Origin of the sequence: Rhodoferax sp., assembly GCF_018780565.1 — a bacterium.
GTDB lineage: Bacteria > Pseudomonadota > Gammaproteobacteria > Burkholderiales > Burkholderiaceae_C > Rhodoferax.
In genome coordinates this window covers 1-56,951 of the sequence record NZ_JADMJN010000007.1, presented here as the reverse complement: position 1 = coordinate 56,951, position 56,951 = coordinate 1, and the positions used below count along the sequence as shown (strand labels likewise).

General features: G+C 57.7%; 53 protein-coding genes, 2 tRNA genes and 1 riboswitch (1 of these 56 running past the window's edge). Of the genes, 16 read left to right on the top strand and 39 right to left on the bottom strand.

The window, feature by feature from the left end; genetic code table 11:
* From IV109_RS11175 to IV109_RS11155, 5 genes are all read right to left on the bottom strand, one after another.
* Nucleotides 1–565: the 5' portion of a pseudouridine synthase gene (locus tag IV109_RS11175; RefSeq protein WP_296696223.1), read on the bottom strand. Its footprint begins 344 nt before the window's first position; the window shows 565 of its 909 coding nt (coding positions 1–565); its start codon is at nucleotides 563–565; the stop codon falls past the left edge of the window.
* 7 nt (nucleotides 566–572) lie between these two features.
* Nucleotides 573–1,310 carry a tRNA (guanosine(46)-N7)-methyltransferase TrmB gene (gene trmB / locus IV109_RS11170; RefSeq protein ID WP_296696548.1) on the bottom strand — a complete coding sequence of 246 codons (738 nt, stop codon included), beginning with the start codon at nucleotides 1,308–1,310 and terminating at the stop codon, nucleotides 573–575.
* Between the two features lie 74 nt (nucleotides 1,311–1,384).
* Nucleotides 1,385–2,371 (bottom strand): tRNA glutamyl-Q(34) synthetase GluQRS, encoded by a 987-nt coding sequence (gene gluQRS / locus IV109_RS11165; protein WP_296696220.1) that lies wholly within the window; start codon nucleotides 2,369–2,371, stop codon nucleotides 1,385–1,387.
* Between the two features lie 4 nt (nucleotides 2,372–2,375).
* Nucleotides 2,376–3,425: an FAD-dependent oxidoreductase gene (locus IV109_RS11160; protein ID WP_296696217.1), complete on the bottom strand. Its 1,050-nt coding sequence runs from the start codon at nucleotides 3,423–3,425 to the stop codon at nucleotides 2,376–2,378.
* 37 nt (nucleotides 3,426–3,462) lie between these two features.
* The gene (locus tag IV109_RS11155) at nucleotides 3,463–4,401 is read right to left on the bottom strand and encodes a LysR family transcriptional regulator (RefSeq protein WP_296696214.1); all 939 of its coding nucleotides are present in this window, start codon (nucleotides 4,399–4,401) and stop codon (nucleotides 3,463–3,465) included.
* A gap of 117 nt (nucleotides 4,402–4,518) precedes the next feature.
* On the opposite strand from IV109_RS11155, the gene IV109_RS11150 reads away from it, so the two are divergent.
* Together IV109_RS11150 and IV109_RS11145 are read left to right on the top strand one after the other, a co-directional pair.
* The gene (locus tag IV109_RS11150; RefSeq protein WP_296696212.1) at nucleotides 4,519–5,220 is read left to right on the top strand and encodes a pirin family protein; all 702 of its coding nucleotides are present in this window, start codon (nucleotides 4,519–4,521) and stop codon (nucleotides 5,218–5,220) included.
* A gap of 40 nt (nucleotides 5,221–5,260) precedes the next feature.
* Complete coding sequence (locus tag IV109_RS11145; protein ID WP_296696209.1) at nucleotides 5,261–5,815, top strand: flavodoxin family protein; 555 nt, start codon at nucleotides 5,261–5,263, stop codon at nucleotides 5,813–5,815.
* Here IV109_RS11145 and IV109_RS11140 read toward each other — a convergent pair.
* From IV109_RS11140 to IV109_RS11130, 3 genes are all read right to left on the bottom strand, one after another.
* Nucleotides 5,812–8,442 carry an EAL domain-containing protein gene (locus IV109_RS11140; protein ID WP_296696206.1) on the bottom strand — a complete coding sequence of 877 codons (2,631 nt, stop codon included), beginning with the start codon at nucleotides 8,440–8,442 and terminating at the stop codon, nucleotides 5,812–5,814. The genes IV109_RS11145 and IV109_RS11140 overlap by 4 nt on opposite strands.
* A complete protein-coding gene (locus tag IV109_RS11135) occupies nucleotides 8,439–9,452 on the bottom strand; it encodes an ABC transporter substrate-binding protein (protein WP_296696204.1) in 1,014 nt (337 codons plus the stop codon). The genes IV109_RS11140 and IV109_RS11135 overlap by 4 nt, the downstream gene beginning before the upstream one ends.
* A 66-nt stretch (nucleotides 9,453–9,518) precedes the next feature.
* Nucleotides 9,519–10,256, bottom strand: a complete 738-nt coding sequence (locus tag IV109_RS11130) for a sulfurtransferase (protein WP_296696201.1) — start codon at nucleotides 10,254–10,256, stop codon at nucleotides 9,519–9,521.
* 41 nt (nucleotides 10,257–10,297) lie between these two features.
* Between IV109_RS11130 and dnaE the strand changes: the two genes are divergently transcribed.
* Nucleotides 10,298–13,846 carry a DNA polymerase III subunit alpha gene (gene dnaE, locus IV109_RS11125; RefSeq protein ID WP_296696199.1) on the top strand — a complete coding sequence of 1,183 codons (3,549 nt, stop codon included), beginning with the start codon at nucleotides 10,298–10,300 and terminating at the stop codon, nucleotides 13,844–13,846.
* An 89-nt stretch (nucleotides 13,847–13,935) separates the two neighbouring features.
* Here the strand turns inward: dnaE and tolA are convergent, their stop codons facing one another.
* The 19 genes from tolA to IV109_RS11030 form a co-directional block, all read right to left on the bottom strand.
* Nucleotides 13,936–14,802 carry a cell envelope integrity protein TolA gene (tolA, locus tag IV109_RS11120; RefSeq protein ID WP_296696197.1) on the bottom strand — a complete coding sequence of 289 codons (867 nt, stop codon included), beginning with the start codon at nucleotides 14,800–14,802 and terminating at the stop codon, nucleotides 13,936–13,938.
* 9 nt (nucleotides 14,803–14,811) lie between these two features.
* Entirely contained in the window at nucleotides 14,812–15,231 is a 420-nt protein-coding gene (gene tolR, locus IV109_RS11115) for a protein TolR (RefSeq protein WP_296696195.1), read from the bottom strand.
* A 15-nt stretch (nucleotides 15,232–15,246) separates the two neighbouring features.
* Nucleotides 15,247–15,939, bottom strand: a complete 693-nt coding sequence (gene tolQ, locus IV109_RS11110) for a protein TolQ (protein WP_296696194.1) — start codon at nucleotides 15,937–15,939, stop codon at nucleotides 15,247–15,249.
* Nucleotides 15,936–16,364 carry a tol-pal system-associated acyl-CoA thioesterase gene (gene ybgC / locus IV109_RS11105; protein WP_296696193.1) on the bottom strand — a complete coding sequence of 143 codons (429 nt, stop codon included), beginning with the start codon at nucleotides 16,362–16,364 and terminating at the stop codon, nucleotides 15,936–15,938. The genes tolQ and ybgC overlap by 4 nt, the downstream gene beginning before the upstream one ends.
* Nucleotides 16,361–17,545, bottom strand: coding sequence for a pyridoxal phosphate-dependent aminotransferase (locus IV109_RS11100; RefSeq protein WP_296696191.1), 1,185 nt, complete (start codon nucleotides 17,543–17,545; stop codon nucleotides 16,361–16,363). Before IV109_RS11100 ends, ybgC begins: the two co-directional genes overlap by 4 nt.
* Nucleotides 17,542–18,075 (bottom strand): transcription antitermination factor NusB, encoded by a 534-nt coding sequence (gene nusB, locus IV109_RS11095; RefSeq protein WP_296696188.1) that lies wholly within the window; start codon nucleotides 18,073–18,075, stop codon nucleotides 17,542–17,544. The genes IV109_RS11100 and nusB overlap by 4 nt, the downstream gene beginning before the upstream one ends.
* The gene (gene ribH / locus IV109_RS11090) at nucleotides 18,075–18,548 is read right to left on the bottom strand and encodes a 6,7-dimethyl-8-ribityllumazine synthase (RefSeq protein WP_296696185.1); all 474 of its coding nucleotides are present in this window, start codon (nucleotides 18,546–18,548) and stop codon (nucleotides 18,075–18,077) included. The genes nusB and ribH overlap by 1 nt, the downstream gene beginning before the upstream one ends.
* 18 nt (nucleotides 18,549–18,566) lie before the next feature.
* Nucleotides 18,567–19,682, bottom strand: coding sequence for a bifunctional 3,4-dihydroxy-2-butanone-4-phosphate synthase/GTP cyclohydrolase II (gene ribBA, locus IV109_RS11085; protein ID WP_296696182.1), 1,116 nt, complete (start codon nucleotides 19,680–19,682; stop codon nucleotides 18,567–18,569).
* A gap of 45 nt (nucleotides 19,683–19,727) precedes the next feature.
* Nucleotides 19,728–20,372: a riboflavin synthase gene (locus IV109_RS11080; protein ID WP_296696179.1), complete on the bottom strand. Its 645-nt coding sequence runs from the start codon at nucleotides 20,370–20,372 to the stop codon at nucleotides 19,728–19,730.
* A gap of 58 nt (nucleotides 20,373–20,430) precedes the next feature.
* A complete protein-coding gene (gene ribD, locus IV109_RS11075) occupies nucleotides 20,431–21,528 on the bottom strand; it encodes a bifunctional diaminohydroxyphosphoribosylaminopyrimidine deaminase/5-amino-6-(5-phosphoribosylamino)uracil reductase RibD (protein WP_296696546.1) in 1,098 nt (365 codons plus the stop codon).
* Nucleotides 21,529–21,576: 48 nt separating this feature from the next.
* Nucleotides 21,577–22,152 (bottom strand): GspH/FimT family pseudopilin, encoded by a 576-nt coding sequence (locus IV109_RS11070; RefSeq protein WP_296696542.1) that lies wholly within the window; start codon nucleotides 22,150–22,152, stop codon nucleotides 21,577–21,579.
* Nucleotides 22,149–22,634, bottom strand: a complete 486-nt coding sequence (locus IV109_RS11065; protein WP_296696177.1) for a type IV pilin protein — start codon at nucleotides 22,632–22,634, stop codon at nucleotides 22,149–22,151. The genes IV109_RS11070 and IV109_RS11065 overlap by 4 nt, the downstream gene beginning before the upstream one ends.
* Nucleotides 22,631–27,163: a PilC/PilY family type IV pilus protein gene (locus IV109_RS11060; protein WP_296696175.1), complete on the bottom strand. Its 4,533-nt coding sequence runs from the start codon at nucleotides 27,161–27,163 to the stop codon at nucleotides 22,631–22,633. The genes IV109_RS11065 and IV109_RS11060 overlap by 4 nt, the downstream gene beginning before the upstream one ends.
* A 16-nt stretch (nucleotides 27,164–27,179) precedes the next feature.
* Complete coding sequence (locus IV109_RS11055) at nucleotides 27,180–27,794, bottom strand: PilX N-terminal domain-containing pilus assembly protein (RefSeq protein WP_296696174.1); 615 nt, start codon at nucleotides 27,792–27,794, stop codon at nucleotides 27,180–27,182.
* 4 nt (nucleotides 27,795–27,798) lie between these two features.
* Nucleotides 27,799–28,881, bottom strand: coding sequence for a PilW family protein (locus IV109_RS11050; protein ID WP_296696172.1), 1,083 nt, complete (start codon nucleotides 28,879–28,881; stop codon nucleotides 27,799–27,801).
* 2 nt (nucleotides 28,882–28,883) lie between these two features.
* The gene (gene pilV, locus IV109_RS11045) at nucleotides 28,884–29,522 is read right to left on the bottom strand and encodes a type IV pilus modification protein PilV (protein WP_296696170.1); all 639 of its coding nucleotides are present in this window, start codon (nucleotides 29,520–29,522) and stop codon (nucleotides 28,884–28,886) included.
* A 113-nt stretch (nucleotides 29,523–29,635) separates the two neighbouring features.
* On the bottom strand, nucleotides 29,636–30,085 hold the full coding sequence (gene nrdR / locus IV109_RS11040; protein WP_296696169.1) for a transcriptional regulator NrdR: 450 nt from the start codon (nucleotides 30,083–30,085) through the stop codon (nucleotides 29,636–29,638).
* 11 nt (nucleotides 30,086–30,096) lie between these two features.
* A complete protein-coding gene (gene glyA, locus IV109_RS11035; protein ID WP_296696166.1) occupies nucleotides 30,097–31,341 on the bottom strand; it encodes a serine hydroxymethyltransferase in 1,245 nt (414 codons plus the stop codon).
* Nucleotides 31,342–31,387: 46 nt separating this feature from the next.
* A riboswitch (ZMP/ZTP riboswitch) is annotated at nucleotides 31,388–31,518 on the bottom strand.
* Between the two features lie 41 nt (nucleotides 31,519–31,559).
* Nucleotides 31,560–32,369: a lytic transglycosylase domain-containing protein gene (locus IV109_RS11030; RefSeq protein ID WP_296696163.1), complete on the bottom strand. Its 810-nt coding sequence runs from the start codon at nucleotides 32,367–32,369 to the stop codon at nucleotides 31,560–31,562.
* An 823-nt stretch (nucleotides 32,370–33,192) separates the two neighbouring features.
* Between IV109_RS11030 and IV109_RS11025 the strand changes: the two genes are divergently transcribed.
* Entirely contained in the window at nucleotides 33,193–35,967 is a 2,775-nt protein-coding gene (locus IV109_RS11025; protein WP_296696159.1) for a DUF349 domain-containing protein, read from the top strand.
* A 17-nt stretch (nucleotides 35,968–35,984) separates the two neighbouring features.
* Nucleotides 35,985–37,592, top strand: coding sequence for an HD domain-containing phosphohydrolase (locus IV109_RS11020; RefSeq protein WP_296696154.1), 1,608 nt, complete (start codon nucleotides 35,985–35,987; stop codon nucleotides 37,590–37,592).
* 13 nt (nucleotides 37,593–37,605) lie between these two features.
* On the opposite strand, the gene IV109_RS11015 is transcribed toward IV109_RS11020, so the two are convergent.
* From IV109_RS11015 to IV109_RS10995, 5 genes are all read right to left on the bottom strand, one after another.
* A complete protein-coding gene (locus tag IV109_RS11015) occupies nucleotides 37,606–38,463 on the bottom strand; it encodes a UDP-2,3-diacylglucosamine diphosphatase (RefSeq protein ID WP_296696151.1) in 858 nt (285 codons plus the stop codon).
* A 1-nt stretch (nucleotide 38,464) separates the two neighbouring features.
* Nucleotides 38,465–38,971, bottom strand: a complete 507-nt coding sequence (locus tag IV109_RS11010; protein ID WP_296696149.1) for a peptidylprolyl isomerase — start codon at nucleotides 38,969–38,971, stop codon at nucleotides 38,465–38,467.
* Between the two features lie 3 nt (nucleotides 38,972–38,974).
* Nucleotides 38,975–39,607, bottom strand: coding sequence for a peptidylprolyl isomerase (locus IV109_RS11005; RefSeq protein ID WP_296696539.1), 633 nt, complete (start codon nucleotides 39,605–39,607; stop codon nucleotides 38,975–38,977).
* Between the two features lie 50 nt (nucleotides 39,608–39,657).
* A complete protein-coding gene (locus IV109_RS11000; RefSeq protein WP_296696146.1) occupies nucleotides 39,658–40,893 on the bottom strand; it encodes a L,D-transpeptidase family protein in 1,236 nt (411 codons plus the stop codon).
* 73 nt (nucleotides 40,894–40,966) lie between these two features.
* On the bottom strand, nucleotides 40,967–42,079 hold the full coding sequence (locus IV109_RS10995; RefSeq protein WP_296696143.1) for a tetratricopeptide repeat protein: 1,113 nt from the start codon (nucleotides 42,077–42,079) through the stop codon (nucleotides 40,967–40,969).
* 182 nt (nucleotides 42,080–42,261) lie between these two features.
* On the opposite strand from IV109_RS10995, the gene cysS reads away from it, so the two are divergent.
* The 9 genes from cysS (at nucleotide 42,262) to IV109_RS10950 (ending at nucleotide 51,132) form a co-directional block, all read left to right on the top strand.
* Nucleotides 42,262–43,638, top strand: a complete 1,377-nt coding sequence (gene cysS / locus IV109_RS10990; RefSeq protein ID WP_296696140.1) for a cysteine--tRNA ligase — start codon at nucleotides 42,262–42,264, stop codon at nucleotides 43,636–43,638.
* Nucleotides 43,639–43,683: 45 nt separating this feature from the next.
* Nucleotides 43,684–44,334: a DNA-3-methyladenine glycosylase 2 family protein gene (locus IV109_RS10985; RefSeq protein ID WP_296696135.1), complete on the top strand. Its 651-nt coding sequence runs from the start codon at nucleotides 43,684–43,686 to the stop codon at nucleotides 44,332–44,334.
* 67 nt (nucleotides 44,335–44,401) lie between these two features.
* Complete coding sequence (locus IV109_RS10980) at nucleotides 44,402–45,376, top strand: acetyl-CoA carboxylase carboxyltransferase subunit alpha (protein ID WP_296696128.1); 975 nt, start codon at nucleotides 44,402–44,404, stop codon at nucleotides 45,374–45,376.
* 3 nt (nucleotides 45,377–45,379) lie between these two features.
* Nucleotides 45,380–46,330 (top strand): tRNA lysidine(34) synthetase TilS, encoded by a 951-nt coding sequence (tilS, locus tag IV109_RS10975; RefSeq protein ID WP_296696126.1) that lies wholly within the window; start codon nucleotides 45,380–45,382, stop codon nucleotides 46,328–46,330.
* Between the two features lie 24 nt (nucleotides 46,331–46,354).
* Nucleotides 46,355–47,623: an aspartate kinase gene (locus IV109_RS10970; protein ID WP_296696123.1), complete on the top strand. Its 1,269-nt coding sequence runs from the start codon at nucleotides 46,355–46,357 to the stop codon at nucleotides 47,621–47,623.
* A 39-nt stretch (nucleotides 47,624–47,662) separates the two neighbouring features.
* Nucleotides 47,663–47,755, top strand: a tRNA-Ser gene (locus tag IV109_RS10965).
* A 239-nt stretch (nucleotides 47,756–47,994) separates the two neighbouring features.
* A complete protein-coding gene (locus tag IV109_RS10960) occupies nucleotides 47,995–49,791 on the top strand; it encodes an AMP-binding protein (RefSeq protein WP_296696120.1) in 1,797 nt (598 codons plus the stop codon).
* Between the two features lie 12 nt (nucleotides 49,792–49,803).
* Entirely contained in the window at nucleotides 49,804–50,532 is a 729-nt protein-coding gene (locus IV109_RS10955) for a dienelactone hydrolase family protein (RefSeq protein ID WP_296696117.1), read from the top strand.
* 93 nt (nucleotides 50,533–50,625) lie between these two features.
* Entirely contained in the window at nucleotides 50,626–51,132 is a 507-nt protein-coding gene (locus IV109_RS10950; RefSeq protein WP_296696114.1) for a hypothetical protein, read from the top strand.
* A 38-nt stretch (nucleotides 51,133–51,170) separates the two neighbouring features.
* On the opposite strand, the gene IV109_RS10945 is transcribed toward IV109_RS10950, so the two are convergent.
* The 4 genes from IV109_RS10945 to IV109_RS10930 form a co-directional block, all read right to left on the bottom strand.
* Complete coding sequence (locus tag IV109_RS10945) at nucleotides 51,171–51,488, bottom strand: hypothetical protein (RefSeq protein WP_296696112.1); 318 nt, start codon at nucleotides 51,486–51,488, stop codon at nucleotides 51,171–51,173.
* Between the two features lie 88 nt (nucleotides 51,489–51,576).
* On the bottom strand, nucleotides 51,577–51,981 hold the full coding sequence (locus IV109_RS10940) for a S4 domain-containing protein (protein ID WP_296696109.1): 405 nt from the start codon (nucleotides 51,979–51,981) through the stop codon (nucleotides 51,577–51,579).
* A 25-nt stretch (nucleotides 51,982–52,006) separates the two neighbouring features.
* The gene (locus IV109_RS10935; protein ID WP_296696108.1) at nucleotides 52,007–53,224 is read right to left on the bottom strand and encodes a class I SAM-dependent methyltransferase; all 1,218 of its coding nucleotides are present in this window, start codon (nucleotides 53,222–53,224) and stop codon (nucleotides 52,007–52,009) included.
* Between the two features lie 64 nt (nucleotides 53,225–53,288).
* Nucleotides 53,289–53,831 (bottom strand): PAS and helix-turn-helix domain-containing protein, encoded by a 543-nt coding sequence (locus tag IV109_RS10930; RefSeq protein WP_296696104.1) that lies wholly within the window; start codon nucleotides 53,829–53,831, stop codon nucleotides 53,289–53,291.
* Between the two features lie 103 nt (nucleotides 53,832–53,934).
* Here IV109_RS10930 and IV109_RS10925 point away from each other — a divergent pair, with 103 nt between their 5' ends.
* On the top strand, nucleotides 53,935–54,642 hold the full coding sequence (locus tag IV109_RS10925) for a CoA transferase subunit A (protein WP_296696100.1): 708 nt from the start codon (nucleotides 53,935–53,937) through the stop codon (nucleotides 54,640–54,642).
* A gap of 2 nt (nucleotides 54,643–54,644) precedes the next feature.
* On the top strand, nucleotides 54,645–55,283 hold the full coding sequence (locus IV109_RS10920) for a 3-oxoacid CoA-transferase subunit B (protein WP_296696097.1): 639 nt from the start codon (nucleotides 54,645–54,647) through the stop codon (nucleotides 55,281–55,283).
* 5 nt (nucleotides 55,284–55,288) lie between these two features.
* Here IV109_RS10920 and IV109_RS10915 read toward each other — a convergent pair whose 3' ends face one another.
* From IV109_RS10915 to IV109_RS10905, 3 genes are all read right to left on the bottom strand, one after another.
* Nucleotides 55,289–55,954 carry a transferase gene (locus IV109_RS10915; RefSeq protein ID WP_296696092.1) on the bottom strand — a complete coding sequence of 222 codons (666 nt, stop codon included), beginning with the start codon at nucleotides 55,952–55,954 and terminating at the stop codon, nucleotides 55,289–55,291.
* 233 nt (nucleotides 55,955–56,187) lie between these two features.
* The gene (locus IV109_RS10910) at nucleotides 56,188–56,721 is read right to left on the bottom strand and encodes a hypothetical protein (RefSeq protein ID WP_296696089.1); all 534 of its coding nucleotides are present in this window, start codon (nucleotides 56,719–56,721) and stop codon (nucleotides 56,188–56,190) included.
* Nucleotides 56,722–56,873: 152 nt separating this feature from the next.
* A tRNA-Gly gene (locus IV109_RS10905) sits at nucleotides 56,874–56,947 on the bottom strand.
* Nucleotides 56,948–56,951: the final 4 nt, after the last annotated feature.

The window sequence follows — 56,951 nt, the reverse complement described above, 5'->3', positions numbered from 1 at the left end:
GGGTCAGGGGCAGGGCCAGATCATCTCGCCACGGTGCGACGGCTTCGTAGGTCTTTTTGACGGCACGCTGGCTGAACAGGGCGTTGTAGGCGGCGCGATTTTGGGGCTGCACCGAAAACATCACCAGGCCCGCCGTGTCGCGGTCAATGCGGTGGATTGGCACAAGGGTGTCGATGCCCAACTTTTGCTTGAGCCGCACCAGCACGGTCTCGTTCAGATAGCCGCCGGAGGGCACTACCGGCAGAAAATGAGGTTTATCGACAACGATGAGATGCTCATCCTGGTGCAGGATCACCTCGTCAAACGGGATGCGGGGCTCGGCCTGCACAGTGCGGTAGTAGTAAACCCGCTTGTGGCCCTGGTAGGCGCTGTGGGGCGTGAGTTGCTCGCCGTGTTCGTCGATCACATCGCCGTGGTCCATGCGCTGTTGCCAGACTGCGCGGCCGATGGCGGGGAAGCGCTCGGCCAGAAAATCCAGGGTGGTGGGCCATGCCCCCGCAGGCAGTCCGATGCAACTGGGCCCCACGCCGTTGCGGGTAGGTGGTACAAAAGAAGCGCCGGACAAGGCGGGCCTAGATTCTTTCAAACACCAGGTCCCACACACCGTGCCCGAGTTTGATGCCCCGGTTCTCGAACTTGGTCAGCGGCCGGTAATGCGGCTTGGGCGCGTAGCCGGCCAGTTCGGGGTGGCTGGTTGTGGCGGTGTTCCTGAGCAGCGGCTCCTGGCTGAGCACTTCCAGAATCTGCTCGGCGTAGGGCTGCCAGTCGGTGGCGCAATGGATGTAGCCGCCCACCTTCAGGCGTGCCGCGAGCTTGGCAATCAGGGCGCTCTGGATCAGGCGGCGCTTGTTGTGCTTTTTCTTGTGCCAGGGGTCGGGAAAGAAGATGTGCACGCCATCCAGGCTTTGCAGCGGCAGCATGTTGTCAATGACATCCACGGCGTCATGGGCCACGATGCGGATGTTGCTCAGGTTCTGCTCACCAATGCGCTTGAGCAGCGCGCCGACACCGGGCTCATGCACCTCGCAACACAGGAAGTTTTTTTCCGGCATCACGCCCGCAATGTGGGCCGTGGCTTCGCCCATGCCAAAACCGATTTCCAGGATGATCGGGCGGCTTTGTGCGTCATTTTGACCGCTGGCCTGCGTGGAATTTTCATAGGCAGCTACAAAATCAATAGCATTGGGCTGGTAGGGCAAGAGAAACCTGGGGCCCAGGTCTTCAAAGGCTTTGGCCTGGCCCGTGGTGGTACGGCCAGCGCGTCGCACAAAGCTCTTGATTTCCTTGGGATAGGCCACGCCCTCAGGCATGCTGCCCCGGATGCGCGGCCGGCGGGTACCCTCGGTGGTTACGGGAAGGGTGGGGTCGGTTGGGTTTGTTTCGTTCACGGACAGGATTGTAGAGAGGGGCAGGGGGCATGGGTGGGGGAAAGGCCCCAATCGCCGACCCACTTTCCGAGCACCTCCCCCATCCCCCCGGTGCGCTCAGGCAATCCCAGCACGCCAGCCGCCGCATTCAGCGCTGCCAGTGGATCTGTTGTATCCAGGGCTTGCGCACCACTCTGTTTCGAGAGCTTTTCCCCATTCGCCCCCAACACCAGCGGCGTATGCAGGTAGCGCGGGGTGGGCAGGCCCAGGCACTGCTGCAGCAGGATTTGCCGCGCCGTGTTGTCCACCAGATCTTCGCCGCGCACCACATCGGTGATGCCCTGTGCCGCATCGTCCACCACCACCGCCAGCTGGTAGGCAAAGAGGCCATCTGCGCGCTTCAGGACAAAGTCGCCAACCTCGGCCTGAACATCCTGCTGCTGTGGCCCCAGCCGGCGATCGACCCAATGAATCAGATCGCCTTTTGATGCTATTGAATCAATAGCTGTTGAGGCGGGAGAGACGGCGGGATTCGCCCCGAACGATGCTGAAACGTCGGTGCGCAGTCGCCACGCACGCCCCTGGCGGCCCTGCAAGCCGGTGCGGCAGGTGCCGGGGTACACCAGTTCGCCGTGGCGTACAGTGGTTCGACCCAGTCGCGCCAAAGCGGCTTCGATGTCTTTGCGCGAGCAGGCACAGGCGTAGGCCAGTCCCCGCGCTACCAGCTGGTCCAGCGCCTGCTGGTAGAGCCCGGTGCGCTGCGATTGCCACACGGGTGGCTCGTCGGGGGTCAGGCCGCAGTCGGCAAGTTGTTTCAGGATGACCTGTTCCATGCCAGGCACACAGCGCGGCGTGTCCACATCTTCCATGCGCACAAGCCAGCGGCCGCCATGGGCGCGTGCGTCCAGCCAGCTGGCCAGCGCCGCGACCAGCGAGCCAGCGTGCAGCGGCCCGGTGGGAGAGGGGGCAAACCTACCGGTGTAAGTGGTCCCCGCGCTTTGCATGCCGTCAGGCAACCGACAGCGCGAGCTCCAGGCCGGAGACAAAAGCGTTTTCTACCCGGTGCCCCAGGCACCAGTCGCCGCAAACGCCCAGGCCGGTGCTGGCATCCCACAGGTGGGATTTACCCAGCGGCTGCGTGGTCTTGGCGTAGCGCCAGCGTTGGGTGTCCACAAACGCTGGCGTGGCGCGGATGCCGGTCACTTCGGAGAACGCCTTGAGCAGCTTGGCTTGCACACGCATGGGGTCGTCTTCCAAATGCTCCTGCGACCACGCGGCGCTACCCTGCACGGTCCAGCGCTCAATGGCGTTGCGTCCGGGCTTGGAGGATTCGCGGGCCAGCCAGGCAATGCGGTGGTGGGTGCTGCGCGCGGCATTCCACTGGGGGCCCAGTGTGGTCAGGCCGGGCTGCATGGCTTGCGGAAAGGCCAGCAAAAGCGTCCAGCAGGGCGCTGTCTCCACGCGGTCGAGTTGCGTGGCCAATGGGTCTGCGTGTTGCGATGTGTTCAGCAGCAAACGTGCGGGTTCGGCGGGAATGGCCAGCAGCACGGCATCGAAGCCGGAAAACACATGGGTGCTGCCGGCAGGGCCTTCGGTGCGCAATTGCCACTGATGGCCATTCAAGGCGTCGCGCTGTAGATGCGTGACGCGGGTTTCCAGTTCCACGTTGTGCTGTTCCATCAGTGGCAGCGCCCAGCGGCTGGCCAGTGCACTCATGCCGGGAGTGGGTACCCAATGGGCATCCTTGCCGGGCAAACCGGCGGCGGCCACGCGGCCCAACTCGTCGAGCACGCGCACCGTGTTGGCGCTCCAGGGTTTGCACAAGTCCGGTGTCGTGGCCAGTGCGCGGACAAATCGGGGGTCGCGCACGGTGAAATATTGCGCCCCGTGATCAAAGGTGCCAAAGGAGGTGCTGCGTGTGGCCATGCGCCCGCCAATGCCCGCACTTTTTTCGAACACCGTGACCTTGTGGCCTGCTTGCACCAGGGTGCGGGCGCATGCGACGCCGGCCATGCCAGCACCGATGATGGCGATGTTTTTGGGTTTGGATTTGGTCATGAACGGTATCTCCAATGGTTGTTGTATAGCTTGCACTTTACACGCCTTGGTGTCGCTCCAGCAAAGCGGCCCGGGTGGCGGGACTTGTGAGCTGTGTCAACCACCATTGCAGCGCACGTCCCTGGCCTGCTTTGGTGGCGCTGCGCCACGCATAGTTGACACGCACAATGCGCTGCGGTCGGTCCACCTTCTTGACCACCAGGCGGCCGGTATCGATGTAGGCGCGTGCCATGCATTCCGGTACGAAACCGCTGCCCAGTCCGCGCAACTGCGCGTCGAGCTTGGCCTGCATGGTGGCGACGGTGAACACATCCTGGCCACCCAGCAAGCCAAAGGTCATTCCGGCGCCGCGGGCAATGGTGTCGGCCACGGCCACCGCGCGATGCTGGCGTATCACATCGTCCTTGAGCGGCTCGGGGGCGTTGGACAGAGGATGATGGGGCGCCACAGCGTAAACAAAGCTCACATCGCCCAGCGGCTTGCCATGGATGCCGGCAACCGTGGTGGAATCTGCAACGCCCAGCGCCAGATCGGCCTGACCCGAGGTCAGGGCTTCCAGCGTGCCGGACAGGGTTTCGTCGCGTAGCTTGATGCGGGTGGGTGGGTTGAGCGCGAAGAAGCTCTCACACAGTTCCATCACGGTGGCTTTGGCGATGATGCTGTCCACCGCAATCGTGAGTTGCGGCTCCCAGCCGGTGGCCACGCGCTTGACCCGGTTGGCCACAGCATCGATTTCCTCCAGAAGGCGAGTACCTTCGCGCAGCAGCTCGGCACCCGCTTCGGTCAACCGGGCCTGACGCGAACTGCGGTCGTACAGCAGCACATCCAGTGCATCTTCGATCTGGCGTACCCGGTAGGTCAGGGCGCTGGGCACCACACCGAGTTCGCGCGCAGCGGCGGCAAAGCTGCCTGCGGTGGCAATCGCCTGCAGCATGGCAAAGGCGTCCGGCGTCAAAACATCGCGTGAAGTTTGCACTTTAATGTTCCTTTGATTCAAACAATTTGAATGATGCCATCAAACCGGATGGACTGCCATAGCCATTGGCGGGCGTACAGTTGAACCCATCAACAGCTTGCACCAAGGAGCAGGACCATGCTGACATTACGTCGATCCCAAGAACGCGGCTATGCCGACCACGGCTGGCTCAAGTCATTTCACAGCTTTTCGTTTGCGGGCTATTACGACCCGCAGCACATGGGTTTTGCCAACTTGCGCGTGATCAACGAGGACTGGATTGCGGCAGGCAAAGGCTTTGGCACCCATGGTCACCGCGACATGGAAATCATCACCTACGTGGTGAACGGCTCACTGGCGCACAAGGACAGCATGGGCAACGTCAAGTCGATCCCGCCGGGCGATGTGCAGCGCATGAGCGCGGGCACTGGTGTGCAGCACAGCGAATTCAACCATGCGCCCAACGAGACCACCCACCTGCTTCAAATCTGGATTGAGCCCAATGTGACGGGCATCACCCCGAGCTACGAACAAAAGACCTTTGCCGATGCTGAAAAACGCGGCACCTTGCGTCTGGTTGCTTCGCCAGATGGTGCGCAGGGCTCTGTCACCATCCATGCGGATGCCCGCCTGTATGCGGGTCTGCTCGATGGTGAGCAGAAAGTCGACTTGGCGCTGAACCCGGCTCGCAAGCGCTACGTGCATTTGGTGCGTGGCTCACTGGAGGTCAATGGCGCCGTCCTGGCTGCAGGCGATGCGGCGCTGATCGAAAACGAGAGCCAATTGCGGTTGACTCACGGCAAGGATGCCGAGGTGCTGGTGTTTGACCTCGGTGCTTGATAGTTCATCAATTTTTCCCTTTATTTCAGGAGTAAGCAAAATGGCAAAAGTAGCAGTGGTTTTTCACTCGGGTTATGGTCACACCCTGCGCATGGCGCAATCCGTGGCGGACGGCGCGGGTGCCGAACTGGTGGCGATCGATGCTGAAGGCAATGTGTCGGAGGCGGGCTGGAACACGCTCAACGCCGCAGACGCCATCATCATGGGTTCACCCACCTACATGGGCACCGTGAGCTGGCAGTTCAAGAAATTTGCTGACGCGACCAGCAAACCCTGGTTCAGCCAGGCCTGGAAAGACAAGGTGTTTGCCGGTTTCACCAACAGCGCCACCATGAACGGCGACAAGCTGTCCACACTGCACTATTTGTTCACTCTGGGTATGCAGCATGGCGGCATTTGGGTCGGCACGGGCATGATGCCCAGCAACAGCAAGGCGGCCCAGCGCAACGACATCAATTTTGTGGGCTCGTCCAGCGGTGCCATGGCGCAGTCTCCATCAGATTCCTCGCCAGCAGAAATGTTGCCTGGCGATCTGGAAACAGCCCGCCTGTTTGGCAAGCGCGTGGCCGAAGTCGCTGTGAAGTTTCGCGGCTAAACCTTAGCCTGCAGCTGCGCCTCCAGCGCATCTGCAGGTACCGGGCGCCCAAACAGATAGCCCTGGAACATGGGGCAACCTTGCTGGCGCAGCAACTCGCCCTGTTCGGAGCGTTCCACACCCTCGGCGATAACTTCCAATCCCAGGCTCTGTCCCAGCGCGATGACGGTGCGCGTGATGGCCGCGTCATTGGCATCGGTCAGGATGTCTCGCACGAACGAGGCATCGATCTTGAGTTGCTGCAAAGGCAATCGCTTCAGGTAGGCCAGGGACGAGTAGCCGGTTCCGAAATCATCAAGCGAAAAGGTGACGCCCAAGGCCGTGAGCTGGCGCATTTTGAGGATGATGTCCTCCATGTTTCTGGCCAGTACACTTTCGGTCAGTTCGAGTTGCAGCAAGCTCGGTTTGGCACCGCTGTTTTGAAGCGCGGTGCGTACCCGGTCGACAAAGTCGGGCTGAAAAATCTGGTGCGCGCTGACGTTGACGGCTACCAGCAGCGGGTCCATGTCACTGCGCGCTTGCCAGTCGGCAATCTGCTGGCAGGCCTCCTCCAGCACCCATTGGCCCATGGGCAATATGAGACCGGTCTCCTCGGCCATGGGAATGAACAGGCCGGGCGCCACCAGACCGCGCACAGGGTGCTGCCATCGCACCAGTGCTTCGACTCCCCGTGCCTTGCCATCGATGTCAACCTGGACCTGGTAGTGCAGCATGAGCTGTTTGAGCTCCAGTGCCTGGCGAAATTCTGCTTCCAGGGCGGCACGCTCCGTCAGGCGCGAGGCCATCGCGGCGTCGAATAGCCGGAAGGTGTTGCGCCCTGCAGCCTTGGCCTGGTACATGGCAATGTCGGCGCGTTTGAGCAACTCGTCGGCTGCCAGCTGCTGTTCATTGCACAGGACGACGCCAACGCTGGTGGTGATGTGATGAAGCTGGTCTTCGATGTCGAATGGCGCATGAAACAGCGCCACCAGCTTTTCTGCATGTTCAATGGCCGCTTCTGCGGCGCGACGGGTGTCGACCGCCACGAGTTCCAGCATCACCACGAACTCATCGCCACCGGGACGGGCGATGGTGCGTTGATCGCCAAACAGGCTTTGCAGGCGCTGGGCGACAGCAACCAGCAGGGCGTCCCCCACTTTGTGCCCCAGTGTGTCGTTGAGTTGCTTGAAGTGGTCCAGATCCATCATCAGGATGGCACATTGCTGACCGGTGACGGGCCCTGCAGCCATGGCTTTGTCAATTCTCTCGGTCAGCAGTCGTCGGTTGGGCAGTCCAGTCAGGCGGTCGTAAAAAGCCAGTCGGTAGATGTGTTCGGTCTGGGCCTTGCGCTCGGAGATGTCACCAAATACCGCCACGGTCTGCACCAGTTGACCGCGTTTGAAAACGGACTGGGCACTCACCTCCACAGGAAGTACCTTGCCACTACGGGTCACAAAAGTAGTTTCCCCGGTGCGTACGGGCAGGTCATGCTCGCCATTGCGGGAAAATTTTCGAATGGATTGCCCCAGCAATTGTTCTCGCTGATAACCCAGAAGACGTTGCGCTGCGCGATTCACGTAGGTAATCCGGCCCGAGGCGGTAACCACGTACAGACCTTCGACCATGGCATCGGCAATGGATGACAGGCGACGGCCCAGCATGGTGCTGTAGATGGCCAGTGCCAGTACCGCCGTCACGGCCCCCACCAGTATCACGATCAGCAGGCGGTATTGCTGCCAGATTTCCTCCGGCGAGACACGCGCCTGGACGTCAAATGGCGGGACCTTCAGCTCGCGCATCATGCTGCGCACCGGTTCGTATTCAGCCGGGATGGTGAAGCCGTGAATTTTCAGACTTTGCGCCACTGCGCCACCATGGGGCAGCGACAGCAAGGCGCCAGCCACACGAACCGCCAACTCTTCAGGAATGTGAGACATGGCGACCACCGGCCACTCCGGGTAAAGCGCGGTGGATGCGGCGAATGGGTAGCCCGGCAAATTTTGACGGTTCACAACCTTGACTTGTGAAATATCGAGCTTGCCCTCGCTTGCCAATGCCTCAATAAGGCCTGAGCGCACAAAGGCGACGTCGGCTTTGCCGGCAAGCAATGCTTCCACGGCCAGGTCCTGCGGCAAGCCGGTTTGCAACAGGGGACCTATATCCACATGGGCCTTGCTCAGGGTGTAGGCCTGGGCCTGGTAGGCGCCGAACCCCGTGGTCGAGGCTGTGGCGACGCGTTTGCCCTGCAGGTCTTGCAGGGTGTTGATGTCTGTTTGCTTGCTTCGGGTCAGGATGACGCCGCCAAACACGCGAACCGGTTTTCCTTGCTCCATATTGATAAGGGTGGCCAATGGGGAGGAGAGACCATTCTGGTGCGTCATGCGCACGTATTCGGCGGGCTGGGTGATTACGAAGTCGATCGACTGTTGGCGGATGGCTTCCTGCAGACCATCGAAATCAAAGATCTGAATTTTGAAGCTGTGCCCCGAGACTGACGTATTCAGGTAGCTTTCAAGAGGTTTCCATTGGGCCTGCGCCTGGGCCTTGGGGCGAAACGACAAAATACCGAAAGTGACGGTTTCGGTGGCCAGTGCCTGCCCGCTCAGCCATGCCAGCAGGAGCAGTAGGCAGCGCAGGGTTTGTTTCATGAAGAGGCGTCTCCGGGCAGGTAGGCGTCGCTGAAAAGCGTATCTGCCTGCGCTGGCGCAGTCAGAATGCCCGCCGCCTGCATGATGCGCGACAGGCGGGGCGTTACGGTAGCCATATGGCCCTTTTTCGGGGCCAGGTAGCTGCGATTGGCCACGATGTCGGGCAACTCCAGGCCGCGCAGGGAGTCGATCAGTTCTTCCGCCGGGATGCCCAGGTGCGGCGCCATGCGGTAAGCCGTGTCCCAGGGGTTGCGCCGCAACTCTTCCAGCGCCGCGAAGTGTGCGCGCAGCGCTTTTCGCAGGGTATCGCCATGTTTCTGGGCCACTTCGGTCCTGATGGCAAGTACGTCAAAAATGGTGTCGGGCAACTGGCGGGTACTCAGCAGGCGGTGCGCCGATTTGGCCGCCAAACGCCCCGCCACAGGTTCATAGGTGATGAGCGCATCCACATTGGAGCCCGCCCAGGCGGCTTCCTGCTCCGTGAAGTCGATGAATTTGGGTGTGACGTCCGAACGTGTGAGGCCAGCATTTTCCAAAATCATCGCCAGCATCAGTTCACCCAGCGCACTGGATTCCATGCCGATCACTTTGCCCCGCAGTTGCTCCAGTTTCGTCACGCCAGGGCGTGCCAGAAGCACGTCAGCACCTTTGGAAACGTCAAAAACGAGCACAACGGTGAGCGCCATCCCATTGACCTGCAGCGCCAGTGCTTCGTCCAGTGTCAGCATGGCACCGTCTGCGCGGCCCTCCTTGAGAGCGTCGATCGATGCCTTGATAGAAGGCATCTCCTGAATGACCAGTTCTGGTGGCAATTTCCCCTGGGATTGCGCAAAAAAAAGGGGTTCGTAACCGGGCCAGGGGTGACCGGCAATGCGCAGGGGCTCGCGACGATCGCAGCCGCCCAGCCAACCGGACCAGGATGCAGTCAACAGGGTACCCAGCACCAGACGCCGAGTGATCTGTTGCGGGGATGAGTTTTGGGGCGCAAGAGTTGGTGGGTGATGACCCATGTTGTCCTCCGAACCCCGAACTTACCACGTTCATATGACAATCGTCCCGAGGGACTCATCAGATGGCTATGAGGCAATGACGGACAGGTCCGCACCTACCGCCCGACGCTCGTCAAACACAAAGCAACCGCCCTGGTAGTGGGTGCCACCGGTTTCTTCAAAATATTTGAGGATGCCGCCTTCGAGTTGGTACACATGCTCCAGTCCCGCTTCGCGCATGAAAATCGCAGCCTTCTCGCAACGGATGCCGCCCGTACAAAAACTCACCACGGTCTTGTCCTGAAGGTCTGTCTTGTGGTCCAGCAAGGCCTGGGGAAACTGGGTGAATTTCTGGATACGCCAATCAATCGCACCTTCAAAGGTGCCGGCGTCCACTTCAAAGTCATTGCGGGTATCCAGCGTCACTACCGGACGACCCTCGTCGTCATGACCTGCATCAAGCCAGCGTTTGACCGTGGCGGGCGACACGGCGGGTGCGCGCCCGTTGGCGGGGCGAATCGCCGGGTGGTCCATGCGGATGATTTCACGCTTGACCTTGACCAGCATTTTCTTGAATGGCTGATGGTCGGACCAGCTTTCCTTGGGTGAAATGTCCGCAAAGCGGGGATCGGTGTGCAATTGCGTTACAAAACCGCGCACAGCGTCGCCAGGGCCGGCCAGGAACAGGTTGATGCCCTCTTCGGCCAGCAAAATGGTGCCTTTGAGCTGCAAGTCCAGCGCCCGTGCCAGCAATACTTCCCTGAGCGCGGCGGCATCGGGCAGGGGGACGAATTTGTAGGCAGAGATGTTCAGAGTGGTGTTCACCCTCCCATTTTAAGAGGCGCGGAAAACTACAATGACCGACTATGTTTGTTCACCTGCGTCTCCACACCGAATTCTCCGTCGTAGACGGCACCAACCGCATTGACGAGATTGTCAAGGCCGCTGCGGCCGACAAACAGCCTGCGCTGGCGATCACCGACCTCAGCAACCTGTTTGCCGCCATCAAGTTTTACAAGGAAGGGCGCAAGCGCGGCGTCAAACCCCTGATCGGCGCGGAAATCTGGCTGGAAGGCCTGGGCAAGGACGAGGCGGCCTTGTCGCGCATGGTGGTGCTGGTGCAAAACAAGCAGGGCTACCTGAATCTGTCCGAATTGCTGGCACGCGCCTGGACGCAAAACGCCGGCAAGGCGCAGGCCAGCGTCAAGCTGGCTTGGCTCAAGGAGTTGAATGAGGGCCTGATTGCCTTGTCGGGCGCCCAGGCCGGGCCCGTGGGTCAGGCACTGGTGCAGGGTGATGAAGCCCGTGCGCTGGATGTGGCGATGCAATTGGGCAGTATTTTTGTGCACCGCTTCTATCTGGAACTGCAGCGCGCCGGGCGTGTGGACGACGACGCGCATGTGGCTGCCGCTGTGCAGTTGGCGGCCCGTGCCGGGTTGCCGGTGGTGGCCACGCATCCGGTGCAGTTCACCCTGCCGGACGATTTTGAGGCCCATGAGGCACGCGTCTGCATTGCCGAGGGTGAAATTTTGGGCAACCAGCGCCGGGTGCGCAAGTTCACACGCGAGCAGTATTTCAAGTCGGCCGCGCAAATGCAGGCGCTGTTTGCTGATGTGCCCTCTGCTGTGGCCAACACGGTCGAAATTGCCAAGCGCTGCAACCTGACCCTGGTGCTGGGCAAGCCGCAACTGCCAGACTTTCCCACGCCGCTGGTCAACGGCCAGCGCATGAGCCCCGAGGACTACTTTCGCTACGCCTCGCACGAAGGTCTGAAGGAGCGCATGACGCACCTGTACCCCGATGTGGCCAAGCGCGAGGCGGAGATGCCGCGCTATGTGGAGCGGCTTGAATTCGAGATCGCGACCATCCTGAAGATGGGCTTTCCCGGTTACTTTTTGATCGTGGGCGACTTCATCAACTGGGCCAAGAACAACGGCTGTCCGGTGGGGCCGGGCCGGGGTTCTGGCGCCGGATCGCTGGTGGCCTACGTGATGAAGATCACCGACCTGGACCCGTTGCAATACAACCTGCTGTTTGAGCGTTTCCTGAATCCTGAGCGGGTATCCATGCCCGACTTTGACATCGACTTTTGCCAGACCAACCGCAATCTGGTGATCGACTATGTGAAAGACAAATACGGCAAAAACGCCGTCAGCCAGATCGTCACCTTCGGCACCATGGCCGCCAGAGCCGCAGTGCGCGACGTGGGCCGGGTGCTGGACATGAGCTACACCTTTTGCGATGGCATCAGCAAGCTCATTCCCAACAAGCCAGGTGTCGCGGTCAGCCTGCAATTGCCACCCGCTGACCGCAAGAAGGACGACAAGACCGTGTACGCCACGGATGAGCCGATTCTGGCTGAGCGCGAGGAAAAGGAAGAAGACGTCAAGCTCCTGCTGGAGTTGGCCCGCAAGTTGGAGGGCATGACCCGCAACGTCGGCATGCACGCCGGTGGTGTGCTGATTGCACCGGGCAAGCTGACCGACTTTTGCCCGCTGTACCAGCAGCCCGGCAGCGACTCAGCGGTGAGCCAGTACGACAAGAACGACGTGGAAGCCATTGGTCTGGTGAAGTTCGACTTCTTGGGCCTGGCCACGCTCACCATCCTGGAGATTGCGCGCGAATTCATCATCAAGCGCCACAAGGGTCAGGAAAACTTTGCGTTCGAGAACCTGCCGCTGGACGACGCAGCGGTCTACCGTCTGTTTTCCGAAGGCAAGACCGAAGCTGTGTTCCAGTTTGAAAGTCGCGGCATGCAGGGCATGCTGAAAGACGCCAAGCCTACGCGGCTGGAAGACCTGATCGCGTTGAACGCCTTGTACCGCCCGGGCCCGATGGACCTGATTCCCAGCTTTGTGGCGCGCAAGCACGGGCGCGAGGTGGTGGAGTACCCGCACCCGCTGGTGGCCAATATGCTGAGTGAGACCTACGGCATCATGGTCTACCAGGAGCAGGTGATGCAGACGGCGCAGATTCTGGGCGGCTACTCGCTCGGCGGCGCCGACATGCTGCGCCGTGCCATGGGTAAAAAAGACGCGGACGAGATGGCCAAGCATCGCCAGATCTTTCGCGACGGTGCGGCCAAGAACAACATCGACGAGGCCAAGGCCGACGAGATTTTCGACTTGATGGAGAAGTTTGCAGGCTATGGCTTCAACAAGTCGCATGCCGCTGCTTACTCATTGCTGGCGTACCACACGGGCTGGCTCAAGGTGCACTACACGGCAGAGTTCTTTTGCGCCAACATGACGGTGGAAATGGACGACACCGACAAGCTCAAAGTCCTGTTTGAAGATGCCTTGAAGATGGGGCTGACGTTTGAGCCGCCCAATGTGAACCGCGGCGTGCACCGCTTTGAACCCATCTCTGACACGATGATTCGCTATGGCCTGAGCGCCATCAAGGGCACCGGCCAGCAGGCTATCGAAGCGATCGTGGCCGCACGCGAAGGTCGGGGCGTGGGACCCAACGCCGATGTGATCGGCCCGTTTAAGAGCCTGTTTGATTTCTGCGCCCGCGTCGACCGCAGCCGCATCAACAAACGCACGGTCGAGGCCCTGATCAAGGCCGGTGCGTTCGACACGATCCAGCTCAACCGCGCCTCCCTGCTGGCCTCAGTGGATATGGCATTTGACTTTGGCGCTGCAGCCCTGGCGAACGCCAACCAGGGCGGTCTGTTTGACATGGGTGGCGACGACGATCATGGCTCCAGCACGCAGGAGCCCGACTTGGTGGAGACCATGCCCTGGGGCATCAAGGAGCGTCTGACCTACGAGAAAACCGCTGTGGGCTTCTATCTGTCGGGCCATTTGTTCGACGAGGTCGCGCTGGAGGTGCGCCGCTTTGCCAAGCGCCAGATTGAAGACCTGATCGACACGCGCGAACCGCAACTGCTGGCGGGCATCATCACCGATTTTCGGGTCATCAACGGGCAGCGCGGCAAGCTGGCATTGTTCAAGCTGGACGATAAATCCGGGATGATCGATGCGCGTGCCGATGAGGCCTTGATCAATGCGCACCGCAATTTACTCAAGGATGATGAGCTGGTGATTGTCATGGGCAAGGTGCAGCCGGACCGGTTCTCTGGCGGTGTGCAATTGACGGTGACGCAGATATGGGACCTGGACCAGGCGCGCTGCCGGTTTGGAAAATACCTGCGCGTGGCGGTGAATGGCCGTGCGCCGGATGTGGCGCGCATGATCAAGGAATATCCGGCCCGCCGGGAGAGCACGGAGCAGGGCGATCTGATTCGCGGCCTGGGGGTGCGCTTGGCGGTATCGCGTCAAGGCGAAACCGGCGCAGCCTCGGCTGAATTGCAACTGGGGGAGGGTGCTAAATTCTTTCCCAGCAATGAAGCGCTGGCAGGCTGGCGGGTACAGGCAGATCAGGGGCAGGCGGCGATCATTTACGAATAAAAATGGCTGATAGCCTTGGTCGATAATGACTTGTTAGCTATTAAAAATATAGCAAAATGATTTCGCTTGATGAGAGGCAAATCCCCCGCCTAGTCTTTCGGCCGGAAACTGATGACCAGCGTAGGCGGCACGCGGCCATCGGTATCGCGCGGCAGCACCTCGGTTTTGTCAACGGCTTTCAGCACGGCATCGTCCCAGGCTTTGAGGCCGCTGGGCTTGAGCAGCTTGCGACCCACGATGGTGCCATCGGGTGCCGTGCGCACTTCTACTTCCGCTGTCGGGTTCCCGGTGATGTCGTCTGCGAACACAATGTTGGGTTTGATGCGGGCACGGATGCGACCCGCGTAGCTTGTCGACGGTCCTGACGACTTCAGTGCTGTGCCTGTGGATGTTGCCGCACCCGTGGCACCGGCAAGTCCGGTCATGCGTTTGATGTTTTCCTGGCGCTGGGCTTCGAGCTTTTTGGCGTCCTGCTGAGCCTGCAGAGCCTCCTTGCGTTTATTGTCTTGTGCGGCTTTTTTCTTTTCTTCGGCCGTTTTTTTCTCCTGCAAGAGCCGTTCCTGCTTTTGCTTCTCCAACCTGGTTTTCGCCAGACGCTGGTTTTCCAGTTCTTGCTGTTTTTCTTTTTTCAGTCGCAACTTCTCGCGTTCCAGCGCGATATCGGCATCGGGCACTGTGGGTAGGAGGGGTGGCAGGGCTGGGGATGCTGCTACAGGCTTTTCGCGCGTTTCCTGGGGTTCTGGCGGAGCTTCTATCAATTTGGGCGCGGCTTGCTGGGGCACGGCGGACCACAACTCGGCTTCGGCGCCAAGTGTGAGGGTTTCACGCTTCCAGCTCACGCCCCAAGTCAGCGCAGCCAGCAAAAAGGCATGGGCCAGAATCGCCAGCCCAAGCGCCCGGAGCATGCCCGGTATGGGTGGTGGTGCGAACTCCAGGCGATCGGTCGCGGCGTGCATGTCTGGCGTCTAGTTGGCCAGTTGCACGGACAGTCCCACGCGCTGCACGCCAGCGCGCTGCAAGGTGTCCATGACCTTGACCACAGTTTCGTACTTGATGTTTTTGTCTGCGCTGATGACCACCGCCGGGTTGGTCGCACCGCTTTGGGCTTTTTTGACAGTGCTGGCGAGTTCTTTCAGCGGCAGTGCCGTCGATTTTTCCTGCAGCTTCATTGCAATCGATTCATCCTTGCCAATGACGATCTGGATCACCTGATCGGGCTGCTTGGCGGCTTTGCCCACGCTGGGCAAATCGATCACGCTGGGCGTGATCAGTGGCGCCGTCACCATGAAGATGATCAACAGCACCAGCATCACGTCGATGAAAGGCACCATGTTGATTTCATTGATGGTGCGGCGTCCGCGTCCGCGGCTGACCATAGAGGGCATGCTCAGACTCCTCGTCTAGCGGCCGGAGGCCGACTGCGCGCCAACGTTGCGCTGCAGGATGTTGGAAAACTCTTCAATAAAGGTTTCGAGTTTGATGGCAATGCGGTCGATATCCCTGGCAAAGCGGTTGTAGGCCACCACGGCGGGTATGGCAGCAAACAGGCCAATCGCAGTGGCCACCAGGGCCTCGGCAATGCCAGGGGCGACTGTGGCCAGAGTCACTTGCTGCAGCGAGGCCAACCCGGTGAAGGCGTGCATGATGCCCCACACGGTGCCAAACAAGCCCACATAAGGCGAGACCGAGCCGACCGAGGCCAGGAAAGAGAGATTGGTTTCCACCACGTCCATTTCGCGCTGGAAGCTGGCTCGCATAGCGCGGCGTGCGCCGTCCATCAGGGTGCCGGGGTCCACGATGCGTTTTTCGCGCAGTTTCTGGTATTCGCGCATGCCGCTGGCGAAAATGCGTTCCATCGGACCGGAGTCGCGGGCGTTTTTGGCGGCGGCGGCAAACAGGTCATTGAGGCTGGTACCGGACCAGAATTCGCGCTCGAAGTCTTCGTTCAGTGTTTTCACCTTGTTGAGCGAAAACAGTTTGCGGAAAATAGCCGCCCAACTGGCAACGGAGATGACCACCAGCAGCAGCATCACCAATTGCACGACCACACTGGCGTTGAGTACCAGATGGAGGATCGACAGGTCTTGGCTCATGTGAGGACTTCCAGAATGGATTGCGGAATTCGTGCAGGCTTGTAGGTAAGGCCATTGACCCAACCAACCCGGATGCTGCCCTCGCACAGCAGGATATTTCCCGATGGGCGTTTGAGCAGTGCCTGTTGGCGTATTGTCAATGATGCGCGACCCGTCTCAAGCGGCCATGCTGTAACAAAAAGTTCGTCGTCCAGCCGTGCCGGCTGGTGGTAGCGTACCTGTGTGTCACTCACCACGAACATGCCGCCGGTGTTTTCTCGCAGCAGGCGCTGTTCGATGCCCAGTGAGCGCAGCCATTCGGTGCGGGCGCGTTCGAAAAATTTCAGGTAGTTCGCGTAGAACACGATGCCACCCGCATCGGTGTCTTCCCAGTACACCCGCACAGGCCAGGTAAATTGATTTTCGTTGGCCGGGGTTTGGGTCATGACAACAGGGTTTTTAATCGTTCGATCGCCAGCTGCAATTGCGGCATGGCGCTGGCGGTGGAAAAGCGAATGAAGTTGGCGGTGTCAGCCACGCCAAAGTCGCGCCCTGGCGTGACGGCGACATGGGCGCGCTTCATGATCTCAAAGGAGAGATCCCAACTGTCTTTGACCTTGAGCTTTTGACAGGCCGCAGAGCAGTCAGCCCACGCATAAAAAGCGCCATCGGGCATCACCGGAACGTTCAGGCCCAGGGCGTTGAGCGCAGGAATGAAGTAGTCCCGCCGGGTCTTGAATTCGGCACGTCGGCCTTCGTATTCGGCGATGCTCTGGGCTTCAAAGCAGGCGAGGGCGGCGTATTGGGAAACAGTGCTGGGGCAGATAAACAGGTTTTGCGCCAGCCGTTCGATGACCGGCACCAGGCGCTCTGGCACCACCATCCAGCCCAGACGCCAGCCGGTCATGTTGAAGTATTTGCTGAAGCTGTTGATGCTGATGATGTTCTCATCCAGCGCCAGCGCTGTCTGGCCAAATTGGGGGTCGTAACTCAAGCCCAGGTAGATTTCATCCACCAGCGTAATGCCGCCCCTGTCGCTCACCGTCGAGTGAATCCGGCGCAGTTCGTCCGGGTGAATGGATGTACCGGTGGGGTTAGAGGGTGAGGCCAGCAAAACCCCACGGGTCTTGTCACCCCAGGCCGACTGTACCTTGTCGGCACTGAGCTGGAATCGCTCGGTGGCCGTGGTGGGGATCAACACCGCCTTGCCGTCGGCTGCACTGACAAAATGTCGATTGCAGGGATAGCTGGGATCGGGCATGAGAATCTCATCGCCCGACTCAATCAGTGCCAGGCAGGCCAGTTGCAGGGCGGCCGAGGCCCCTGCGGTAACCACAATACGGCTGGCAGGCACCTGCACCTTGAAGCGCTGCGCATACCAATCGCTGATGCGCTCGCGCAGTGGCTGCAGGCCGGTGGCCTGTGTGTACTGCGTGGCGCCCTCGTGCACAGCCTTGATGGCAGCTTCCTGGACCAAGGGGGGGGCAGTGAAGTCCGGTTCGCCAATGTTCAGGAAGAGCATGGGCGATGCCGTATTCGCGAACTCACGAGCCAAAACGGATGCCGCCTTGGCAACCTCCATCACATAGAAAGGCTCGATGCGCTGGGCACGGCCAGACACTCTCATGACCGGGCTTGACCCCGATCGGCGTTCACTTCAGCCTGGCGCAGGCTCGGTGCGAGGCCATTGAGCACTGCGTTGACATACTTGTGCCCATCGGTACCGCCAAACTCCTTGGCCAGCTCGACGCATTCATTGAGCACCACGCGCCATGGTACGTCCAGACAGTGCTTGAGCTCGTAGGCGCCAATCCACATCACACCATGTTCAATAGGCGAAATTTCCGCCAGCTTGCGGTCCAGAAGCGGGGTGATCAGTGCGTCAAGTTCAGCCGCCTCTTCGGTGCAGCCATGAAGCAGCGTGTCGAAGTGCACCGAGTCGGATTTCGAGAACCCGGCCAGATCGCGGGTGAAAATGTCAATGTCAGAGACCTCGTTCTTGCCAACCAGTTTCTGGTACAGGGCCTGCAGCGCAAACTCGCGCGAGCGCGAACGGTCTGATTTGCTACCGGCCTTACGAGCTCCGGTGCTGGTCAGCCCGGTCCGCGACTGGCGGGGTGGCCGGCTACCCGGTGCTTTTGGTGTCAGGTCGGTCATCAGATTTCTTCCAGGAGATTGGCCATTTCAACGGCGACGCGGGCAGCATCGCGGCCCTTTTCAGTTTTCCGCGCGATTGCCTGTTCCAAATTTTCGGTGGTGAGAATGGCATTGGCGATAGGTAGCTGGTAATCCAGGGAAACCCGGCTCACGCCAGCGCCGGATTCGTTGGCAACCAATTCAAAGTGGTAGGTCTCGCCCCGAATAATGCAGCCCAGGGCCACCAGTGCGTCGTATTTCAATTTGGCAGCCATGGCTCCCAAAGCCACAGGCACCTCCAGTGCGCCTGGTACCAGCACCAGGTCAATGTGCTTTTCAGGCACACCAAGTGCGATCAGCTCCGCCTTGCATGCCTCGGCCAAAGCGTTGGTGATGGGCTCATTGAAACGCGCCTGGACAATGCCGATGGTCAGTTTCCTGCCATTCATGAGGTTGTGTGCGGAATCCAGAGTTCCCTTTTCTGCGCCAAACATAGGTAGTCCTTCTTGATGTTATTTGGTGATGTACCCGGCGATTTCCAGCCCATAGCCCGTCATGCTCGGCATGCGGCGCGGATTGCCCATGAGATTCATTTTGTGGACGCCGCATTCACGCAGGATTTGGGCACCGATGCCATAAGTTCGCAAGTCCATACGTCCGCGCTCGGGACCATGGCTGGCGCGGGCAGTGCCGTCAAACTGCGCCAGCAGCTGCTCGGCACTCTCGCCGCAATTTAGCAAGACCACAACGCCTTTGCCTTCTTTAGCTACGCGCGCCAGGCTGGCATCCAGACTCCAGGAGTGCATGGCGCGGCCGACTTCCAATGCATCCAGAACCGAAAGCGGCTCATGCACGCGGGCGGCAACCGTGTCAGCTGGGCTCCACTGGCCTTTGACCAGCGCCAGATGCACGCCTTGTGCTGGCTTGTCCTTGAAGGCATGAACGGTAAATTCCCCGAACGCAGTGTTGAGTGTACGGGTGCCCAGCTTTTCAACCAGGGATTCAACCCGACTGCGGTGCTCAATCAGATCGGCAATCGTGCCAATCTTGAGGCCATGCTCTGCGGCGAACAACTGCAGGTCCGGCAGGCGCGCCATGGTGCCGTCGTCCTTCATGATTTCGCAGATGACGGAGGCGGGGGAACAGCCCGCCATCGTTGCCAGGTCACAGCCGGCTTCGGTGTGACCAGCCCGCATCAGCACGCCGCCTTCGACCGCCTGGAGGGGGAAGATATGACCGGGTTGCACCAGATCGTCAGCCACTGCATTTTTGGCTACCGCAGCTTGCACGGTGCGAGCCCGATCGGCTGCCGAAATGCCGGTCGTCACGCCTTCGGCAGCTTCAATGGAAACGGTGAAGGCTGTACCTTTTTTGTCCCCGTTGCGGACAGTCATCGGTGGTAACTGCAGACGCTCGCAACGTTCGCGGGTCAGCGTCAGGCAGATCAGCCCACGACCAAAGCGCGCCATGAAGTTGATGGCATCTGCGGTAACGTGGTCAGCGGCCAGCACCAGATCGCCTTCGTTTTCGCGGTCTTCCTCATCGACCAAAATAACGATGCGCCCAGCGCGCATGTCGGCCACAATGTCTTCAACCGGGGAAATGGCCACAGGGGTGAGAGCGGTCATGAGAGAGTCTTTCAGGATGTATGAGGATGGGGTTGGATCGCCGCGTCAAATCGCAGCGGGCCTGGTGTGTTGTGGATCCGCGCTGAGCATTCTTTCAACATAGCGCGCGATCAAATCGATTTCCAGATTCACCTGCGATCCGGCTTTGAGCGTGCCAAGCGCCGTGTTTTCCACGGTATGGGGAATCAGGTTGATGCTCATCTCGCAGCCAGAGGCACTATCTTGAATCCGGTTGACCGTCAGGCTGACGCCATTGATGGTAATCGAGCCTTTGTAAGCCAGGTATTTGGCCAGCATCAGCGGCGCCAGCACCCGCAATTCCCAGCTCTCGCCTACCTGCTCGAAATACTGCACGGTGCCGATACCATCGACATGGCCAGACACAATGTGACCACCCAGGCGATCATGCGCACGCAAGGCCTTTTCCAGGTTGATCGAGCCCATTTGCGTCAAACCAGCCGTTTTATCCAGCGATTCGGCGGAAATATCCACGGTGAACTGGCGCTGCGCAGGGTCCAAGGTGGTGACAGTCATGCAAGCACCATTCAGCGCAATGCTGTCGCCCAAGCCCACGTCGTCAAGGTAAGCAGGCGGGCACTCCATAGTGAGGCGCTTGCCATGCGTAGAAGAGCTGCCTAAGGCGTGAACGGCGACGATGCGCCCTACGCCGGTGATGATTCCGGTAAACATCCGGGTATTTTCGCAGGGATTGGCCTCAGCGTTGGCAGAACGCTGAAATACTTGTCATTTAGAACTGGTCACGCCCCGGAATGCGGGCCACGATGCGCAGGTCAGGTCCCAGCATGTCGGTCGATTTGAACTCCAGAGGAACAGCCTGGGAGAGTTCAGTCAATGGGCCAAAATTGGCCATATCGCAGCCTGATCCAATCAGTTTAGGCGCCAGATAGACCAGGAATTCGTCCACAAGGCCCTCCCGAATCAGGGAGCCGTTGAGCTTGTGACCGGCTTCCACATGCAGTTCGTTGATCTCACGGGCACCAAGGTCTTGCAGCATGGCGTCTAAATCGACCTTGTCTTTTGTGTCGATTTGCTTGCCTGGCAGGTAGATCACGGTGGCGCCGCGCTTCTCCAGTGCTTCCCTTTTTGCCTCATCCGGTATCGCTGCATAGATGTAGATTTTCCGCTCCGGCTGGAAAAGACGGGCATCAAGAGGTGTTTGAAGTCGGCTGTCTACCACCACCAAATGCGGTTGGCGCGGTGTATCCACCAGCCGCACGTCCAGGCGGGGGTCGTCTTCCAGCACGGTGCCTATGCCAGTCAGAACCGCGCAGGCCCGTGCGCGCCAGGCATGGCCATCGGTACGGGCTTCCTCAGAGGTGATCCATTGGCTGACACCATTGTTCAGAGCGGTCTTGCCGTCCAGGGATGCCGCAATTTTCATCCGTACCCAGGGCGTCTTGCGGATCATTCTGCTGAAAAAACCGATGTTCAGCTCGCGTGACTCGGCGGCGCCTGGTCCGACCACGACTTCAATCCCTGCTGCACGCAAGCGATCAAAGCCTTGGCCAGAAACCAATGGATTTGGATCGGCAATAGACGCCACGACCTTTTTGATGCCCGCGGCAGTCAGCGCATCACAGCACGGTCCGGTACGGCCGTGGTGGGAGCAAGGCTCCAGGGTGACATAGGCAGTGGCTCCGACCACTGAATGGTTCAAATCAGCAGCATTTCGTAATGCCATGATTTCGGCGTGTGGCCCCCCGGTCTTTTGCGTAAAGCCTTGTCCCAGCAGGACACCGTTGACATCTGCAATTACACAGCCCACTCGCGGATTTGGATTTGCGACACGAATGGAAGAGTGAGCTGCCGCCAGCGTTAGTGCTATCGGAACGGTTAGATCTTGTTGGGATGGAAAATCAAACAAATCTTCAAATTACTGAGTTGCAGAAGTTGTGCAAGTGCTATCTGTAGATGGTTTACAGATTCGTACTCGGCCGGTACTGGAAATGACAGCCCGCCGTGTTTGCTCATTTTGCTCATTGGCTGTGACGTCGTTCCTAGCAATCGTGAAAGTGAGGGCACCAAATCCTCCGGTTTTTGTTTTTGAGTATCCAGAGGCGTCAAACATGATGTAGGGCGTTGCGCCCGTTGCCGTTCCGTTGCCGGAGATAGTCAAATAGCTTGGCGGAGTATCGGTCTTCAGAACAGAAATGTCGTTGGCAGCAAGATAATTTTGCGATCGATCTTTGTCGACAAATACTTGCCAACCACTGTTCCAGTTGACACCATCGTTTGGAACCACCATGGCATACATACCGCGTTTCATGGCCTCGCTTCGAGCAGCATTGATGCCCGCCAGCAGTGTGTTGGTAAAGGATGACAGTTCAGAATTGCGCTGAAATGCTTTGAAACTGGGGATCGCGACCGCCATTAAAGCAGCGACCAGCGCCATGGTGACCATCAATTCAATGAGGGTGAATCCCCGTTCGGGGGCTCTACATTTAATCATTGCCAACACACGGAAGGTTTGCTTCCGCCACTGCAAGTCTTTGTACCACTGCTGAGGATTTGCAATGTTCCTGCCTCAGGGTCGCTGGTGACTGGCGTAGCGGACACACGTACACAGTCAGCAATGGTCGCACCGGGGCATGCATCTGCGGCAAGCAAATAGGCCGCCTTCGCCAGCGTGTCACCGGAGAACGTTTTAAAAGGCACAGTTGCAGGGGTTACACCCCCGCATGCAGTTCCAGGAGAAGTCGCTGTAGCGACACCGCTGGTTGCCGTAGTGAAACCCACGTAGCAGTTGTTTTGAGTCATGTAGCGCTCTTGCTGCTGCATGAGTTCTGTCAATGCTGCTCGTCCCTCCGCGCGCTTTCCTTTGCGAATGGAGTCCATATAAGAAGGATAGGCAACACTGGCGAGGATGGCGACAATGCCTACCACAATCATCAACTCAATCAAAGTGAATCCACGATTCCTTAGTTTTTTCATGGCGCATTTTTCCGATCTAAATAATTGTGAACCTCACGCCAGCTTAGTCGACCAGTTCTAACTACCCGAGTCGTGGTGGTTCCCACCTTCACGCCGGTAGTTGATGATTCAAAAGTCGTCGTTGTGATAGTCTTTATTCTTTGTCCTGCATTGTCCGTGGCTGAATATGTCGTTGCGGAGGTAATCTCCAAAGGCAGTAACTCACCGACAAGACCACCGGTTGATATCGTTCTAGTGCCACTCCCTCCCGCCAAGTTCAATGTGTATACATACCCTGAGCCGGGTGCAGCGGAGCAAGTACCACTTGTAGCCGGCGTACCGGGAATCAGGCTGGCAAAAGTGATTGAGTCCCCTAGCACGCTCGCATTGAAGATCTGTCGTTCCTTTGACGCAATGTAATCGAAATACCATCCAGATCGTTGTGTCAAATCACCATTCGTAAGCGGACGGCCTAGACTAAATGCAGGTATCGTGACAGATGTCGCTCCTACTGTTCCTGCTTGCAATCTTCCCCTGCCACTGATAGCACTTGCGCCAGCCGGACTGCTATCTGCTGAGGTTGTGTTGTTGTCGTAAATCATGTACATAGATTGCTGTGAAGTCGAAGTTTTGTCCGATATTTCGAGATATTTTCCGGTTCCAAACATGACATAGCTGGTGTTTGGAATTGGACCAAAAGCAATGGTTGGAGCCATAGAAATGGGCTGTGTGTTTGACGCTGCATCTTTTGCAATGTACATGGGGTATGGAACTGGGGCGCCCGCCGTCCCCTTATTGAAAGCTGAAAGCTTGTTCATATTCCAATCTGCAATTCCGACCGAAGTGAAATCAAGTTTCCATAAGTTTCCATGTAAATCCCCCATGAAAATTTCGGTCACCTCGCGGGCCGCCCCAAGCGCCGCTTTGAAATTGATCAAACCTGTTGCCTTCGTGGCCGTAAGTGATGTACCTCCGGTTGCAAGGTAACTCGTAAGGTAATTTAAATCCCCATTCACGGGCAAGGATACCTTGTAGTAATTGGTTCCCAGCGTCCATGCTGTACCTGCTGGCTTACTAAGATCCAGGATAAATAACGCGGGGTAACCACTGCCAAAGAGGCCTGCGCTATCAGCTACATAGTTGTTCACGCCACTTCCTACGACCGCAAACCACTTGTAGATCGGTGTTGTTGCTCCTGGCGCACTGGTCCTAAGCTTCAATATTTGCGGTCGACCGATTACGTTTCCCATGTCAGGATCGTCTGTATGGGTAAATTCCCACATCACATTGGAAGCACTGAACGTCGCCGGGATACTCACGTCAAGAGCAAAAACACCCTGACCGCCTCCTCCTGTGCCCGAAATCAGCACCGTTTTCCAATCGGCAGAGGTTCCAGCGGACCCCACCTGAGCTTCTGCTACCGTTGGCGTGCCATCCATAAAGCTTTGATGGGCTGTCAGGTAAGTACTGCTGGTCAAGGCTGATAATTTTGGTCCCAACCAACTTGGGATATAGCCAAACAGTTCATTGCCATTTGTGGCATCAAAGGCATGAAGCATGCCATCATTGGCCCCCACAAAAACTGCCGGTGTTCTGTTCGCAATGGATGGCGTGGCCGCAAAGGCCGCATAAGTGCTGGAGCCAGTAATGCTCCTCGTTGGGGAGCCCGAGTACACAACACCTGAATTGATGATGTCACCCAGCAAATGCGTACGCCTACGGAACGGATTGCCTTCTTTTGATCGATCTCCACGCAAGTAGTTCAATCGGTCTTGTCCGAGTCCGTCGCTGGCGGATGCTGGGGCCGGCTTATTTAATGCCGCTTGCAGGCTAGTCTCAATAGCCGTCCATGTGAATGCGGTGCCAGCGTCCGAGCCTGCAGCCACAGATACTTTGCCCACAACAATGTTGCGTGTCGTTGCCGGCGTGGGCAGCGCTATGAGTTTGGCATCTGCAGACCAAGTTTTTGGACCCAGAGTCACTGCATTTGTCACGCTGACATTGACCGGAATGGCCAATAGGTCGCCGCTCCAGTCGCTTGTGTCGAAAGTACCTTGGTAGATGGTGCTTCCAGACTGGGTCACATTTTTTGATTGTGCCGCAGCGCCAGCAATACTTGATGCTTGGGTTGATGCCCTAGAGAAGATGTCGTCGAAGGCTTTTAGTACGCCACGTGCGTCGCTTTGCAAAAAGTAAGTGTTGGCCTCACCCGCTCGAGTTGAATCTGTATCTTCCCAAACATACTTGTTAACCGTGTTGTCGTCGTGCTTGAACGGATTGCCCCAAGTGTTCCATGGATTATTTGCGGGTGTCGCTCCGGCTGGATTTGTGCCGGTGTTTGAGAGGTCAGTTTCAAAGCCACCATACTTGGCTGCCATAAAGAACTGATTGGAAGTGCTTCGCGTCGAGAGTAAGCTTTGCTGACCGTACTCATTGACGTCGAAAGTGAAGGTCTTGACACGCAAGCCTGGGCGCTGCTGGCTGGGCGAGCCGGTCCACCCTGTACCCCGAATGTCATGCGTGTGTGCCCAGTAAGCTGAGCCCATGATTTGGCTGCGATCAGTGGCGCTGGGAACACTGCTATTTGCTCCGTTCGGGTTGCCCGTGGTTCGCGAGACGCCTTGACCATCGGTATAGGTGGTAGTGTTATTTTTCTCGAAGTCTTTTACGATACCTCGCCAGTAATTGATGTCGGGGATATTGTTGGCAGCACTTGCCGTTGGCAATCTATTGCCGTCATGAGTGTTGACGTCGCCAATAACAACGATGTTGCTCTTGAGGCAGGAATAGTCACCGGTACTCGATCTTCCTCCCCCGTAGGGATCGGTCCACGTCGTTGACACTGGGAAGCCGTCGTACATGGCAGCCGTGATACTACTGACTGCATCGGTGCTTGGCTGTAAGCCTTGCAAATATCGCAGAGCTTCGTAGTGCAGTTCGCCGACAGGATCGTACTTCTTGTACAAACCCGGGGTGGGACCGGTTCGGCCGAATTGATTGACATATGTGGTTACGCCGCTTTTGCCGTAAGTTGCGTCATTTTCGGGATTAACGACAAACACCCCCGTGCTGTCATCCCACTCCTTATTCGGGTTCCCCGTGCCGGGCGTGTTGTCTACACCATTGATGTCAAAGGTTTTATTTCCCACGTATTTCATTGGCGCACGCAATACCCCGCCGTAGCGACCACTGCTATAGCTTGCAGTTTGATCCATCAGGTAGCCGAAGGCCGCCAATCGCAATTGGTCGCTGTATTTTTGAATAGCCCCGGTAGGTTTGTAATTGCCATTGGGGTATTTTTTGCACAAACCGTAGTCGCGAGCGTCTTGCAACACGCCAGACGAGGTGTTGCACACCTGAACGCGGGAGTAGAAGAATCCATCAGAGTTAAGGCTTGTCGAAACTGTAGGTGTCCATGGGCCAGAATACGTAGATATGTAACAGTTCTTCGCTGTTCCGCTCCAAGGATCGCCAAATACGCTGTTTGAGCATGAGACTCCGTTGGAAGCTGGCGCGACGTACCATTTCTTGGTGCCGCCAGAGTTGGCGCCATACCAAACCTCCCGGACTCCCGTAAAGCTACATTGGGCACCTTCGGCGGCACAATTGGTGGCACCACCTGGCAGGCTGTTTGTCGAATACACAATTGGCCCGATTTGAGCGCCGCTACCGGCGCCCAGTGTGTAGCTGCTGGTATTGCCGCATCCGCCACCAGAGGCTGTGCCAAAGAAAATTTTGTTGAGCGTGTTGCCCACCCAGATATCGTTGGTGCCTGCACCTGTCTGCATTGACGTGGGTACGGCGCCAAAGTAGGGTGTACCTGATGTGCCGCCACTTCTCAGTAATTGCTTTGCAGGGAAATTGGTGCTGTTCCACATGCAGATGGGGTTGCCATCCGGTATGACGGCACGCTGCAGAATGGTCAATGACGGTGTATCAATATAGCGATCCCCGCCAGTCAACGCCAGCCGCAGCATGTCGATTGCCGAACTGGACGCCCAGTTTAAAAAGTTGCCGCTGAATGCATTGGCACACATTCGGCTTGTCATGGTAGGTTGCGTCACACTCGGTACAGCCAATGCTATGGCCGGGCCAGAACGGTCAAACCGTTTGTAGTCTGGCGCGGTTAGCGGTGCGACGGGTGTCTCGGTTGGGGTGTTGTTATATGTATAGCAACTTTCTGCATCGTAATAACCCAGATATTCCTTCGTATTGCTGTATGAGTTGTCACTGGTCGTGTTAGGTACATTTACGTATTGAGCCCCTACAGTAGGAAACTCAACGGACAGTGCCAGCGTCAACGCAGGTTTATCGCCAGCTGTTGCGGCATAAAGTGGGTCAGCTGAAAGAGCGATGGCGGGAATGGTGGGGGGGGTGCTGGCGCTGATCGCTACGAATGAAACCACGGCGACTACTGGTACGATCATCCACGGAACCCACCGTTGGCGCAACCACCGTAGTTTTGAATGACCGGAGAGCTTACGGGCTGACTCACTGAGCATGGCGATTGAGCCGATGATGGACGACAATGAAAATCTGTTGGTGTTCATAACATCAGTCCTGAATTTAAATTCGGTAAAGGATTTGCATCATCACTTGAATGTCGACGCGGGGTCCAAACCCTACCGCAGTCACGCGGTACAAATAGTCTGGATTTGATTTGTCACCGCTTGTCGGATCTACAAGCATTTCCATGACGTAGCGTGGTGCACGGGCAGGCTGTACGCCCGCGCCGCCCGCAGCAAAGGTGCGGTTAGTGAATGTTCCAAATTGTGTCGTTGGGGCGTTGGTGCTGGTATCTGTGTAGTCGGCATCCAACCAAGCTGGATGACCCGTCAAATTTAAAGCGCATAATCCAATTGATGTCCCAGATGTGCCGCAACCGCTAACAGTGGTGAAGGGCGTTTTCCCATCAAATGGTACTGCAGCCCTTCGGGTGCCGGTGGCATCGAATAGATCAAATTCGGCATCGCTCAGAGCCGCTTCTGCAGCCTGCCACGCAACCTGCTGATCGCGATCACTTCGGGCGCCGCGTTCACTCATGATGGCGATTTGTGCTCCGCCGATGCCAAGTAGCGATACCACCACCAGAATCAGCATGACCATAATCAACGAAGCACCATTTTGCTGCCAACGGCGTCGGGAGTTTGAGGTCCGAGAATGCATTTTGGACGTATCCATAAGATCAAAGATTTTGTTGATTCCGAAGCTGCACCGTAAAAGTATGGACCATTCGCAATCGACCATCAATTGTGGTGGGGGTGAACGCTGTGCCTGGATCCAACGTGGCAGTGTTCGACAACGCGGAGCCTTGCGTCCCGGATGCAGAAGACTTTCCAATACCAAAAGGATAGAAAGTCTGCGAAACTTTTTCTTGTTGTGAATTCAATGGTCCTCTGAGAATCAATCCGATACGTACGCTGCGGACGAGTCGCCAGTTGGCATTGGTGCCGACGGCATTTCCTGCAACCGTCAATTGATCTGAACGGAGAAAGCGGTTGGGCGCTTTATTCAAATAGGCATCGGCGGATGCCGCAGAAAGAGGTGGGGGGGCTACGTTGGGCGTCACATCGTCCATGCCATAGAGCACTTGGAAGTTTTCCACACCGCGAACGATCGGTTGAGTAGTAAAGGGTGCTGCACCCGTCGCCGAGTAAGAGCACATCAATGAAGGTTCTCCTTGGCTCACCGCCACATGGAGTATGCTGACCATTCGATCATATCGATTGGTCGGGACGGCAGTGGCCGGATTTCCTGCGCAATCAATCATAGATCCGTCCGAAACTCCTGAACCAGGAAATGTCTCTACACCTTGATACCGCAAGATCAAAATATCACTGCCAAAGCCATCAATGCCAGCAGTGCGCGTTGTGGATGCATTCAGCGGGTCTGTTGCATCGATTAATGCGTTATTAAATCCTGTAATGTTGGGGTCTGGATTAGTTCCAAGGCCAGCCACAGCGACTAAGGCGGAAGACCCTGAAGCACCAGTGAACTGTGAATCTTTATAACCGCTTTGTACAATAAGACGTTGAATGACATCAGCTGCAAAACGACTGTTGTCTCGAAGTTGAGATGCGGCATCAACCGTATTAAAACCTTGTCTCGTCACCGTCAAAGCGGATATTGCTGCCAAAGCAATCAACATGCTAATGACGAGAGCAACAAGCAATTCGACCAATGTCAACCCGCTTGAATATGCTCTTCGAGTTGTGCCGTCGAAAAAGCCGCGCGGCATACCGCACGACCAATAGGGGCTTGCTTGCATCATTATGTCATTCCGGCGGTTACTGAAAAAATTACTGACGGGCGGATAGCTCTTTCAAAGGCGGCCGTGCCAGACTTTGATCTGTCCGTGGAGCCGCGCGTCCAACCAATCTTGACGACAACTACGCCGCCAGTATTGTTGCAAGTCCATATCGGTAGGCCATTTGAATCAAATGGTGCTGAATCAAAGCAAGTCTTGACATGAGCACCAGGAAGTTCAGCATCAACACGGGCAAGCCATTCGGTCATTTGCGCATTGGCTATATCGGTAGCATTGGTGCAAAGAGGGGTAGCAGGTGCCACGTTAAGGCAGTAGGAAGGAGTGGCAGCAACCAACGGCGTGTTGAAGTCTCCTAGATATGGATTGCCTGTTGCAAGAATGCCAATCGCTTTGTTGCCACGCATTAGCTCTGCCAATTCTCGTGCGAGTACGACCGCAGATGATTGCAACCTGGCTTCCCGATTGGATTGCAGTGCGGCAGCCTGCATGCCAACCATCCCTAACAAACCAAATGAAAGTACAACGATTGAGATTAGCACCTCAATTAGCGAAAAACCAGCAGACCTTCTGAATGAATTATGAGCACGCAAAGCATAAGTTGCGCTGGCTGCATATGTGTCGACTCGGTTTTGATGTCTCATAATCGCAATGATAGTTTCTTGACCGAAAAAAAACTATTTTCTACGCGCCGTCTGTCAAGCAGATTTGACCGCTTGGCGGCTCCGAGTCTAGCCCTGTGTCTCAATGACGAGTTTTACCGCCTCACCTCATCCACCAAGGTCTTGAACTCATCAATGTCTTCAAAGCTGCGATAAACGCTGGCGAAGCGCACATAGGCTACTTTGTCGAGCTTCTTGAGTTCGCGCATGACCAGTTCGCCAATGCGGGTGGAGGGCACTTCCCGCAGGCCCAGGTTGAGCAGTTTTTCTTCCATGCGTTCTACCGCAGCGTCGATTTGTTCGATGCTGACCGGGCGCTTGCGTAGCGCCAGGTTCATGGAGGCCAGCAATTTGGCTCGCTCGTACTCAATGCGTCGGCCATCTTTTTTGACGATGGCCGGAAAGTTCACATCCGGGCGTTCGTAGGTGGTGAAGCGCTTTTCGCATGAAGCGCATTGCCGCCTGCGGCGGATGAAATCCCCGTCTTCAGAAATTCGTGTTTCCACCACTTGGGTGTCGGAATGACTGCAGAAGGGGCATTTCATCAGCTTGGTGCTTAACGGTAGACCGGGAAACGTGCGGTCAACGCGTTGACCTTGGCCCGTACAGCATCGATATTGGCAGTGTCCCTTGGATTGTCCAGCACGTCCGCTATCAAATTGGCAGTGATACGGGCTTCTTCATCCTTGAAACCACGGGTGGTCAGGGCGGGGGTGCCGATGCGCACGCCGCTGGTGACCATTGGTTTTTCGGGGTCGTTGGGGATGGCATTTTTGTTGATGGTCATGTGGGCCGCACCTAATACTGCCTCCGCTTCCTTGCCGGTAATGCCCTTGGCGCGCAGATCGACCAGCATCACATGGCTTTCAGTGCGGCCGCTCACGATACGCAGACCGCGCGACACCAGCGTTTCAGCAACAATGCGAGCGTTGGTCAGTACCTGCTTTTGATAGACCTTGAATTCAGGCGTTAAAGCTTCCTTGAAGGCCACGGCTTTAGCTGCAATCACGTGCATCAGCGGGCCGCCTTGCAGTCCGGGGAAGATGGCGCTGTTGATGGCTTTCTCGTGCTGGGCCTTCATCAGAATAATGCCGCCACGTGGGCCACGCAGGCTCTTGTGGGTGGTGGAGGTCACCACGTCGGCATAAGGCACGGGGTTAGGGTACAGGCCGGCTGCGATCAGGCCGGCGTAGTGGGCCATGTCCACCATGAAGATGGCGCCGACGGCTTTGGCCACTTTGGCAAAGCGCTCAAAATCGATAGCAAGAGAATAAGCACTGGCGCCGGCAATAATGAGTTTTGGCTTGGTTTCATGGGCCTTCTTCTCCATTGCGTCGTAGTCGATTTCTTCCTTGGCGTTGAGGCCGTAGGACACCACGTTGAACCACTTGCCGCTCATGTTCAGAGCCATGCCGTGGGTCAAGTGGCCGCCTTCGGCCAGGCTCATGCCCATGATGGTGTCGCCGGGCTTCAGGAAGGCAAGGAAAACGGCTTCATTGGCCGAGGCACCGCAATGTGGTTGCACGTTGGCGCAATCGGCGCCAAAGATCTGTTTGACGCGGTCGATCGCCAGTTGCTCGGCAATGTCCACGTATTCGCAGCCACCGTAGTAGCGTTTGCCGGGGTAACCCTCGGCGTATTTGTTGGTGAGTTGCGAGCCTTGCGCGGCCATGACGGCGGGCGAGGCGTAGTTTTCGCTGGCGATCAGCTCGATGTGGTGTTCCTGGCGAGCGTTTTCAGCCTGGATTGCGGCAAAAATCTCGGGGTCGGTTTGCTCAATGAGAATGTTACGGTTGTACATGGCAGTCCTTAAAGACGATGGGCCTGTGAGTCACGTCGGGTGAAACCAGGGCTGCCCAGGCGAACGGCTGAACACAGTTGCCGATGTGGCAATGCGGTACGCTTCCCAGTGGTTGTCCCACGTCAGCGTCTTATACCTGCAAAGGTCAAGCGCCTATCGCCAGTCGCGTACCCCCCGAGTTTAACTGACAAGCCCTGGCATGTGCCAGGCTTGCTAAATCAGGAACTGAACAGGGCCGCAACTTTGTCAGCGCTGTCGTCGGGTTTGGCTGGCGCCAGCACCGGAATCGTCTGCGGTGCGGTCAGCGGCACAGCCCGGCCGCTGGCCACCATTTTCAAGCGGGAGTGCTCGGCCATGACCTTGCCTGCGTAACCACCGTCGTCTTCAATATTGGCAGCACCAACATAGAACCTCAGCCCGCCTTCGGTGGAGCCCGCCCGTTGGATGCATTCCTGCAACACCTTGACGCCGACCCGCAGATTGGTCAAAGGATCAAAGGCAGCCAGTTTGCCGCCAAAGTTTTCGTACTTGTCGCTGTGAATCTTGGTCATCACCTGCATCAAGCCCTGAGCACCCACGGGACTCTGGGCGAACGGGTTGAAACCTGATTCCACGGCCATGACTGCCAGAATCAGCGTTGGATCAAGCTTGGTACGGATACCGATCTCATAGGCTTCAGCCACCAATGCGCTAACCGGTTCGGGCGCAACGCGGTATTTCTTGCTCAGCCAGTAGGCAACTGCCGCCTGCTGTTTCGGCAACTCCTGTGGATTGGTTGCTGTGGCGCGGTCGATGGCGTCAATTTCCGTTTCCATGCCTGTGACGGCGACTTGTCGGGTTTGCAGCCAGGTAATGAGCTTGATCTCTCCGATCTGACGCAGTTCGGGACGGGCGGTCAAAGTGATGACTGCAAAAATGACAGCCAGCCCAACAAGGGCAAAACCGTTATGTGTGATTTCAAAGAAGCCCTGGGCGATATCTGATGCGAATGTTCGCAGGCCCTGGGTGAATTTTCTAGACGCTGTCATAGCTCTTCCTTCGTTCGCGCGGGCTTGAGTGTTGCACTGGTTTCAGCTCAACACCCTCGGCCCTCGTTTGGGTTGGTACGCTATCAATATCCTGCGGGTTCTTTCGCTTGTTGTGCAGTGATTTGAATATGCCGGGTTCGGCAGCGGGTTCGGGTTATCCCTAGACTTTCGTCGGGATGGGCGGATTCTAGGTTGACTTGATATATCAAGTCAACAATATGAAATAGGTTTGTTATTCTATAAATGATTCAATAAATAGATAAAACCAACTGAAATCAGGGCGCAGCCCAAGTCTTTCTTTGTCCGCGTTTTCCAGTTTCACAATCAATGAGGTGTTTGCGATTGAAATTTCAATTTGAATTCTTCGTGAAGCGTGCCTAGACTGAAAACGCCTGTCACATCACAGGCGGCAAGTCGGCAGTAGCCAGTCCCTACCTCTGGGTAGCAGTGATAAAGCGGCCCCGGCAATTTTTGGAGGCAATCTTTTGCCCCCTGGCACTTTGGGACTTTACCCTCCCACTGTGCAAGCCCAGACGGCATTGACCTTGTGTCAGCCGTCGAGCCCGGCGGCCTGGCTTGGAGCCAACCGACCGGGCTTTCTCATTTGGGGTACATATATAGAGACTGCGATGGCGCGTGCTGCAGGATTTCATCTGGCAGTGATGCCACCTGAGGCAAAATGGGCCTGTGCGCGCGGAACTGAGTTTGAGCACCCCATAGAGCCTCGGACAGACTTTTTGCCGGGCCGGTAAATACCGGCGAAAATAGCGCTTCGACCCTGACCGCAATCCGGCAGGGATTCTTCTCCTTGTGTGTGCGATTCATGTTCTCTTTTTCTGCCCCCTCTAAAACTGCTGAAGCCCTCGAAGTGACAAAACCCCCAGCCAAAACAAACGAAATCCACCCGCTGGACGCGCTGACGGGTGGGGCTTTTTCTGCACACACGTCGGGTGAGCGCACTTCGCGCATCCGTGACTGGCTGGCAAGCGCGCCCAGCGCAGAGCAAATACAAGCCGTGTTCAAGGAACTTAGCGGCAAAGACAAAGGCGCTGCCAAATTGCTGCGCGAAAAGCTCGATGAGATCAAGCGCAGCAGGGGGCAGGAGTCTATTGCGCAGGAGTGGGCTGACAAGGCGCAGGCTTTGCTCGCTGCGGCCAAGCTCAACATCGCCGATGCGATGGCATGGCAGCGCGATGCTGCCAAGGCCGGCGCACCCCTGAGCAAAGAGCCGCTGGCTACCCTCAAGGGACAGCTCAGTGACCGCGTGAAAGTTATCGAAGACCTGCAGCATCGGGTGCAGGTGCAGCGCGAAGCGGCCGTGTTGCTGGCACAGCGCATTGAGGTTCTGTCCACCAAGTCCTGGCGTGATGCGCAGGCCGTTTCCGAGGCCTTGCAGATTGATGTCAATCACTGGCAGGCGCAGGCCACGGCACTTTTGAGTGACACCAACTGGGCCAGTGTGGATGCCCGTTTCCCCCCTTTGCTGGATGCCTCCCGCGCTCAGTTGCTGGTCGTGTGGGATGCCTTCAGTGCCGCTGTGGCGCAAGCTGCTGCCGCTGCCGCCGATGCCGCAGCCCCTTTGCCGCCAGTGCCGGTGTGGGCGGATGAACTGCGTGTGGCGCGTGGCGTGCCGGTTGAGGCCGCAGCAAAGCCGAAAAAACCTTCTATTGATCCTGAAATCAAGGCCAAAGCCCTGAAGGTAGTCCGTGAATCGCTATCAAAGCTGGAGCAGGAAATTGCTGAAGGTCATGGGAAAGCCAGTGCCGGTGCAGCAGCGGCGCTACGCAACGCGTTGAAGGAATTCGGCAAGATCATTGACGACAAGCTTGAGAATCAGGCGCATGCGGCACTGGCTGCAGCTGGCGAGTTGGAGGGTTGGCAGCGCTGGCGCGCCGACCAACTGCGTGAAGAGTTGGTGAGCAAGGCTGAAGGCCTGCTGAATCGCCCCGAGGGGCAAGCCATCGGTGGGCGCAAAGTGCAGGAAATCCTGCGTACCCTGCGCGAACAATGGAAGCAGATCGACCAGGGTGGCGCCCCCAATCACGCTTTGTGGAAACGCTTTGACGATGCCTGCAATGAAGCCCACAAAGTGGTGGAGGTCTGGCTGGAAAAGGTCAAGGCAGAGTCGGCTGAGCACCGTGCACAGCGTTTGGCACTGATCGAAGAGGTCAAGGCTTGGGCTGCAGCCAACCCCGTGGCGCTGGACGATGACTGGAAGGGCTTCAATCGCATCTTGCATCAGTTTGGGGATCGCTGGCGCGAAGGTGGCCATGTGGGTGAAAAGGCCTTTGCCGAGTTGCAGCCATTGTGGAAAGCCGCTATCAACGCGGCCGCCGCGCCGCTGGAAGCTCTGCAAAAGCTCAGCCTGTCAGCGCGCCAGGCCATGATTGAAGAAGCAAAGGCCTTGGGTGCCGAGCCCATGCTGCGCATTGATGCGGTCAAGTCTCTTCAGCAACGCTGGCAGGCGGAGGCGCATGCCGTGCCCATCGAGCGCCGCCAGGAACAAAAGCTGTGGGATGCATTTCGCAAACCTATTGATGACGCCTTCAATCGCAAGACCGCAGAGCGTGAAAAGGCCAACGCTGCCTTGGGCGAGCGCGACCGTGTGGTGCTGGATGCTGCCAAGGCGTTGGAAGCCGCCAACGCAGCAGGCGATGCCCAGGGTATTCGTGCCGCCATGCAGGCACTGGAAGCAGCCTTGCGCGGTCAGGCCCAAGCCAAGGCGGCCGTGCAGGACGCAGAAAAAGACAAGGATGCCTCCGAGTTCCTCGTTAAATCTGCTTTTGATGCTACGCAATCTGTAGCGGAAGTGCCTGCTGTCAGTGCGCTTGAGGCGGATACGGCCCAAGAGTCGGCTGAATCCGCTGAACCAACCGAGGCTGTAGCGCCGGTGGCGCCACCCAAGCCCGCCCCGCGGCCCGTGGTGGCCATGCGTGGCGACGATCGTCCAGGCATGAAGAAGGCAGAGCCTGCGCCTATGGGGCGTGGGCCGAAGTTTGGCGACCGCAAAGATGCGGGCAGGGAGGGTGTACGCGACAGCGCCCGCGGTCCACGTGACGCGCGGTTTGCCGGCCGACCTGACGACAGAGGCCCACGCCGGGATAGCCGTGATGAGGCTTATGGTGCGCGCACCGAGGCCCCGCGCTTGGGTGACACGGCGTTTCGTGCTCAGCGTGACGCCATGGAGCATGCTCAGATGGCACTGCGAAAACTTGCCGCGCAAGCGCATGGCGAGGCATTGACCCATCTGCTGGCCGCATGGGAACATCGCGATACCGCCCAGGTGCCTTCGGCGCAGGAGTTGGGCAATCGCGTGGCAGCGGCCACCCGCAGCGCCTGGATCAAGGCCCTCACTCAAGCACCAGCGGGGGATGCCAGTGTTGCCCAGTTGCGTCTGGAAATGGCTTCTGAAGTGCCAACGCCAGCCGAGCACCTGAATGCCCGACGCGCCTTGCAGTTGCAGTTGTTGACCAAACGGAATGATCCGGCACCGGTTCAAACGTGGGGCCAGGATGTTGCCACGGTGCTGAGCAGTGGCTTTGATGCCGGTCTTGCACGCCGGCTGCAAACGGTGCTGAAGGTGTTGCTGAAGCCATAAACGGAAAGGGGGCGAAGATGGACTCTGTTGACGGCCTGCTCAAACGCCTTGAGCAACTCAATGACATCGGTGCCTCGCTCTCCAAAGAGCGTGACATCACGCGTCTTCTTGAGCGGATTCTGCTGGCGGCCAAGACCATCACGAATGCGGATGGAGGTACGCTGTACCGGATGATGGAGGATGGTCAGACCCTCCGATTCGAGATTTTGCGGACCGATTCGCTGGATATCGCCATGGGCGGGACCTCCGGCAGTCCTATCAGCTTTCCCAATCTACCCTTGTGTGATGAGACCGGCGCACCCAACGACTCGCTGGTGGCGGCGTATGCGGCCATTCATGTGGAGACCGTCAACATAGCAGACGCCTACACCGAGCCCAATTTCGATTTTTCCGGCACACGTCATTTCGATGAACGCACAGGTTACCGCTCGAAGTCATTTCTGGCGGTGCCGATGAAGAATCACGAAGGCGAGGTGATTGGTGTGCTTCAACTCATCAATGCACAGGCGCCCGATAGCCAGGACGTGGTTTCGTTCTCCATGGCCGATCAAAGTCTGGCAGAGTCGTTGGCCTCGCAAGCTGCCATTGCGCTGAGCAACCGCCTGCTGATGACGCAGTTGGAGGAGTTGTTTGAGTCCTTCATCAATCTGATCAACCTGGCCATTGACGAAAAATCCCACTACACCGGCGGCCATTGCCAGCGCGTTCCCACGCTCACCATGCTGTTGGCAGAAGCGGTTGCTGAAACGACGGAAGGACCGCTGGCCTCGTTCACCATGGACGACCGGGACCGGTATGAACTCAAGATCGCCGGCTTGCTGCACGATTGCGGCAAAATCACGACGCCGGTTCATGTGGTGGACAAGGCCACCAAGTTGCAGACCTTGTTTGACCGCGTGCATCTGATCGATACCCGCACCGAGGTGCTCAAGCGCGATGCCGAACTCCACGCCCTGCGCCAGCAACTTGCTTTGCGTCCCTGTGTGAATCCGCAGGCAGAAGCCGAACTGTTTGCAGCAGGCCAGGCGGCCATCGAGTCACTTGACGCCGATCGGGAATTTGTTCGCGCCGCCAATATCGGCGGGGAAGCCATGAGTGAGAGTGCCCTGGAGCGCGTACGCCAGATTGGCAGTCAGCGGCTCTGGCGTAATGTTGACGGTGTGGAAACCGAATTTCTCACGGCCAATGAGATTGAAAACCTGACCATTCGGGCCGGCACGCTGACCCTGTCCGAGCGCGACACCATCAACCACCACATTGTGGCGACCATCAAAATGCTGGAGCAGTTGCCCTGGCCCAAGCATCTCAAGAATGTGCCAGAGTATGCCGGTGGCCATCATGAGCGGATGGATGGCAAGGGCTATCCCAAGGGTTTGACGCGGGACCAGATGTCCGTGCAAGCCCGGGTCATGGGCATCGCCGATATTTTCGAGGCTTTGACGGCATCCGACCGACCCTACAAGCCCGGCATGAAGTTATCGCAAGCCGTGGGCATCATGAAAAACTTCAAGGCCATTGGTCATATCGATCCGGATCTGTTTGATATTTTCCTGAAAAAAGGAATTTACCAGCGCTACGCGGAACAATTCCTGGACCCCGGTCAGATCGACGAGGTCAGTCTCTGATCTTGCGTCGGCGTCAGAGCCTGGCCTGGGTCGCGGGTATGCGCTGTACCATGGCTTCTCTGACTGTGTGAGTTGGCTGTCGCGTAAGACGCACGACTTCGGCGCGCGGCGGTATCGCTGCTGTGTCCCAATCGCTCAGAACGATTCGAGTCTGTCCATTTCCCAGATCATGTTGACCCGGCTTGTGGGTGTGACCATGGATCAGGGTTTGAGCTTGAGCTGCTTGTAACCATTCACAACTGGCTTGCGGGTCCAGATCAGCATAGACGGTGCCGCTACGCTTGCGGGTTTCGCTTTGCTGGCGCAGCCCCAGTGCAATTGTGCGGCGTTCCGTCAGTGGCTTGCCGAGAAAGTCCTGTTGCCACTGCGCGCTGCGAACCTGCGCGCGAAACTGCATGTAGTCGGTGTCTGCCAGGCACAAGGCATCACCGTGAGAGAGTAGCCAGCGGTGCCCGCCGAAGTCCAGCCGCGTGGGATCCTCCAGAAGGGTCATGCGACAGTTCCCGGCGAACGCGGGTCCGAGCAAAAAGTCCCGGTTGCCATGCATGAAAAAAATGTCGAGTCGATCGGCAGCTGATTGGAGAACCTGCGCACATTGGTTTTCAAAGCTCACCGAAGGGTCAAGGTCGTCTGCCGATGCGGCAACGATGTCATCCCCCACCCAAACTTCAAACAGGTCACCCAGAATGAACATGGCATCGGCCCGTGTGGACTGCATATAAGTGCGCCACGCATCAAAAGTGACAGGTTCCGAGGCCTGAAGATGCAGGTCGGAGATGAAATCAACACAGCGCCAATGGTCGGGCGCTTGAATCTCACCCCAGGGCGGCACAGATGACTGTGCCTTCAGCCTTGGGGTTAAGCCTGCCATGTCAGAGTGCCACGGCCTTTTCGATGATCACGTCTTCAACCGGCACGTCGTCGTGGTAGCCCTTGCGGCTGGTCTTCACGGCCTTGATCTTGTCCACCACCTCGGTTCCAGAGACCACTTTGCCGAACACGGCATAGCCCCAGCCCTGAGCCGAAATGGCCGTGTGGTTGAGAAAACCGTTGTCCGCCACGTTGATGAAAAACTGCGCAGTAGCCGAATGTGGATCACCGGTACGGGCCATGGCGACGGTGTACATCTGATTCTTCAAGCCATTGTTGGCTTCGTTGTCGATGGGCTTGTCGCCCTTTTTTTCCTTCATGCCGGGCTCCATGCCGCCACCCTGAACCATGAAACCGGGAATGACGCGGTGGAAAATGGTGTTGTTGTAATGGCCCTTGTTCACGTAGCTCAAGAAGTTGGCCACTGATTTTGGGGCCTTATCCTGATCGAGTTCAATGGTGATGACGCCGTAGTTGGCAACGTGGAGTTCGACTTTGGGATTGCTCATGATTTATTTCACCAGGGTTGCAGAGTTGATAAGAATCGGTGTTTTGGGAACGTCGGAAGAAAAGGGACCCCCTGCGCCGGTAGGGCTGGACTTGATTTTTTGCACCACCTCCATGCCACTGACCACTTTGCCAAATACGGTGTAGCCAAACAGTTGCGGTGCGTTCAGCAGATTCGTGCGGGGCGTGTTTTCATAGACACGTCCCTGGTATTCGAACTTGGGCACCGGGTCGCCTGGCGGGATCAGCGTGGGGTCCAGAAAAGCATTGTCCTTGACGTTGATGAAAAACTGCGCCGTTGCAGATTGTGGGTCGCTGGTGCGGGCCATGGCCAGCGTGCCCACTACGTTTTTCGGACCGCCCTTGACCAGCGCTTCACGGCCTTCGTGCACCACGGGGGGGCGCGTCTTTTTCTCGGCATAGCTGGCATCAAAGCCGCCACCTTGAACCATGAAGTTCTCGATCACACGGTGAAAGATGGTGCCGTCGTAGTGTTTGTCTTTCACGTACTGCAGGAAATTTTCAACCGTTTTGGGTGCTTTATCGGGATAGACCTCAACGACAAAGTCGCCGGCGGTGGTGGTGAATTTTACCCGCGGAGCAACTTCCGCCAAGACACCGTTTGCTATTGAAAACATAGCTACTGACGCAATCAGCGTGCGGGTCAGAGTCGAAAAAAATCCAGACTTCATCCAATGACTCCTTCAAAAAATATTTTCCATTGGCTGCCCTGGCGAATCCAGTACTGGCGCTTGGTCGGGCCGGTGCGTGTGCCGTCGGTAACCTCGCCAAAGGTGACGACCATGGTATCGGCGCTGTCTGTCCAGCGCAGCAAGGACAGGTCCTTGAGCTGGATGGCGCGTCCGCGTACCTTGTCCATTTCGCTGCGCAGGGCCGGTGTCCACTCTGTCAGCGTCTTGCCGTAGCTGTTGAAATCCGGTGTGTAGAAATTCAGCAAGCGGTCCATGTTGCCGCTGGACTTGGCGCTTTGCCATGCCGTCAAAGCGTCTTCAAAGGGCTTGTTGTCTGAATGGGCAGCTTTGGGCGTGATCCATTGCAACCGTTGGGAAATGACAACCGGTGTGGTGCGAATCTCGATCGTGCGAATGATCTGGGCCAAGTCAGGGTTGGCCAGGACAACACAGCCATCTGTGGCCAGCGGCGGACGTGAAAACTGGTCGGATGGCGTTCCGTGCAGCCAGATGCCACGGCCTGTTTTGCCGCGTTTGCTGTCAAGCACGTTGGGATAGTTGATGGGCAGCGCACCTGAGCCATAGAAGTCTCTCAGCGACTTGGGGTCAAGATTGCTGGTGATGAAGTAAACCCCCAGCGGGGTGCGCAAATCACCCTCAATGTTCTTTTCCAGCCCGGACTTCCCGATCGAGATGTAGTAGTCCGCGACCAGGGCCAGTCCAGTCGGACGGTTCTCAAACAGGTACAGGCGCGAGCGCGAGGCATCGACGGCAATGGCGTGTTTGTTACGGGGTGACAGGGTTAAAAATTGTGAGGGGATAAGCCCTGGCGGCGGACGTTCACGCAGTGCCTTGAGCCGTACTTGCGACTCTTCCCGCAGTTCATTCAATGCAGGTGTCGCAGCTTTGATAAGTGGCTCCGGCACATCCCCTAAAGTTCGAACGGGTCGCATTCTTGAGGCCAGCAAGTCACCATAGACCAATTGGGCCAACTGAAAATGGGGATAGTCTCTTACCAGCTGCTCGGCTTTCAGCAGCGCTTCGCGGCCATGCGCTTTTGAGATCAACTGGTAAACCTCGATCAGTCGTGCTTCTGCCGGGCCCGGTTCGGCGACGCTTTTGGGGCTGGCAGGTGCTGCTTTGGCCTTGCCCTTTTTGACATCGGTGGCATACGCTGACGATGTCAGCGTGAATGCAGTGGCAGCAATCAAGGCAAGAATGAGCGTTTTCATCATCAAAATGCCAAGCGTTCGCGCTTGTCCTTACCGCAAGTCGGCATTGTCCGATAGGTTCGCCAGGCGATCATCAGCTTCCCGTGGATTCCCGAACGATCAGCCAGCGTTCGCCGGTTTTGACCATGTCGATGGTCTTGCGACTCGATACCGACAGCGCATCGGCCCGGTAATCCTGCCGGAATTTGATAACCGCCTTGTTGCCGTTGATGGTCACGCTCAGGTTTTCCAGTTTCACGCTGATGCTGGATTTGCCGGTAATGCGTTTGCGACGCTCCATTTCCCATGCGCTACGGGATTGTTTGCCAGGAGGTGTGAATTCTTTGCCATAGGCACCCAGGTAGGCCGAGACATCTTTGGCGGCCCAGGCTTTGGCCCAGGCACGCAATGCGGCTTCGGCGTCCTTGGCTGCACTGTCACTGACCGGTGGCTTGACCACTGGCACTGCGGCGGCGGGTGCTGGCGCAGCGGCCGGGCTGGCGACGGCGACAGGGGGCGCAACTGGAGCGGCTGCAGCAGGTACTGCCACGACGGGCGCTGGTGCAGTTGCCGCGGGTGGTCGCGCCACTGCTGGGGCGGGTGCTGGTGCCAGAGGCGGCTTTGCCAATGCAACGGGGGGCGCTGCCGTCGGCGCCATGGGCATCGCTGGACGCACGCCCTTGAGGTTGGGGTTGAACAGCTCGCGAATCAGGGCCAGCTTGGGTTGAACGGCTGTGTTGGTGCTGTCCAGTTGCAGTGCCTTGTTATAGGCCTGGCTGGCGAGTTTGGCGTACACATCACCCAGGTTCTCATGCGCCGTGGCGTAGCTGGGGTTGGTGCGAATCGCCATTTCCAGCGCTGTGCGCGCCTTGTCGTACTGGCTCTGGCCGGCGTACAGCACGGCCAGGTTGTTGTAGGGCTCGGGCAGCTCGGGATAGTCTTCGGTGAGCTTGGTGAAGGTTGTGATGGCATCGGGAATCTTGCCGGCATCGCGCTGAATCACGCCCTTGAGAAATCGCATCTGCGGATCGCGCGGCTTGGCGGCCAGATAGATGTCGGCATTGATCAAGGCTTCGGTCAGCTTGCCGGCCCGCAGCAGTTGACTGACATCAGCATATTCATCGGCCTGGGCTGCGCTTGTGAAGCAGATTGTCGCCAGTGTGAGCAGGCGAAGAGAGGTCAAAACGGAAGAGCGGACGTGCTTCATGGAGCCTTTTAATGCATACACCATAAGGGCCTGCCTCAGGTGACTGTAAGGCAGGGCTATATACTGCGCTGGATTGTAGCCGAGGGGGTTCTTTTCAGCCCTCTCATAATTACCCGCCCATTTGCATTGCCCGCCGAGGTCTCCACTCGGCTGAAGTTCGTTCGAAGTCCCGTTAAATATCCATGAGTCTGCGCATTTACAACACGCTGTCGCGTGCCCTTGAGCCTTTGTCACCTCTGGAGCCAGGTCACGTCCGCATGTACGTCTGTGGCATGACTGTTTACGATCTGTGCCACTTGGGCCATGCGCGCTCGATGGTCGCCTTTGATGTGGTGCAGCGTTGGCTCAAGGCCAGCGGACTGCGGGTGACTTATGTGCGTAACGTGACAGACATTGACGACAAGATCATCAAGCGTTCCCTGGAAAACCGGGAGTCCATCCGTTCCCTTACCGATCGCATGGTTGATGCCTTGCACCAGGATGCCGACGCGCTGGGCATTGAACGCCCCACCTTTGAACCCCGGGCCACAGAATTTGTTCCGCAAATGCTGCAGCTGATCTCCAAACTGTCGGACAAAGGATTGGCCTACCAGTCGCCGAATGGCGATGTGAATTACGCGGTGCGCAAGTTCCAGGGCTATGGCAAGCTCAGCGGCAAATCACTCGATGAATTGCGCGCAGGCGAGCGGGTTGCCGTGCTGGACGGCAAGCAGGACCCGCTGGATTTCGTGCTCTGGAAAACGGCCAAGCCCGACGAGCCCGCCGATGCTCAGTGGGACAGTGCTTACGGCCGGGGTCGTCCGGGCTGGCACATTGAGTGCTCGGCCATGAGTTGCCAGATGCTGGGCGAGAGTTTTGACATTCACGGTGGTGGAGCCGATCTGCAGTTTCCGCACCACGAGAACGAAATTGCCCAGAGTGAGGGGGCCACTGGCAAGCCCCTGGCCAGCATTTGGATGCACAACGGTTTTGTGACCCGGGACAATGAAAAAATGTCCAAAAGTCTGGGCAATTTTTTCACGATTCGCGACATCCTGGCCCGCTTCGATGCCGAAACCACGCGCTTTTTCATCATTCGGGCGCACTACCGCAGCGCCCTGAATCACAGCGATGCGCATCTGGAAGACGCCCGCAACTCCCTCAAGCGTTTGTATACAGCGCTTGATCTGGTGACACCTGCGCCGGTCATCATCGAGTGGACCGAGCCCTTTGCCGCACGGTTCAAGGCGGCGATGGATGAAGACTTTGGCACGCCTGAGGCCGTGTCCGTGCTGTTTGAGTTGGCAACAGAAGTCAACAAGACGGGTTCGGCCGAACTGGCGGGCTTGCTCAAGGCCTTGGGGGCATGTATTGGCTTGCTTCAAGGCGACCCCAAGCTGTTTTTGCAGGCTGGCGCAACACTCGATGAAGCGACTGTGGCCACGCTGATTGCACAACGGGCCGCTGCGAAGGCGGCCAGGGATTTTGCGCAGGCGGACCGCATTCGCCAAGATCTGCTTGCCAAGGGCATTGTGCTGAAAGACTCTGCGGCTGGCACGACATGGGAAGTGGCGCAGTGATGTCAATGTGGATCATTTTTACCTCCAGTCATCGGGAATCAGGCCATGGCAGCTACTAAAAAGATAGCTCCGGTACTCGCCACACCCTCTTACTGGGAGGAAGCCTGCAAGCACCTGATGAAAAAAGACCGCGTGATGAAGCGGCTGATCCCCCAGTTTGGCGATGCTTGCCTGCAAACCCGCGGAGACGCTTTCGTTACCCTGGCCCGCAGCATTGTGGGACAGCAGATTTCGGTGAAAGCTGCGCAGACGGTGTGGGACCGGTTTGCGCTTCTTCCTAAAAAGATCACGGCGGCCAACGTATTGAAGCTCAAGGTGGATGACATGCGGGCGGCCGGTCTGAGCGCACGCAAGGTCGAGTACCTGGTCGATCTGGCCTTGCACTTTGACAATGGTGCGGTGCACGTCAAGGCTTGGGAGGAGATGGACGATGAGGCTATCATCGCCGAGTTGATCGCGATCCGCGGCATCGGTCGCTGGACCGCAGAGATGTTTTTGATCTTTCACCTGATGCGTCCCAATGTACTGCCGCTGGATGATGTGGGACTGATCAATGGCATCAGCAAGAGCTATTTCTCGGGTGACGTGGTCAGCCGTAGTGATGCCCGGGAAGTTGCCGCTGCATGGGCGCCGTATTGCAGCGTGGCAACTTGGTATATTTGGCGCTCGTTGGATCCGCTACCGGTGGAATACTGAAACTTTGAGGGACAGAACCCCGCGCCGTGGCGCCAGGTTCTGTTCCGAAACCTGAAGAGGAACGTCTGTGGCCAAGAAAATTTTTCTCGATTTCGAGAATCCCATTGCCGAACTCGAAAACAAAATCGAAGAGTTGCGTTATGTGCAGACCGAGTCTGCCGTCGACATTTCCGCTGAAATCGACCAGTTGGCCAAAAAGAGCCAGCAACTGACCAAAGACATCTACAGTGACCTGACGCCGTGGCAAATCACCAAGATTGCCCGCCATGCCGAGCGTCCTTACACGCTGGATTACATCAACGAAATCTTCACTCATTTTGTTGAGCTGCACGGTGACCGGCACTTCGCCGATGACCTCAGCATTGTGGGCGGTCTGGCCCGTTTCAATGGAACGCCCTGCATGGTCCTGGGCCAGCAAAAAGGACGTGACACCAAAGAACGCGGCTTGCGCAACTTCGGCATGAGCAAGCCCGAGGGCTATCGCAAGGCCTTACGCCTGATGAAGACGGCTGAAAAGTTCAAGCTGCCAGTTTTCACGTTTGTGGATACGCCAGGCGCTTACCCGGGCATTGACGCCGAGGAGCGTGGCCAGTCGGAAGCGATCGGGCGCAACATCTTTGAGATGGCGCAGCTCGAGGTCCCGATCATCACCACCATCATCGGCGAAGGCGGTTCGGGCGGCGCCCTGGCGATCTCCATTGCGGATCAGGTGTTGATGCTTCAGTATTCGATCTATTCAGTCATCAGCCCGGAAGGCTGCGCCTCCATTCTCTGGAAAACCTCCGAGAAGGCGCAGGAAGCTGCTGATGCGCTGGGCATCACGTCGCACCGCCTGAAGGCGCTCGGCGTGATTGACAAGATCGTCAACGAGCCCGTGGGCGGTGCGCACCGCGACCATAAACAGATGGCGGCTTTCCTCAAGCGCGCCTTGAACGACGCCTTCCGCCAGGTGAGCGACCTCAAGGTGAAAGAGTTGCTTGATCGTCGCTACGACCGCTTGCAGAGTTATGGCCGTTTTACCGATACCAAGGCGGCCAAGTAGCGTGTGACTGCCACGCTGTCCGAGGCTGTTGCTGCGTTTTCGCCTGCGTTGCCGTTGGCGGTGGCTTACAGCGGTGGCGCAGATTCAACCGCCTTGCTGCTGGCCTGCGCACAAAAGTGGCCCGGGCTGGTCCATGCGGTTCATATTCACCATGGCTTGCAGGCCGCCGCAGACGACTTTGAGCACCATTGCCGCGCGTTTTGTCTTCAGCATCAGGTACCACTGATCGTGAAACGGGTGGATGCCCGCCACACGTCAGGTCAAAGTCCGGAAGATGCGGCGCGCCGCGCCCGGTACAAGGCTTTTGAGGCTCTGTCCAGCGAAGAATATCAACATCTAGCTATTAGAAATGTAGCAATTGCACAACACGCCGATGATCAGGTGGAGACGCTGCTGTTGGCGCTGAGTCGCGGAGCGGGTTTGCCGGGTTTGAGCGCCATGCCAGCCAAGTGGACCCGTGCGGGGCTCTACTACCACCGGCCCTTGCTGCGTGTGCGGGCATCCGACATCCGCGCCTGGTTGGTGTCCCGTGGCGAGGTCTGGATTGACGATCCGACCAATGCCAACGAGCAGTTCACCCGCAATCGAATTCGCGCGCAATTGCTGCCTGCATTGGAAGCCACTTTCCCGCATTTTCGCGACACGTTTGCGCGAAGCGCCGCCCATGCGGCACAGGCGCAAGAAGTGTTGCTGGATGTGGCTGAGCAAGATTTGGCGCTGATTGGTGTCCCACCGCTGATTGCTCAAATTCATCGGCTGACGCGCGCCCGGCAGGCCAATGTGCTGCGCTATTGGCTTCATCAAACCTATGGCGCGGTGCCCAGTGCTGCACAACTGGCGGAGCTGCTGGACCAAATCGCTGCCTGCACCACCCGGGGGCACCAGATTCGCATCAAGGTGGGGAATGGCTTTGTGGAACGCCAGGGCTCTGTGCTGCATTGGTACAATCCCTAGGTTTTGCTCTAAAAAATTTTTCCAATGGCATTGATCGTTCATAAATACGGCGGCACCTCGATGGGCTCTACCGAGCGCATCCGCAATGTCGCCAAACGCGTCGCCAAATGGGCGCGCGCTGGCCACCAGATGGTGGTCGTGCCCTCCGCCATGAGCGGGGAAACCAACCGTTTGCTGGGTCTGGCCAAGGAGTTGGCCCCAAGCAAAGCTACGGATGCCTACAGCCGCGAGCTGGACATGCTGGCCGCCACGGGCGAGCAGGCCTCCAGCGCTTTGCTGGCGATTGCCTTGCAGGCTGAAGGCATGGAGTCGGTGAGTTACGCCGGCTGGCAAGTGCCGATTCGCACCAACAGCGCTTACACCAAGGCCCGCATCGAGTCGATTGATGACGCGCGCGTGCGCACTGATCTGAATGCTGGCAAGGTGGTTATCGTGACCGGCTTTCAAGGTCTGGATGAGTTGGGCAACATCACCACGCTGGGGCGCGGCGGATCGGACACTTCCGCCGTCGCAGTAGCGGCTGCCATGAAGGCTGAAGAGTGCCTGATCTACACCGATGTGGATGGTGTCTACACCACCGACCCGCGTGTCGTTCCCGAAGCGCGTCGCCTGAAAACGGTGAGCTTTGAGGAAATGCTGGAGATGGCCTCCATGGGCTCCAAAGTGCTGCAGATCCGCTCGGTGGAGTTTGCGGGCAAATACAAGGTGAAGCTGCGCGTCCTGAGCAGCTTTACACCGTGGGACATTGATATCAACGAGGAAGCCGCTTCCGGCACCCTGATTACTTTTGAGGAAGACGAACACATGGAGCAAGCCATTGTTTCCGGCATTGCATTCAACCGCGATGAAGCCAAAATCTCCGTGTTGGGTGTGCCCGACAAGCCTGGCATTGCATACCAGATTCTGGGTGCGGTAGCCGATGCCAATATCGAAGTGGATGTGATCATCCAGAACATCAGCAAAGACGGCAAGACCGACTTCAGCTTCACGGTCAATCGTGGTGACTACGCCAAGACCGTGGATTTGCTGCGTGACAAAGTACTTCCCAGCCTGGGTGCGCAAGAGGTGGTTGGCGATACCAAGATCTGCAAGGTGTCCATCGTCGGTATCGGCATGCGCAGCCATGTGGGCGTTGCCAGCAAGATGTTCCGCGTGTTGAGCGAAGAGGGCATCAACATCCAGATGATTTCCACTTCCGAAATCAAGACCTCTGTGGTGATTGACGAAAAGTACATGGAGCTGGCGGTGCGAGCTTTGCACAAGGCTTTTGATCTGGACCAGCCACCAGCTTGAAAAAACACCGCAGAGTCGTGAGATAATGCGGCCTGTTCAGGAAACGTGACCGAGTGGCCGAAGGTGCTCCCCTGCTAAGGGAGTATGGGGTGTAGAGCCTCATCGAGGGTTCGAATCCCTCCGTTTCCGCCAAATGAGAACCCCAAGCAAGTCATTGCTTGGGGTTTTTTCATTTTCAGGATCAGAACTGGACTGACCATGATCCAGAGTCTGTCCCGGCTGCGACAGAATTCTCGGGCGTGGCCGCTTTCTTGCTGGATGAGCGGCTTTACTATCTGTTGCAACAAGCACCCCTTTGAGGTGAGGCCTTCGGTGAGACATGATTTGCCGCAGGAGACAGTTCAACCAAGCATTCCAACGCGAGTACGTCCATGTCCAGTTCCCCGTCCCGCAGCCCCTTGAGTGAAATCCCCATGCGAACGCTTGATCGGCCCGAGGCGAGCATTGATTTGCGCGAAGCGAGCGACGGTACGGTGTACCTGGCCTGCGGCATTGCGTACCAGGACGGTTTTCCCTCGCTCGTTGATTATCTGGAGCAGGCCACGCAATTGCGTCCGGACAGCACTTTTTTGGCGGAGCGTGACGCCGACGGTCAGTGGTGCCGTCTGAGTTACCGGGATGCGTGGCGCGATAGCGGCGCGATCGCCGCGTGGTTGATCGCCCATGAATTCGGCCCGGGTGGCCCACCGGTGATGATTCTTTCGGAAAACAGCATTCAACATGCGCTTCTGACGCTGGGCGCATTGCGCGCCGGTGCAGCAGCTGTGCCGGTGTCACCCACGTTTTCTCTCAGCAGTGACATGTCGCGTCTGGCCTATGCGCTTGATCTCATTGAACCCGGGTTGGTTTTTGCGACGGATGCTACACGCTATGGCGCGGCACTTGCCTTTTCGCAAAAGCCCGGCCGGCATATTTGGGGCGGGCTTGATCTGAGCGCGTGTCTGGGTGAGTTCAACGAAGCACAGGTATTGGCGCGGCGCAAGGAAATCAAGCCTGACACCATCGCCAAAATACTGCTGACCTCGGGTTCGACTGGCCGACCCAAGGGGGCGGTCAACACGCATGGCAATCTGGTGGCTGCGGTGCAAATGATTCGCCAGATCAGCGAGCCGTTCAATCCTGAGCGCACGCACACCATCGTGGACTGGCTGCCGTGGCATCACACTTTTGGGGGCAATTCGCAGTTCAATGGCGTGCTGGCGCTTGCTGGCACTTTGTACATTGACAACGGAAGGCCCTTGCCGGGAGAGTTCCAGGCCACTATTGAAAATCTTCGTGAAATCTCGCCGACCAGCTTTGGATGTGTGCCCGCAGCCTATGCGATGCTGGCCGAGGCGCTGGAGCGAGACGCGGACCTTCGGGACAAGTTCTTCAAAAATATGCGGGGCCTGTCCTACGGCGGTGCACTGTTACCCCAGCCCCTGTGGGAGCGCATGCAGCGGGTGGCCACGCAGGCGCTGGGCGAGCGGCTGCCGTTTGGCACCGGCTGGGGCATGACAGAGACTTCAGCAACCGGCGTTGCTGTGTATTGGAACGTTGAACGTACCGGGCTGGTCGGCTTGCCCCAGCCAGGTGTTACTTTGAAGCTGGTTCCGTCCGACGACCGGATGGAGTTACGCATCAAAGGCCCGCAGGTGATGCCCTGTTACTACCGCGCACCGGAATTGAGCGCTGCGGCATTCGACGAGGAAGGCTATTTCAAAACGGGTGATGCCGTGCGCTGGATGGATGCAGATCGGCCGATCGACGGATTGGCGTTTGCCGGTCGCATTGCCGAGGACTTCAAGCTGCTATCCGGTACCTGGGTGCAGGCCAGCATCATTCGCCGCGATTTGGTTGAAGCCCTGCAGCCCTATGTTGCCGACGCGGTCATCTGCGCACCGGACCGACCCTGGCTGGGTGCATTGGTTTGGCTCAATGTGACCAACAGCGACACCGCGCGTGAGGCGCTCGCAGAGAAACTTTCGGTGTTCAACGAAGCTCGCCAAGGCAGCAGCGCGCGCATTGCACGGTTGCTGGTTCTTGCAACGCCACCATCTCCGCAAGCCGGTGAAATTACCGACAAGCGTTCCATCAACCAGCGGCGCGCCATCGAAATTCGCGCCAACGATGTGGCTGCGCTGTACGCGGAGCCTGTCCATTCAAGTGTCATTCTTGTGCAGCAATAACTGGAGTCGTCAATGATTGATCGCGAAATCGATATCACCACGCCTGATGGCCTCATGAACACCTTCATCACACATCCCGAGGAAGGTGGGCCACACCCGGTGGTTATTTTCTATATGGATGCGCCGGGCAAGCGCGAAGAGTTGCACGATATGGCGCGCCGGCTCGGTAGTGCGGGGTATTACGTGATCCTGCCGAACCTCTATTACCGGCGTGATCGTGATTTCCGAATGGGCACCGGCGACGAAGCCCGCAAGCTCATGTTCGAGCACATGGGCTCTTTGAACAAGCCCAAAATCCTGACCGACACCGCAGCGCTGCTGGCGTTTGTGGACCAGGACCCGGCCGCGAAGGCCGGCAAGGCAGGGGTGGTCGGCTATTGCATGAGTGGTCCGTTTGTGTTTTGGGCCGGGGCGCAACACCCGGACAGAATTGCGGCCGTGGCCTCCTTTCATGGCGTGCATTTATGTACCGAAGAGGCTGACTCGCCGCACCGCACAGTGGATCGCATTCAGGGGGAGGTTTATGTGGGCTGCGCGCAAACCGACGTCTGGGCGCCCAGCGAGATGATCGCTGCACTGGATGCCCACCTGCGGACCACCCGCCTGCGCTACCGGATCGAAACCTATGCCGATACCCAGCATGGTTTCGTTTTTCCGCTGCGACAGGGCATGTACCAGAAGGCCGGCGCGGAACGACATTGGGAACGATTGCACGCGCTCCTGCAGCGCAATCTCGTCTAGTCAGTCCTGTCGGCATTTTGTTTTGGGCGCCGGACAAGGGCGGGGCCTGCAGTGCAGCGGGTAAGATAGCCCGCACAAATACACGAGGAAACCATGTCCAGAGCACTCAAAATTCTAATGTTCATCTACTTTGTGGTGTTCTTCACCACGGGTACCTTTTTGGTACTGATCGTGAACTCGACTGAGAACTCCCCGCTATGGATTGGCATGCTGGCGCGTAACCACGGTATCGTGTTTGTGTGGCATCTGACCTGCTGGATGGTCATGGGCATGTTTTCCAACTACTACTGGGACTTGTTCAATCTGGGCAAAGGCTTGGAGTCGGTGCAAGTGGAGCGCATCGTGCTGCCTCTTCTGGTGTCACCAATTGTGTTTTACCCAACCTATAACTTGTGGCTTTCGTCGAGTTCGCAAAGCTACCTGCTGTTTGAAGTGATTGCGTTCCAGGGTGGATTTTTTTGGCATGCGTTGTTCACCAAAGCCAAGCCGATCGAGCAGAGCACATCAACCCCGTGGGTCGTCAATTACGGTGGTGGCGGGCGTATCAAGGCGAAGGCGTCAGCCACCAACGCGCCATCAGGGCAGGATCTGGGTCATTAGAGCCGCCGCTTTGGGGTTGGTCCGCTGTAAAGTGAGGCCTATTTTTGCTGCACTTCGTGCAAATTGGTCAGGTTGATCAACGCAGCCAGAATTTCGGGTTTGAATCCGATCCGTGCCCTGCCAATGCCATCGCCGCCGCTAAGAATCAGGTTTTGCAGGTATTCGACGCAGTCACGGTGACCCCAGAATACCGAGATGGCCTTGGCAATACGCTCGTGCTGACGGTTGATGAGGGCCATTTCGTGATCGATGCGAACTTGTCGGGGAAATTCATGCAAAGGCATCGGCCGGGTGGCGGCTTCCTCCGCTTCGTGAATCAGGTCGGGAAAACCAACGAATTCATCCTTTTTTTCCATGTTGCCTCTTTTGGACTGGGATCGACCGCAGTATGGCTGGGTCGGGGGATATTTGCAATATTCTGAAATTCGTGGGGTTTTCGGCCACTCACGGGTCAATCGATGCACTCCACCGGTTGTCCCACGTCTTTTCGAGGTGACGCCTGTCGCGTTTGGTGGGGCGTCCGTGTTCCATGGCCTGCGCCGGCTCCGTCCCTAATTTTCGCTGCTCGGCGGCATGTTCCCGCTTCTGGATGCTTTCAGGTGTTTCGGTATACAGCTGTTGTGCAACGCTTGCGGGGCCGCGCAATTGGCTGATGCCCATCACGATGACGGTGCGTACCACGGGACCCTGGCGAATTTCGAAGGTATCTCCTACCTTGACTTCGCGGGACGGCTTGGCAATTTGTGCGTTGGCCAGAATGCGTCCCTTGACGATCTCCCCGGTGGCGAGAGAGCGCGTCTTGTAGAAGCGCGCAGCCCACAACCACTTGTCTATGCGAACCTGTTCCATCGATGTGAGTGGGGCGGTTGGCTGATTAAACGGCCGCCAGTCGCCACAGCGAAGTGACCTCACGCGAGCGGGCTTCGTGCAATGCATCACCAGCCTCAGAGGCTTTGGGGTGCTGCGGCTTGGCATCGATTCGGCTTACTACCCTCAAACCGTTTGCCTCAAATGCCGCCAACAGTTCGTCACGTGTGCGCAAGCCCAGGTGCTCGGCGAGGTTGGACAAGATAAGCCAGCCTTCCCCTTTGGGAGCCAGATGGGTGCTCAGGCCCTTGAGAAAGCCAAGCAGCATGCGGCCACCCTCATCGTAAACCGCGCGTTCAATCGGGGAACTGGGCCGCGCCGGCAACCAGGGTGGATTGCACACGATGAGCGATGCGCGACCCTCGGGAAACAGATCAACCTGCGCCACCTGCACTTGGTCTTCCAGGCCCAAGCGGGCCAGGTTGTCTCGCGCACAGGCCAGCGCGCGTGGGTCCTGATCGGTGGCGATCACTTGCTGGACACCGCGGTGGGCGAGCACGGCGGCCAGCACACCCGTGCCGGTGCCGATGTCGAATGCCACCAGCGAGGTCTGGCCGGAAGGGGGTTTGGGCAAGTGCGCGGTGGCGACCAGATGGATGTATTCCCCCCGCACGGGTGAAAACACGCCGTAATGCGGGTGAATGCGGTTGTTCGGGCCTTCGCCCAGTGCCGGGATTTCAACGCCTACCCTGCGCCATTCGTGCGCGCTGGTGATGCCCAGCAATTCGCGAAGTGATGCGACTGAAGCGCCTGCGGCCGTGTCTACGGGGCCCCACGCTGCCGCACACGCGGCTTGAACGTCAGGGGCGCGGCGCAGCGGAATACTGAAGTCGGCATTGAAGGGGATCAGCAACATGCCCAGCATGCGTGCCCTTTGTGACTGAGCCAGGCGATGCAGGTGAAATGCGTCCGCAATCGGCACTTCCTGGCTTGCCTTTTTCCGCTTGCGTGCCGGTACATTGTCAGCACGCCGCGCCAGTGCCTTGAGCAACTGACGGGCGTTGTGAAAATCGCCGCGCCAGAGCAGCGCTGTGCCCTCGCAGGCCAATCGGTAGGCCGTGTCTGCCGTGGTGGTGTCGTCGGCGAGGACTACTTTTTTGGGTGGCGGAGCACCGCGTTCAGAACGCCAGAGTGCGCTGCAATCTTCACCGGCTTCTGTCCAGTGGATGGTGGGCAGGGCAGGGGCAGCGGCATCGGTGCTTGTCGCAGATTTTGAATTGGGCATCGGGTTCGGTACAGGTGTAAATGGGGTAATCGGTTCTTTTAACAGATTGATGGCTTCTGCGGCTTCAGCCTGCCATCAGCCGGTGCACAAGGTCGCCGGTATTGGAGGCTTTGTACTTTCGCATCAGACGGGCGCGGTAGATCTCGACCGTTCGGTGGCTGATGGTCAGCACCTTGCCGATTTCCTTGCTTGTCAGGCCATCCATCAGGTGCGCGGCAACCTCGCGTTCCCGCGCTGTCAATTCGGCCTTGACCGGGCGACGGGAGCTCAGGTCTTCAAAAGTCCAGATGCCAGCTTCGTGAGGCGCGCTCTGGTTGAGTGCCCGACCGGTCACGTGACACCAAAAAGTCTCGCCGCTGGCGCGTTTCATGATGCGGTCGTCCGCGTAGGTGCCGTTGCGGTTCAGAAAGGGTGCGATACGTGTGCCGGTGCGCTCAAACTCAAGCGCGCTGGGATAGAGCACCTGGAAGGACTGGCCCACCAGCAATTCACGTGAGGCACCGAACATTTCGCACAGGTGGCGGTTGCAGTCCACAATAGCGCGATTGCGGGAGAGGACCAACCCCACGGGAGCCTGCTCGAATGCGAGGCGGTAATCAATGTCCATGGTGTCGTTGGCTGTCAACTGTTAGGGTTTGTACTTTACGAAAAACTACGTAGTCGTTTAAGTATTATCGTTGGTGAATTGTTTCTTTGAAGGAGAAAATGAAGTGAACAAAATTTACCCAAGCGCAGCGAAAGCTTTGGAAGGCGTTGCCCGGGATGGTTTGCTGATGGCCGTTGGCGGTTTTGGCCTGTGCGGTATTCCTGAGGCCCTGATCGACGCCTTGCGCGACAGCGCCGTCAAAGACCTGACCGTTATTTCCAACAATGCGGGTGTGGATGGCTTCGGGTTGGGCAAGCTGCTCGAAACCCGTCAGATCAAGAAAATGATTTCCAGTTATGTGGGCGAAAACAAGGAGTTCGAGCGGCAATACCTGGCCGGTGAACTTCAACTGGAGTTCACGCCACAGGGTACGTTGGCCGAGAAGCTGCGCGCGGGGGGTGCGGGCATCCCGGCGTTTTATACCCGTACGGGCGTGGGCACACTCGTGGCCGAAGGCAAGGAAACCCGGGAATTTGACGGTCACGTTTATGTGATGGAGCATGCTCTGGTGCCGGATGTGTCGCTGGTGAAGGCCTGGAAGGCGGACAAGAGCGGCAACCTGATTTTCCGGCGTACCGCGCGCAACTTCAATCCGGCGGTGGCGATGGCCGGCAAGATCACGGTGGTCGAAGTGGAGGAAATCGTGGAGGTGGGCACATTTGATCCTGACGCAGTGCATTTGCCAGGTATTTACGTGCACCGGATCGTGCTCAACGCGACGCCCGAGAAGCGCATCGAGAAAAGAACCATCACCGAGAAAGCAGGAGTCTGATCATGGCCTGGACACACGACCAAATGGCGGCCAAGGCCGCGCAAGAACTGCAAGATGGCTTCTACGTCAACCTGGGCATTGGTTTGCCAACCCTGGTGGCGAATTTCGTCAATCCGGACATCGAGGTGTGGCTGCAAAGCGAGAACGGCATGCTGGGTATCGGACCGTTTCCGACCGAAGATGAAGTCGATGCGGACCTGATCAACGCGGGCAAGCAGACCGTGACGACGATCCCGGGCTCGTCCATTTTCGGCAGCCACGACAGCTTTGCCATGATTCGGGGCGGCAAGATCAACCTGAGTATTCTGGGTGCCATGCAGGTGAGTGAAAAGGGCGATCTGGCCAACTGGATGATTCCGGGCAAGATGGTCAAGGGCATGGGCGGCGCGATGGACCTGGTAGGCGGCGTCAAGAGCGTGGTGGTCCTCATGGAGCATGTCGCGAAGAAGAAAGACGGCACCTTCGACCTGAAGATATTGCCGACCTGCACGCTGCCTCTCACGGGGGTTGGTGTGGTGGACCGCATCATCACCGATCTGGCGGTGCTGGATATTACGCCGCACGGTCTCAAGGTGGTGGAGATGGCGCCTGGTGTGACGCGGGAAGAACTGCAGGCCAAGACTGGCGTGCAACTGCACTGAAGCGGCTAGTTCATGAGCCAGGAAATACGCGAAAACTCTTTTTGGAGTTGATCACGTACTTCCTGGTCAAAATGCGCCAGGCTGTCTTTATCCCGCAGCTCATTCACTGAGATGCGTGGGCCCTTGCACGCGAAAAGAATGCTGTTGCTTTTTTCTTTGGATGCAATCTCCATGAGGTTGCCCTCAAAGGCATTCCTGATGCGATCTGTGAACGTCGCATGCTCGGGATGATCGTGGTGCAAGTTGGCGACCATGATTCCTCGGGGCGAGAGAGCCAGGTAGCAGTCTTCGTAGAAATCTTGGGAACACAAGCTGGCTGCTTGTCCTTGACAGTCGAAACCATCCACCAGGATCACGTCAAAGCGGGGCTGTATTTGTGATGTTATTTGCCTCACGAAATCAGCACCATCCGCACAGTGGACACTGATCCGGTCCGGATCATCAGGTACTTGAAATTCCGCTCGCAGTGCGATGACATGGGGGTTGATTTCAACGACGGTCAGTTGCGTGGCGGGAAGATGGCGATAGCAAAACTTGAGCAGGGAGCCGCCGCCAAGGCCAATCATGGCGATGTGGGCCGGTTCCCGGTTGAACATCAAGAAGCCCATCATGGTGCGCGTGTAATCGACATCCAGATGTGTGGGCCGCTGGCTGCACATGCGGCTTTGCAACTGGTCCAGTGTGAAATAGAGCGATTTGTGCCCCTCAGCCGTAAATACAAACGGGAGTTCCGCCGTTGATGCGCCGGGGGCAGCGGTCAATGCAGGGACTTGAATACTTTTTTTCATGCCGCAAGGAAACCGGGCTTGGGTGAATCGACGACCGATCATATCGCCAAAGAAAAAGGGTGCTGGCAGCTTCAGCTACCAGCACCCTCAAGTCAATGCAACGAGCGATTTTCAGTTCATGCCGCTTTCTTGGCGCGTGCGGTTTTTGCTTTTGCAGCAGGCTTGGCGACAGGCGCCTTGGCTTTGGCGGGCTGACCGGCAACGCGGCGGACCAGCAGGCTCGACTGCTTTTCGATCTTGTCGGCGACCTTGCTGACAGCTTCTGCGGCCGGAATGGCTGCCGTAGCGAGGGTATGCAGCGCCGTTACGCCGGTTGCTTTCTCGAAGCGGCTGGCGTTTGCAGCGACCTGGGTCACGCCTTTTTCAGCCAACTCAACGACCTTGCCCACCACGGCATCAGCACCGTCGGTTGTGGCGGAAATGCCCTTGCTGTAGAAACCGCTGAGTTTCTTCTGAGCGGACAGGGCGTTGGCGCGAACTTCGGCACTCAGGCGTGCGGACGACTTGCCAACAGCGAGTTCCCAGCGCTGATCAACGAAACCCACCATGCGCTCGCCGCCGGTGCGGTACGCGTTGATCACATTCTTGGCTGTATTGCCATAAGACTCGATAACGTTGGTGGTGACGGTGGAGAGGTTCCTGGATGTCATGGTGATTCCCTTTGAAGTGAAAAAATTGGGTGACCGCAGCTTGCACGAAGTGCATCAATCGAGTCATGAGTGGGATTCTCCTGATTCGACCTAGTAGCGGCACCTTAATTCCGGCGCAAAACCTAGGGTGTGCTGTCTAAGAGCGGGAATGTTGGAGCGGGTGAAGGGAATCGAACCCTCGTATGAAGCTTGGGAAGCTGCCGTTCTGCCATTGAACTACACCCGCAGCG

Bases quoted from the DNA above. Each gene is read 5' to 3' on its own strand.
- trmB (WP_296696548.1), bottom strand. From the start codon at position 1,310: ATGCCTGAGGGCGTGGCCTATCCCAAGGAAATCAAGAGCTTTGTGCGA.
- cysS (WP_296696140.1), top strand. From the start codon at position 42,262: ATGAGTCTGCGCATTTACAACACGCTGTCGCGTGCCCTTGAGCCTTTG.
- nrdR (WP_296696169.1), bottom strand. From the start codon at position 30,085: ATGAAATGCCCCTTCTGCAGTCATTCCGACACCCAAGTGGTGGAAACA.
- ribBA (WP_296696182.1), bottom strand. From the start codon at position 19,682: ATGACCGCTCTCACCCCTGTGGCCATTTCCCCGGTTGAAGACATTGTG.
- IV109_RS11060 (WP_296696175.1), bottom strand. From the start codon at position 27,163: ATGAACACCAACAGATTTTCATTGTCGTCCATCATCGGCTCAATCGCC.
- IV109_RS11145 (WP_296696209.1), top strand. From the start codon at position 5,261: ATGGCAAAAGTAGCAGTGGTTTTTCACTCGGGTTATGGTCACACCCTG.
- IV109_RS11025 (WP_296696159.1), top strand. From the start codon at position 33,193: ATGTTCTCTTTTTCTGCCCCCTCTAAAACTGCTGAAGCCCTCGAAGTG.
- IV109_RS10960 (WP_296696120.1), top strand. From the start codon at position 47,995: ATGTCCAGTTCCCCGTCCCGCAGCCCCTTGAGTGAAATCCCCATGCGA.
- IV109_RS11010 (WP_296696149.1), bottom strand. From the start codon at position 38,971: ATGAGCAATCCCAAAGTCGAACTCCACGTTGCCAACTACGGCGTCATC.
- gluQRS (WP_296696220.1), bottom strand. From the start codon at position 2,371: ATGCAAAGCGCGGGGACCACTTACACCGGTAGGTTTGCCCCCTCTCCC.
- IV109_RS11135 (WP_296696204.1), bottom strand. From the start codon at position 9,452: ATGGGTCATCACCCACCAACTCTTGCGCCCCAAAACTCATCCCCGCAA.
- ribH (WP_296696185.1), bottom strand. From the start codon at position 18,548: ATGTTTGGCGCAGAAAAGGGAACTCTGGATTCCGCACACAACCTCATG.
- IV109_RS10945 (WP_296696112.1), bottom strand. From the start codon at position 51,488: ATGGAAAAAAAGGATGAATTCGTTGGTTTTCCCGACCTGATTCACGAA.
- tolQ (WP_296696194.1), bottom strand. From the start codon at position 15,939: ATGAGCCAAGACCTGTCGATCCTCCATCTGGTACTCAACGCCAGTGTG.
- IV109_RS11100 (WP_296696191.1), bottom strand. From the start codon at position 17,545: ATGAGAGTGTCTGGCCGTGCCCAGCGCATCGAGCCTTTCTATGTGATG.
- IV109_RS11005 (WP_296696539.1), bottom strand. From the start codon at position 39,607: ATGTTTTCAATAGCAAACGGTGTCTTGGCGGAAGTTGCTCCGCGGGTA.
- pilV (WP_296696170.1), bottom strand. From the start codon at position 29,522: ATGAGACATCAAAACCGAGTCGACACATATGCAGCCAGCGCAACTTAT.
- IV109_RS11150 (WP_296696212.1), top strand. From the start codon at position 4,519: ATGCTGACATTACGTCGATCCCAAGAACGCGGCTATGCCGACCACGGC.
- IV109_RS11015 (WP_296696151.1), bottom strand. From the start codon at position 38,463: ATGGCAGGCTTAACCCCAAGGCTGAAGGCACAGTCATCTGTGCCGCCC.
- IV109_RS11000 (WP_296696146.1), bottom strand. From the start codon at position 40,893: ATGAAAACGCTCATTCTTGCCTTGATTGCTGCCACTGCATTCACGCTG.
- IV109_RS10995 (WP_296696143.1), bottom strand. From the start codon at position 42,079: ATGAAGCACGTCCGCTCTTCCGTTTTGACCTCTCTTCGCCTGCTCACA.
- IV109_RS11055 (WP_296696174.1), bottom strand. From the start codon at position 27,794: ATGGATACGTCCAAAATGCATTCTCGGACCTCAAACTCCCGACGCCGT.
- IV109_RS10970 (WP_296696123.1), top strand. From the start codon at position 46,355: ATGGCATTGATCGTTCATAAATACGGCGGCACCTCGATGGGCTCTACC.
- IV109_RS11160 (WP_296696217.1), bottom strand. From the start codon at position 3,425: ATGACCAAATCCAAACCCAAAAACATCGCCATCATCGGTGCTGGCATG.
- IV109_RS10935 (WP_296696108.1), bottom strand. From the start codon at position 53,224: ATGCCCAATTCAAAATCTGCGACAAGCACCGATGCCGCTGCCCCTGCC.
- glyA (WP_296696166.1), bottom strand. From the start codon at position 31,341: ATGTACAACCGTAACATTCTCATTGAGCAAACCGACCCCGAGATTTTT.
- IV109_RS11065 (WP_296696177.1), bottom strand. From the start codon at position 22,634: ATGAAAAAACTAAGGAATCGTGGATTCACTTTGATTGAGTTGATGATT.
- IV109_RS10955 (WP_296696117.1), top strand. From the start codon at position 49,804: ATGATTGATCGCGAAATCGATATCACCACGCCTGATGGCCTCATGAAC.
- IV109_RS10920 (WP_296696097.1), top strand. From the start codon at position 54,645: ATGGCCTGGACACACGACCAAATGGCGGCCAAGGCCGCGCAAGAACTG.
- IV109_RS10930 (WP_296696104.1), bottom strand. From the start codon at position 53,831: ATGGACATTGATTACCGCCTCGCATTCGAGCAGGCTCCCGTGGGGTTG.
- IV109_RS11080 (WP_296696179.1), bottom strand. From the start codon at position 20,372: ATGTTTACCGGAATCATCACCGGCGTAGGGCGCATCGTCGCCGTTCAC.
- ybgC (WP_296696193.1), bottom strand. From the start codon at position 16,364: ATGACCCAAACCCCGGCCAACGAAAATCAATTTACCTGGCCTGTGCGG.
- IV109_RS10985 (WP_296696135.1), top strand. From the start codon at position 43,684: ATGGCAGCTACTAAAAAGATAGCTCCGGTACTCGCCACACCCTCTTAC.
- tolR (WP_296696195.1), bottom strand. From the start codon at position 15,231: ATGCCCTCTATGGTCAGCCGCGGACGCGGACGCCGCACCATCAATGAA.
- IV109_RS11140 (WP_296696206.1), bottom strand. From the start codon at position 8,442: ATGAAACAAACCCTGCGCTGCCTACTGCTCCTGCTGGCATGGCTGAGC.
- IV109_RS10940 (WP_296696109.1), bottom strand. From the start codon at position 51,981: ATGGAACAGGTTCGCATAGACAAGTGGTTGTGGGCTGCGCGCTTCTAC.
- IV109_RS11070 (WP_296696542.1), bottom strand. From the start codon at position 22,152: ATGATTAAATGTAGAGCCCCCGAACGGGGATTCACCCTCATTGAATTG.
- IV109_RS11050 (WP_296696172.1), bottom strand. From the start codon at position 28,881: ATGCAAGCAAGCCCCTATTGGTCGTGCGGTATGCCGCGCGGCTTTTTC.
- nusB (WP_296696188.1), bottom strand. From the start codon at position 18,075: ATGACCGACCTGACACCAAAAGCACCGGGTAGCCGGCCACCCCGCCAG.
- IV109_RS10910 (WP_296696089.1), bottom strand. From the start codon at position 56,721: ATGACATCCAGGAACCTCTCCACCGTCACCACCAACGTTATCGAGTCT.
- tolA (WP_296696197.1), bottom strand. From the start codon at position 14,802: ATGCACGCCGCGACCGATCGCCTGGAGTTCGCACCACCACCCATACCG.
- IV109_RS10950 (WP_296696114.1), top strand. From the start codon at position 50,626: ATGTCCAGAGCACTCAAAATTCTAATGTTCATCTACTTTGTGGTGTTC.
- dnaE (WP_296696199.1), top strand. From the start codon at position 10,298: ATGTTTGTTCACCTGCGTCTCCACACCGAATTCTCCGTCGTAGACGGC.
- IV109_RS11030 (WP_296696163.1), bottom strand. From the start codon at position 32,369: ATGACAGCGTCTAGAAAATTCACCCAGGGCCTGCGAACATTCGCATCA.
- IV109_RS11020 (WP_296696154.1), top strand. From the start codon at position 35,985: ATGGACTCTGTTGACGGCCTGCTCAAACGCCTTGAGCAACTCAATGAC.